Raw genomic sequence first — 57671 nt, 5'->3', positions numbered from 1 at the left:
TAGAAATTGGTTTAAAACAGATTGATTCATTGTTTGATTCTTCATTTTCCGAAAAATCAAAGAAAAAAATTGATGAGTACCAACAGGCAATCAACAACCTGATTAAAAATGGTATTGATCCAGCATCGGAAGCAATCAAAAAATTACAGGCTCTTCAAACTAAGAATGTACAATTAACGCCTACTAGTAGTAAAGCACCAACAGTCACCGATCCCAAAGCTAAACTACCAGAAGCAAAATTTGATGCTACCACAAGAGTAGGCGATGCCGTGAAAACTATATCAGACCAAAAAATCAAAGTGTTGCAGTTAATGGATGAGATGAATTTGGGGATTACCGATTCATTAAATTCTGGTGTTAGCTCAATGGCTACTGGTTTTGCTGATATGGTTGGTCAGATGGCAGCTGGTACAATGACTATGGGTGGTGTAGTAAAGGGGTTGATTGGAATACTGGCTGATATGGCACAGCAGATTGGAAAGATCGCAATCTCAACTGGTATAGCAATGCTAGGTATTAAAGCAGCCTTTAAAAATCCATTTACGGCAATAGCTGCGGGTGTGGCATTGGTTGCTTTGGGTGCGATGGTAAAATCAAATATTTCAAAAGCCACTGGTGGTGGAGATGATTCAGGTAGAAAAGCATTTGCTAAAGGTGGTATCGTATCGAGTCCTACAAATGCTGTTTTTGGAGAGTATCCAAGTGCAGGCAGAGGAAACCCTGAGGTTGTAACCCCTTTAAACAATCTAAAAGGGATGCTAGGTGATATGGGTGGAATGTCTGGTGAGGTGACATTTCGTGTACAAGGTGATACCCTTGTTGGTGTCCTAAATAATTACAATAAAAGACAATACAAAACAATCTAATGGCATACGGAATTAAATATAAATGTACATTCAGTAGCGTTAAAGGATTAGAATACAAGGTTTACATCCTGCAAAAGGATTATAATAGTGCTGAATATAAGTTAAGGATGGGGGGGAACCCTGTTCAGATCAATTATACATCAGGTAGTGAAAGCAAATTTGAAGTAATCAGGGGTTCTGAATGTATTCTTAACTTCTTTAGTGAGTATGATGGCCAATTTACGGAGATAATGACCGCAGATAAAAATGAATTTATGATTCAGGTTTGGGTGAATGGTTCATTGCACTGGCAAGGTTATGTTATTCAGGACAACTACAGTGAGCCATTTCAATCAGCACCATATCAGGTTTCATTAAGGGCTACAGATGGGTTAGGGGATTTGAAATTAATGGATTTTGCAAAGGATAACGGAACAGTATTCCTGTCTAATATGACCTTCGCTGAAGCCATTTTAAACTGCTTAGGGCAACTAAAGAACGGTACTAAGCTAGTTACATCAAATAATCTTTTTGAAGCTAGAATCGATCGTAATACAGTCTCTAATGAGACCTTTAATCAGTTAACAGTTAACCCATTTATTTTTCTAAAGGATCAATTAAATGCTAAGAAATGCGATGAGGTTTTAAAAACTATTTTGCAACTATTTCAGTGCTATATTTTTTACAAAGCGGGTAAATACTACGTTGAGCGGGTTAATTATAAGTTGTCTGAAACACTAACAAGAAGAACTTATAACATCAATTTTAATGATGCTCAGGAGGTTTCAAACGTAGTTTCATCTGAAAATATACGTAGCTCAATCACCCATAATGGTGCGCTAAGGTTTATTAATAATGATCACAATAGCACTTATGTAAGTGCATTTAACAAAGTAACATTGGACAGTGATTCTGTTGATCCTTCAAATGTAGTCGTAAATAATTTATTCCGTTTTTGGGATGATAATACCAGCATTCCATTTTCTTGGAATAAGATAGGAACATTGGCTATAGCCAAAAGAGACTTTGGTCGAGATGGATCTGGGTTGCAGATTATAACAAAAGCAGCGGACAATCAAATCAGCTACAGTACTAATATGCTAATGCCTGCAAGAACATCATTCCAAGGTTCTTTAACAGCAACTGGAAACGATAGTTTGAGTATCAAATTGGCCAGTAGAGGTAATGTGAGATTAATGGTTAAGGCCACAACTCCATCTACTACATATTATTTGACCTGTAGCGGTTATACCGAAAATTCAGAGTTGAAATACCAACCTTGGTTTAAAACTACAACTACAACGTGCAAAATTGATGCATTGGGTGGTGATAGACAGACATCAGCGGAAGGTGCTTGGTTTGTGACAACTTTAAATGTTCCAATTCCCGCAGGTACGACAACCTTGGATTTTGGTTTTATGCCTTCGTATACAAGTGCGAATTATGGTGATGTTGAATGTCTTATTCGTGAGTTCACGCCTACCATTAAAGCTGGTGATGCTGCTAGATCAACGGGTGATAACTATTCTATAGTGTCTAATAAAAACGTGAGAGAGACTTATGATGATTTTAAGCCACAGTTGGGTGAGTTTGCCAACAATGGCCTGTCAAATCAAATTTTGATTAATACGTCAACTGGACGTACTTACACCCAAGATTGGTACAGGGATGGTAAATCAGAATCTAAGGCATTATTTCAAATTGCTGTTCAATCCATACTAAACCAATACAGAACACCGTATAGGCAATTCTCAGGTTCAATTTATGGCGAATTTGATTTTGGCAAAGTATACGAAATTGAGACGCTTAATGGCTGGTATATGCCATATAAGGTTTCATCTGATCTTAAAGCTGATTTGCATCAGGTTGAATTTTTTGAATTATTAAATGATGATGATGTATCATCAGACAAATATACTCGCTTTGTTAATTACAAAGATGGGGATTACACCACCCGTAGTAATGTTCTTGCAGGTACTGGGCAAGATGGTGGTGGTAGGCCTTCTAGGGGCACAAGGTTAACTTAATACATTGAATATTAATAAGGACGGTAAAGATTTTATTTATCAAGAGGAAGGCGTTTTATTAAAAGCCTATAAAGATCAAATTGGTATCCCAACTATTGGAGTTGGGTTTACATATTACCCTGGAACGGGAAATAAAGTCAAAATAGGGGATAAGATCACAGAAGTTGAATGTGATCTGATTTTTAAGGAAATTATAAAAATTTATGAAGAGGCTGTAAATAATTCTATTAAGGTGGTTCTGACTCAAAATCAGTTTAATGCGTTAGTATCATTAAGCTTCAATATCGGATGCACTGCGTTTGTTGGCTCTACATTGGTTAAGAAAATCAATGCTAAAGCGGTATTAACAGAGATTGAAAAGTGGTTACTGATTTGGCGCAATGCAGGTGGTAAACCTATTTTATTAGATAGGCGTAAAAGGGAATTTAAATTATATACTACAGCGTAATGAATATAATAGAACATTTATTTAGCCTCAAATTATGGGTTATAAAGATCGTTATGTTGTTCATCGTTTTCTTTGAGCCAGCATCTGGGGTTGCATTTTTGCTATTATTCCTTATCGTTGTAGATGCAATTACGACCCTGTGGATAAAGATTAGAAACAAAGAGAAGATTAACGTTAAATCGTTTCTAATGAAACTTATGCAGGATATTACCCTATTTTTTATATACATATTAACCATTCATTATTTCCAAGTGGCCTACTTGCAAGAGACCTTTACGGCATTCCGCTTGCTTGCAGGTATACCAATTATTGCTCTAGTTTCAGGTATTATCATAAATATCGAAGCGTTAACTGGTGTTCAGATAGCCACCAAAGCAAAGGAGATATTGAATAGTATTTTTAGTTCATTGGCAAAGAAGGCTGTATCAAAAGACTAAAGATGATTAGTCAAATGTATTTTTGTGTCACATCAGCTTATTTGTAGAAAGAGACATCTTTAAATTCTTTTATTAAAGAATAATGAACAAAACCACGCTTTCCTTCACCATTTATTATTTCAATTAAAACCATTTCATTATCATCTGGCTGTGGCTTGTCTGTTGTCGCAATAAAACCATAACCTTCTTCATCAGCTACTTTGTATTTATACCAGCTTTCCAATTTAAAGGCCAAATCACTTTTAATCTTATCAGTGTAAGCATATTGGTTGGTTATTGGAGCCGTACTTGATGGATTGTTAGTTAGAGTTATATTAATAGGCTTACCCGCATAGTTCTTTTTTAGAGAATCCAAAGTCAATAATTTTTTACTACGCTTTTCAGTGCATCCAAACGAGCATATAATCAAGAGCAATAGGAGTGTGTAATTTTTCATACTATCAAAAATATGCAAACTTGAACATCAACTGTAATTTCTAACAAATTTTTAACAGTATGTTTATGCTAAAAATATTAGTAATTTTGTTGCTATGGAAATGCAGGAGTTTAAATTTGATGTAGCTTTGGTTGAAGCTTTAAATAAGTGGGTGACTAACAATCCACGTCTAATGTCAGGTTTAAATTATCCTAATAGATTTGTTGAATAGAATTTGGATGAGCTTACATTTAATCTGAGCATAGTTAAAGAAGAATATCATAGGAAATTCATTATGGCAAGTTTTCCAAACTACTGTAACAATCTAATTAAAGGTATTGAAAAACCAATATCTGAATTCCTCACTGCTCATAATTTACCTGCTGTAAATTTGAAAATGAAATTTGTTTACTTTGGAATTGTGATGAGCAAAGATGTGACGTTACATCCATTGAAAAGAACTTATCCCATCTCTAAAATATCAAAGAGGTAAAGTTACTGTAGGTCTTCGATTAGAATATTATTATAGTAACTTAGGATTTTAGAAAATCTGAAACTGAATATAGAAAAGGGATAAAAAAGGAATAAAAAAGGGATAAAAAAGGGATAAAAAAAATATTTATTAATTTATGAATAATTTAAACCGCCTTTAAATGTGTTTTAAGGATATTTTTGATTCGAGAAATAACGAGAAAACGATTTAAAATGAATTTAAACTTTCACTAAGTTTCGGGGTTTTATGTTTTATAGCAATTGATATGGATTTTGGAAAAGTAGCAGCTTCAGCAGTTAATCAGGTAGATTTTACCTTGCCGCCAGATGGCAAACAAACCTTAACGACTTTACAGTCGGGTAAACCAGTACCATCTCCTGATTTTTATGTTGGCTGTGCCAAATGGGGGCGTAAAGAGTGGCTAAATATGATTTATCCCCCGAAAACAAAGGAAGCGGATTTTTTAGATGAATATGTCAAGCATTTCAATTCTATTGAACTGAATGCGGTTTTTTATAGCATTCCAAAACCGGACCTGATTCGGAAATGGCGGATTAAAACAGAAGAAAATACAAAACACGACTTTTTGTTTTGTCCCAAGTTTTCCAGAACCATTAGCCACATCAAGCGGTTGAAAGAAGCGGAGGTACCAACCGATTTGTACTTAAGCAGCATTACTGAATTTGGAAAATACTTAGGCCCTTGTTTCCTGCAACTGGGAGATAATTTTAGTCCGAATAACTTCGAAGTGCTTCGGGACTATATCGCCAATCTTCCGGTTGATTTGTCCGTTTTTGTAGAATTGAGGCATGAAAGCTGGTTTTCGGATCAGGCTACCCGCACAGCATTATTCGAAATGCTGGCTAAGTATAAAAAAGGTGCAGTAATTACCGATGCCAGCGGACGAAGAGATTGCGTACACATGGAACTGACCATACCGGAAATATTTATTCGTTTTGTAGGGAATGGACAGGAATTTCAGGAATCTGATTTTGCAAGGATAGACGATTGGGTGAAACGCATCAAAAGCTGGTTGGATAAGGGCCTGGAAAAAGTCTATTTCTTTTTGCATCAGCATGATGAAAAGGATACACCAATACTCGCCAATTACACCATACAGCAGTTTAATACGCATTTGGGTAGCCATGTACCAGAAATTAAGTTTCTGGGCAGTAGCGGGGATATGACAAAACAAGGAGAATTATTTTAGATAGTATACTTAAATTGTAGACTTTATTAATTAGGTTTGTATTAGACATTAATAATCAAAAATATATCATTATGAGTTTAAGAATAGGGGACGTAGCGCCCAACTTTAAGGCAGACACATCCATTGGTGAGATCGACTTTTATGAATTCTTAGGAGATAGCTGGGGTGTATTGTTCTCACATCCGGCAGATTATACACCAGTTTGTACCACTGAATTGGGACGGACTGCAGCTTTAAAAGGTGAATTTGAAAAAAGAAATGTAAAAGTATTGGCTTTAAGTGTAGATTCTGCAGAGTCTCACAAAGGCTGGATCAAAGACATTAATGAAACACAAAATACAAATGTAGAGTTCCCGATCATTGCAGATGAGGATAAGAAAATTGCTGATTTGTATGATATGATTCATCCAAATGCATCAGAGACTTTAACTGTTCGTTCTTTGTTTATCATTTCGCCGGATAAAAAAGTAAAGTTAATGCTGACTTACCCGGCGTCAACAGGTCGTAACTTCAATGAAGTATTGCGTGTGATTGATTCTTTGCAACTGACAGCGAATTACAGTGTAGCTACTCCTGCAGATTGGGAAGATGGACAAGATGTTGTGGTAGCAAACAGCATTAAAACTGAAGATATTCCGGCAAAGTTTCCGAAAGGGCATAAAGTGATTAAGCCTTATTTGAGGACTACACCTCAGCCAAATAGATAACACATAAAAAAACGAGGTCTTTGAGGCCTCGTTTTTTGTTTATTGCCAATTCCTGCAAATTATCCAAGCGAACCGACAAAAGTATTCTCCAGTTGTTTGTATTTCTGTTTAATTTCTTCATTTAGTTTTAGGTTCCCGCCTTTTGCCGTCAGTTCATTTAAGCCGTTGAGTACATACATGCCAACCTGTATTTCGTGCAATGCCGCACGCTGCTGATGTTGCGGTAAAGTGGCGATGTAATTCAGTTCCTGATCAAGGAAAGAAACCGTGTTTTTAGCCAATAAATTGGCCTGATTGGTGTCATTTAAACTGTATAAGTTTTGAATGGTTTCTAACCTGTTTAACGTATCCTGTATGGTATATAGTTTCATTGGCAGCTCTTTCACTGCTTTGGTCATGATTTGAGCGGCTTTTTCCGTTTTACCTTCCTGAATCAGGTTACTGGCAAGTGTATTTTGGAAAGTCCAGGTGTCCTGGGCAATTCTCCTGCTTTCCGGATCCAGGTATTTGGCTTTGTTGAAACCCTTAAAATTCAATTTGTGTAAGGTATTGCTATACATCACCTCAGAATTGGTTACCTGTGATTTGTCGCGTTTGTCGTTTTCTGCTTTTTTAAACGGCAGCAAACGGTAGGCGTAACCTTCCAGGTACAAATATTTACTTAGGCCAATGTAGGTGTCTTCGGATAAGGATGAACCAAAATAGATTGGCCTTTCCCATTTGTTGTTCACCAGGATGTCAAATAGTGCCAGGTCAGATTTGCTGGCAAAATTTTTATTGAAATTCCACTCCATTTGTGGTACAACTTTATCCTGATCTTTCGCGTCAATGGTATGTGTCTTTACCAATTGATCCGCATCGATGCTGAGTTTGAAGTTCTTTGTCGGCAAAAAGTTCTCAAATGAGCCGCCCTGCATTTCCACCCGGTCTTCTTTATTGTCAGATGTCAGTACACTCAGTAAATCTTTCAATTCTACACTGTCTTTAAAGCCGTAGTCAATATAAGGCAGGTAATCCCTGACGCCTTTTTGATATTTATCTGGGGTCATTGAAATGGGAAGGGGAGCCGATAGGTTTGCCTGTTTCTTCATTTGGTTGATGTAATCGCCATCGCCTAAAAACTGGAGGGAAACAACCCGTACGTCTGTCCGGATCCCTTCTACTTCCTGTGCATACCAGAGCGGATAGGTATCGTTATCTGCATTGGTAAACAGGATGGCATTGGGCGCACAGGAATTGAGGTAATTGCTGGCCCAATCCAGCGCGGTATATTTATCCGATCGGTTGTGATCGTCCCAGCCCTGGCTACCCATAAGTACGGGAACAGTCAGCAGGCAAATCAAGGAAGCCGCAATCAGGCTTAACCTGGCAGACGCATAGCGCGATAACAGGTCTTTGACCGCCAGCATGCCAAAGCCGATAAAGATGGCGAATGCATAAAAAGAGCCTACATACGCGTAGTCCCTTTCTCGGACCTGCAAAGGATCCTGGTTTAAATAGAGGATAATAGCTAAACCGGTAAAGAAAAAGAGGGTGGCAATAACTAAGGTGACTTGTTTGTTTTTCCGATATAAAAAGATGAGTCCGGCTACACCAAGTAATAAAGGCAAGCCATAAAATGCATTATGACCTTCATTGGCGCTTATAGATGGCGGTAGTTTAGATTGATTGCCCAGCCTTATGGCGTCTAAAGGTTTGACCCCCGTAATCCAGTTGCCCTGGGTTAAATTGCCCTGGCCTTGAATGTCGGATTGCCTGCCGGAGAAATTCCACATGAAATAGCGCCAATACATAAAGCCCACCTGGTAGGAACTGAAAAAGCTCAGGGTTTGCAGGAATCCTGGTGTTTCGTTTTCTGCCAGGCCCATCCAGCTTTTGTAAAACTCAGGGTGATTGGGTTTATTGCTATAGGTGCGGGGGAAAAATAGATTTTTGTCGTACGCTACCTTATAGTCCTTACCGGATACTTCATAGCGTTCCTTACCCTTTCTGTAATCTGTGCCGGTTTCTGTAATTTCTGTTTGCTGCGCATCGAATGTTTTACCATATAACAATGGTGTATCGCCATAATTGGTGCGACCAAGATAGCCGTATAAAGAATAGGGATTGTCTGGATTGGATAAGTTGATGTTCGGTTTCGCATTTGCGCGAATGACAATCATGAAATAGGAGCTAAAGCCAAAAAGTAGAAATGTGAGGCACAATAAGCCCAGGTTGAGCCTATGTTTTTGATGCTTTACGGAATAATATATTGCTGCCGATAGGCCAATTGCGAGAGCAATGATAAATGCCATAGCTCCTGATCCAAAACCAAAACCCAGGGTATTGACAAAGAACAAGTCGGATTTTGCTGCAAAAAGTACCAGGTATTGTACCAGGCCAAACTGAACGATGCCAACCAACAGGCAGCCTATGGCAAAAGCTTTTAGGGTACCTGTAAAATCAGGCCGACTGGTTTTCTTGAAATAATAAACCAATACAACGGCGGGAATGGCGAGCAGACTCAATAAATGCACACCAATGGAGAGTCCGACCAGGAAGGCGATAAGTACCAGCCAGCGGTTGTCCATGTTTTCTTCCCATTTTAAAATGGCCCAGAACACGATGGCGGTAAATAGGGTAGAAAGTGCATAAACCTCAGATTCTACAGCAGAGAACCAAAAAGTATCAGAGAAGGTATAAGCTAAAGCACCAATTGCGCCGGCGGCTACGATGCTCATGATCTGGATGATGCTTTTCTCCCGGGGATACAGCTTGGATGCTAAGGCGGTAATGGTCCAGTACAAGAACATAATGGTTGCGCCACTGGCCAACACTGAGCTGAAATTGACCCAATAGGCGATTTTAGCGGTATTGCCCATGGCGAGCAAAGAAAACATTTTACCAATCATCAGGAAGAGCGGAGCTCCGGGTTGATGTCCAACCTGTAGCTTATCGGATGCCGAGATAAACTCCCCACAGTCCCAAAAACTCGCAGTAGGTTCCATGGTAAGCCAGTAAACCAATGTTGCGATACCAAATAAAGTGAAACCTGCCAGGTTATTGATGCGTTTGTAATTGTTCATGATTTAGCGGTTTGATTAAGGTTAATCAAAAATAATTAAATCATTAGGATACAGTGGGTTGTAAACGTTAAAGAATGTTAAAAATTGTTAAATGCAGGTTGTGCCGAAGGTGTTAATAATGTTGCTCGATGGTCGCATCAATAATCAGGTAGCCTTCGGCCTTGCTTTCTGTAAAAATGAGGAATTTATGATTGTCGGGTTTAATCTTGTATTTCTTCACCAGATTTTCTGCTTTGTCGCGGTAATTTCTGACAATCACATTGCCTATAAGCGTTTTTTCTTTCTTGAGTTCTCCGGCGGTGATGATTTTATTGATCTTAAAGATCCTTCCGGGAAAAGCAGGGTTAATTTGATTTGCTGTGTAAAGCTGGGTTTGGGCCTGCAGTTTTTCCAGGCCATAAGTTTCGCCGATCAAATTGAATGCACCGCTTTTAAGTAAGGCCGTATCGGGTTCGTAAAGGTACCCTGACAATTTTTTTTCTGTTATTTTTGGCAGGCTGTTTTCTTCATCCCCTTTGTTAAAGCTAAACTTTTTTTCGTGGTCATTTAAGGTTATAGCGATAATTTTTAAAGCTGTTGATGGGTTTCTTTCTATCACCCAAAGCAGTTCTTTACATTCATTTTTAACGCTGACAATGTGTACTTCGCTTACGTTTTTGAGTTCTTTTAAACCTGCAGCAATATCTAACAGTGGTGCAGTTTTTACGATGACCCGAGGGGCTTTTGTCAGCAGCAGATCCAGATGTTCAACCACGTTTGGCGTACAGTCTTTCAGCATAAATACTTTACCTGCTGTACTTCTCCTGGCTGGATCCAGGTAAATGGTATCAAAAGTGAGCTTGCTGTTTTTTAGAAATTCCAGGCCATCTCCGGCAATGAACCGCATATTTTTCACACCCAGAACCTGAGCATTGTGTGCCACGATAGCTGAGAGGTCTTCGTTGAGTTCACAGTGTACTACGGTTTCAGCATGTTGCGCAAAATAATAACAATCCACCCCAAAGCCACCTGTTAAGTCGACCAGGCTGTTTCCTTTGATTAATCTGGCTTTATAGGCCGCGGTGTTTTCCGAAGAGCATTGCTCAATAGATAGCAATGCCGGGTAATAAATGGCTTTAGCCTGATGCCAGGTTGGAAGTTTTTTAGCCGATTTGTTTTTAGCACTGATCTGATTGGCCAGTTCCTTACCTTCAATTCCAGGAAAGGGGCTTTTAGCCATAGCAAGCTTATGCACATCATCTTTTGAATGATCCTGTAGAAATTGCTGTACTTTGCTGTCTAAAATATGGCTGTTCAAATCCGGTGTGCTTTAAAGGCTTTATGTTGTCGCCGGAACTTTATCCCGCATCACAATCTGGCAGGTATTCCTGCTTTTAACTTCCAATAAAATGTTTTTGTTAACCGTTACGCGATCGATAGTTTGCTGGTTGTAATAGCGTATGGTAACCAGTTCCAGGCCGGTATTGTATTTCACTTTGTAATGCAGTGAAAGATCGGTAATCAGGGCCTGCAATTTTACAGGATCATGATCAAAGCTGACCGAGAAACTGATGGCCGAATTGAGCATGGTATTGATTTTCACCTTGTGCTTGTGGAACAGGCTGAATATATCACTTAGGTTTTCTTCGATAATGAAAGAAAAGTCCTTAGGAAAAATAGAGATTAATGCCTGGTTTACTTTAAAAATAAAAGAAGGTACAGGGAGGTGGTTATTGAGTCCGGTAATGTTGGTACCTTCAGCGCCGGGTTGTAAAAAAGAACGGACAAATAAGGGGATGTTCTTATTCTGTATGGGTTTAATGGTTTTTGGGTGGATTACCGTAGCGCCGTAGTAGGCCAGTTCAATGGCATCATGGTAGGATAACTGCGGAATTCTTTCGGTTTCATCAAACCATTTGGGGTCGGCATTCAATACACCAGGTACATCTTTCCAGATCGTCAGGGATTTGGCATCCAGGCAGGCGGAAAAAATCGCTGCCGAATAGTCAGAACCATCACGGCCAAGCGTGGTGGTGAAATTCTCGCTGGTGCTTCCAATAAAACCCTGGGTTACAGCGATATTTTGTTCCAATAAAGGAACCAGTGTTTTTTTGATTTCAGCTTCTGTTTTTTCCCAGTTTACCAGGCCTTCACGATAAGTATTGTCGGTATGCACAAAACTGCGGGCATCCAGCCATTTTACATGAGCGTGTTGTTTGGCCAGGTAAGCGGCCAGTATTTTCGAAGAGACGATTTCTCCGATGGATACAATCTGGTCGTAAATGTAATCCGGTGCATCATCAGGCTCTTCTTCCAAAAGCCAGTCTATCTCTACAAAAGTATTGGCAATGTCGTCATAAATGCTTGCCTGATGGTCCGGGAAAAGGTCATTCAATACGTTGAAATGGTAATTTTTTACGGCCTTAAATATTTCTTCTACTGCAGGATCGCCCTGAAGGTAAGCCTTTGTCAGGTCTTCCAGTTGATTGGTAATTTTCCCCATGGCCGATACCACAACCAGCAACTGAGTTTTGCTGCGATTGAGGATGATATTTGCAACATTGATGATCCCTGCGGCATCCTTAACCGATGCCCCGCCAAATTTGAATACTTCCATACGATATGTAGGGTATAAAGATACCCGGGTTTATTGATTTTGAATTTGTTCTTTTGAAAAAGAACCGTTTAACCAGCCAGCTTCGATTTGAGCGGCATATTTATTGTAAAAATTCAGTGCCGGTTCGTTCCAGTCCAGCACCTGCCAGTTCATGCCATTGAAGCCCTTTTCTTTTGCCTCCTGCATCACGGTTTCGAATAATAATTTGCCAATTCCTTTTCCTCGGTAAGATTCGGTTACGATAAAATCTTCCAGGTACAGGCGGGAACCTTTCCAGGTGGAGAAGCGAATGTAATATATGGCAAAACCGGCAATAAAACCATTTTCTTCGGCAACAAATGCTTTCCAGACTGGTGTTTCTCCAAAACCGGCTTCTTCAAATTCTTCCAGTGTTACCGTCACTTCTTCCGGTGCCCGCTCGTAAAGCGCCAGCTCATGCACCAATTCCAATAACCGCGGACAATCGGCTTTCCTCGCTACTCTGATCGTTACACTCATTCCGTTTTGTAATGCTTAATTACCCTTTTACCAAAAATACTGCTGCCGATGCGTACCATCGTGCTTCCGGCTTCAACAGCCAATTTATAATCGCCGGACATGCCCATAGATACTTCTTTAAAAGTGTCTTCTTTTCTGAAAAAGCTGAGTTTGATGCCGTCAAAAAGGACTTTCAATTCTGTAAATTCATCTGTAGTCTGCTTGTCTGCAGCATGGTTGCTGGCAATTCCCATTAAACCTACAATACGGATGTTTTTTAATGTGGCATATTCTTCTGAGCGAAGCAGTTCAATCGCCTCATCAAAGCCTAAACCAAATTTGGTGTCTTCATCTGCAATGTAAATCTGGAGCAGGCAATCAATCACACGTTTGTGCTTTGCGGCCTGTTTATTAATTTCGATGAGTAGCTTCAGGCTGTCTACCGATTCAATTACGCTGATAAAAGGAGCGATGTATTTTACCTTATTGGTTTGTAAATGTCCGATCAGGTGCCATTGGATATCCTGGGGCAATTGTGCTTGTTTATCAACGAGTTCCTGTACGATGTTTTCGCCAAATACGCGCTGTCCGGCATCGTAAGCTTCCTGCACTGCAGCGGCATCCTGGAATTTAGACACTGCAACCAGTTGTACGCCATCTGCTTCTAATTCGTTTTTATATTTTAATAAGTTATCTGCTATACTCATTTATCAGTATTTTTGGTAAAATTAATAACCTTAGCGAACTTTGGCTAAGAAATAATGATGTTTTAAACATAATGAAGAACTTTTTATATATCGTAGTCGTCTTTTTTTTCATTTCGGGCTGTAAACCTGGTATACCAAAAGATATCATACAGCCGGATGAAATGGCTAAGGTATTGCATGATATTCACCTGGTTGATGGCTATATTGCCATGACACCCAGTGTAGATTCGGCTAAAAAAATGGCTGCAGCCTATTACAAAGGTGTATATAAAAAGTATGATATCGATTCGGCGGTTTACAATAAAAGTTTGAATTATTATTACAAAGAGCCGCGGATCATGACCGATATCTATAAAAAAGTAACAGATGAACTGACTAAGGACCGCAACACGATTGTTCAGGCAGATTCTATTGTTGCGGCAAAGGCGGCAGCTAAACTGCGTTTAAAAATGGTGATGGACTCGACACGTAAGTCGGATTCCATTTTTTATGCCCGTATTTTGTTAAGGGATACGGCTAAAAAGGACACCACAAAGAAATTAGAAGTGATCAAATCAAAAATGTTCTATATAGAACCAAAATATTAAGATAGACATGTTATATCCGGAGAATTGTTTGGAGCGGTTGGGTTTTAGTGAGGTAAAACAGCTTATCTATAAACACTGTCTGAGTCCGATGGGCCAGCAAATGGTAGAGAAAATGCAGGTGATGGTCAAATACGATCAGATCAATAAGTTTTTACGCCAGACCCATGAATTTAAAAGTATCCTGGAAAACCAGGAGCCTTTACAGATCAGTACTTTTTTTGACATTAAAAGCCTGGCTGAGAAAATCAGGGTAGAAGGGACTTACCTGGTAGAGGATGAATTGCATCAGATGTACGCCTCATTGCAGACGGTATTTTCTGTATTGCGGTATTTTGATGAGCGTAAAGAAGTGTATCCAAACCTGGAAGCTTTATTTGAGCATATGCCTGTAGAAAAGGGCATCCTTAAAAAAATAGAAACCGTATTGGATCCGAAAGGTAAGATCAAGCCGAATGCTTCGCCGGAATTGCAAAGCATTATTGGAGATATTGCCAAAACGGAACAAGATGTGCGTAAGCGCATGGATTCGATTTATAAGCAAGCTGTTGGCAACAACTGGGTGGCAGACGGAAGTTTAACCATTCGTGATGGCCGGATGTGTATCCCGGTATTGGCAGAGAATAAAAGGAAGTTGAGGGGATTTATTCACGATGAATCTGCAAGTGGACAGACTGTTTACATCGAGCCGGAAGAGGTATTTACCTTGAACAACAAACTGCGGGACCTGGAATTTGACAAGCGCAGGGAGATCATCAGGATCTTAATTGCGCTGACTACCGATTTAAGGCCTTATACGCCATTGCTACTTTCGTACCATGGCTTTCTGACCAAACTTGATTTTGTACGCGCCAAGGCCTTGTTTGCCATTGAGGTAGAGGCGGATATGCCGGTTCTGATTAAGGAAGCAAAAACCAAGCTGATCAATGCGCGGCACCCTTTGTTGTATCTGTCCTTTAAAGCCGATAAAAAAACGGTAGTGCCTTTAAACATCCACATCAATGAAGGGATGCGGATTATATTGGTTTCGGGCCCAAATGCGGGCGGTAAATCGGTTTGTATGAAAACTGTGGGCCTGCTCCAGTTGATGGTACAGTCTGGTTTGCTGATCCCTGTTCATGAATCCAGCGAAGTTGGTATTTTCGACAATATTTTTGCTGATATTGGTGATGACCAATCCATAGAAAGTGATTTGAGTACCTATAGTGCCCACCTGACTAAAATGCGCTATTTTGTGGCCCATGCCAGCCCAAAGTCCCTGGTGTTGATTGATGAGTTTGGAACAGGTACTGACCCGCAGTTTGGTGGTCCAATGGCCGAAGCTGTGCTGGAAGTGCTGAACAATAAAAAGGTACGTGGGGTAATTACCACGCACTATTCCAATTTGAAGTTGTTTGCAGGAAATACTGAAGGGCTGGAAAATGCTTCGATGTTGTTTGACAACGATAAAATGAAGCCATTGTATGTGCTGGAAATCGGTAAACCCGGTAGCTCCTATGCTTTTGAAATTGCACAGAATATCGGTTTACAGAAAGAAGTGCTGGAACTGGCGCGGGCCAAAACGGGAACCAATCAGAACCGTATAGACAGCTTGCTGGTTGATCTGGAGAGGGAGAAAAAACAGATATATGATACCAAACTTCATTTGTCCAATCAGCAAAACAAGGTGAAAAACCTGGTAACCGAGAATGAAAAGCTAAGGGAGTTTTTGGATGAGAACAGAAGGGTGCTGATTAAGGAGGCTAAACTGGAGGCCCAGGCCATCATCAAAAATGCCAATAAGCTGGTAGAGAATACGATTGCTGAAATTAAAGATAAACAAGCCGATAAGGAAGTTACCAAACAACTGAGACAGAACCTGCAAAAGGTGATGGTGCAGCACCAGGTGAAGGAAGAGAAAAAACCGGAAGTGGTAATGCCTTTAAATACACCGATTGAAGTAGGGGACTGGGTGCAATTGCACAACAGCGAAACAACCGGACAAGTGCTGGAAATTAACCGCGATAACCTGGTCGTTGCCCTGGGTGACCTGAGGTCTGTTCTGAAAAAGAACCGGGTATATAAGATCAGCAATAAGCAGGCTAAAAAGGCAGCACAAAGCAATTCTTATACCGGGAGTATTTCAGAAGCGATCAGCAGTTTCAATGCAGAGCTGGATCTGCGTGGTATGCGTGGAGATGATGCTTTGCATGAAGTAGAGAAATATCTGGATAAATCGATCATGATGGGCTTTCCTTTTATTAAACTGATCCATGGTAAAGGCGACGGTATTTTAAGGAAACTGATTCGTGAATATCTGAAGAAATACAGCCAGGTGAACCGCGTGGAAGATGAACATGCGGATCGGGGTGGAGACGGAATTACCTACGTTTATTTCAACTAGTTCGGCAAATTATATTGGCGATAAGCAATATATAGTATAATTTAGCAGCAAAACCTTAACTATGATTAATAAAGTTGTTTCAGGTGCTGAAGAAGCTATAAAAGACATTGAAAATGGTCATACCCTGATGCTGGGTGGATTTGGACTTTGCGGGATTCCCGAAAATTGTATTGCCGCCCTGGTTAAAAATGGCGTGAAAGATTTAACCTGTATTTCTAACAATGCCGGGGTTGATGACTTCGGGATCGGACTGATGTTGCAACAACGTCAGGTCAGGAAAATGATTTCTTCTTATGTAGGAGAAAACGCCGAGTTTGAGCGCCAGTTGCTGAGTGGTGAATTGGAAGTTGAACTGATCCCGCAAGGTACTTTGGCTACCCGCTGCATGGCAGCAGGTTATGGTATGCCTGCTATTTTTACACCAGCAGGTGTAGGTACTGAAGTTGCAGAGGGCAAGGAAGTCCGTAATTTTAATGGTAAAGATTACCTGATGGAATATGCTTTTGAAGCCGATTTTGCGATTGTAAAAGCCTGGAAGGGTGATACTGCCGGAAACCTGATTTTCAGGTCTACGAGCCGTAATTTTAACCCGGTAATGGCTATGGCAGGAAAAGTAACGATTGCAGAAGTAGAAGAGCTTGTGGAAGCTGGCGCACTTGACCCGGATCACATCCATACCCCGGGGGTATTTGTTCACCGGATTTTTCAGGGAGCAGATTACGAAAAGAGAATAGAACAACGTACGGTTAGAACTAAAGGATAATCCCATCAAGATATGCTGGATAAAAATGGAATTGCGCAACGCATCGCAAAAGAAATAAAAGACGGATTTTATGTCAACCTGGGTATTGGTATTCCTACATTGGTTGCCAATTATATCCCTGAAGGAATCAATGTGGTTTTACAGTCCGAAAATGGCTTATTGGGTATGGGGCCTTTCCCTTTTGAAGGGGAAGAGGATGCTGACCTGATCAATGCCGGTAAACAGACCATCACTACTTTACCGGGCTCTTCGATATTTGATTCTGCATTGAGCTTTGGCATGATCCGCAGTCAGAAAATAGACCTGACCATTTTAGGAGCCATGGAAGTTTCTGAAAACGGCGATATTGCCAACTGGAAAATACCAGGAAAAATGGTTAAGGGCATGGGTGGGGCAATGGATCTGGTTGCTTCGGCAAAAAATATCATTGTGGCCATGCAGCATGTAAATAAAGCAGGAGAGAGCAAGTTGCTGCCTAAATGTACTTTGCCCCTGACTGGTGTCAATTGTATTAAAAAGATTGTGACTGAGCTGGCTGTATTGGACGTATTGCCGGAAGGTGGTTTCAGGCTAATTGAACGGGCTCCGGGCGTGAGTGTTGATTTCATCAGGCAATCTACCCTGGGTAGGTTAATTGCAGCGGACAATGTGCCGGAGATGAAATTAGACTAATAAAATTGTCCTATAGAAAAGGCGCCTGTTTTGCAGGCGCCTTTCTTTTTTTTAAGCAATCAGGTTAATCGTTCCTGTGGCAGTATTTATCTTTCAATACCACCGAAATTTCTTCTGTTATTTTGATGATCTGATCTGGGGTATCCTCGTTATTGATCACAATGGTATCGCAGGTATCCTTATAAGGGAGTAAAAATTCGTGATAAGCAGGTACCACATGGTTGTGCCACTTGTATAAGACATCTTCTTCCGGGTAGCCGCGTTCCATACCGTCGCGTTTAATGCGGCGTTGTAAGGCTACGCTGTCGTCAGCCTCAACAAATATTCTGTGGTCAAGCAGTGCTGCAATTTCTTTGAAATGCAAAATGAAGAGCCCTTCTACAATGATAATGGGTGCCGGGTTAATCTCCAGAATTTTAGTCACCGCAAGGGGATTGTTAAAGTTGTATTCTTTTTTATAAATCACTTCACCTTTAATCAGTTTTTTAATATCGAGTAAAAACTGTTCGTTGTCAATGGTGCGCGGTAAATCAAAATTGTATAACTTATTTTCTTCCTGGGTCATCTCTCCGGCAGGAAAATAATAGTCATCCTGAGAAACCAGGGTCACTTCATCCTGCTTAAAATGATGCAGGAATGAATTTAAAAAAAAGGTTTTGCCAGAGCCACTACCTCCCGCTATTCCTATAATGAAAGGCTTGTTACTCATTATCTTGTCCGCCGTATGTTAAGTTGCAAAAAAATCTTTTATCCAGTGCGCCCAGCGCGTCAGCTACGGCTTTACTCATTACAATCATCACGTCTTTTGTAGATTCATTTTCGGTAAATTTACCAATAACTTTGGCAAAAGTAGACCTGTTGGTCATTGGGTTGGTAATTTTCATTACTGTTCCAACTGGGGCAGAGCGGTGTAACACATACATTTTTGAAGATTCCAGGTTCGGATCATCAATCCATAAGGCAGTTCCTTTTTCGTCGATCTGGTTCAATCCGTACTTGCTTGCCGGATATCTCAGTGCAGGATCTTTAATTGAATTTAACGTATCCGGGTGTAATTGTGGATCTGTTGCCGGACTGAATACTTTTTTAGGCGGGTATTGTCCTTTGATCAAAAGTTTCTGACCCACATGCAAACTGTTGTCTGTCAGGTTGTTTTTAGCTTTCAGCTGATCCATTGTCATTTTATAGGTTGTGGCTATAGAATAAATGGTTTCGTTGGAAGCAACAGTATGTTCAATAAATTCCTCGTTGGACTTATCTGCAGGAGGTACTTGTTGTGGTACATCTTTTTTTACCACTACAGGTTCTGTTTTTTTAGGTTTTTCAATAACCGGCGTTGTCTTTACTACAGGTTCTGCCGGTTTCGGTGATTCTGCAATCGGTTCGGTTTGCTGCGGCGCATCTTTTGCCGGGATTTTTAAACGCTGCCCAATTTGTAAATTGTTGTTGGGCAGGTTGTTTATTCGTTTGATGTCATTTACTGTAGTGCCATACTTTTCAGCCAGCATGTTTAAGTTTTCTTTCTTCTGTACGATGTGTTCGGTCAAATTACCGTCAGAATTGGCTACCGTTGCGTTTTCAACTTTCGCAGGCGCTGTATTGACCGGGGCTGCCGCAGTAAATGGGATATTGGTCGGGACTTTAACAATCACGCCAATCTGCAGGTATTTGCTGTCATTGAAAGCCATAATATCCTTAGGAAGCACGTTATATCTTCTTCCGATGGAATAATAGGTGTCTTTGGCAACTACCTGATGTACAATTAACTTTTTCCCCTTATTGTTTTCTACACCAATGGAATCCCTGGTGATGGCGCTTACCGCCGATATGTTAAAAAGAATACCGAATAACGATACTATATAATATTTATGCATTAATGTCCTTCTAATTTTATTGAGCAATTATACGAATAATATAAATAAAGCGTCAATTTTGAATATTAAACGTTCTTTCCCGGGGGCTATTGCCCTTCTTCAGTTAAGAATTTTTAAAACCAAAATTGGATTACTTTGTTATACTGTCATTCAAACAAACATCAAGATTAAAAATTACAATACATCATGGACGCAAAAGAAATTAGTTTAAATGAAAAAGAAGTAAAACCTGTAGTAGACATGTTAAATGATTACCTGGCCAATTACCACATTCATTACCAAAAATTAAGAGGTTGTCACTGGAATGTGAAAGGTCAGAATTTCTTTACCCTGCACATTAAATTTGAAGAATTATATACCAATGCACAATTGACGATTGATGAAATCGCTGAGCGTGTTTTAACACTTGGAAAACCGCCGCATAGCCGTTTTGCAGATTATATTAAAGAATCACAAATTAAAGAAATCGATACCATTGGCTTAAAAGATCTGGATATGGTAGATGCCGTTCTGGAAGATATGGCTAAGCTTATTGAACTGGAGCGTGATTTATTGGAAGCGACTGATAAAGCTGGCGATGACGGTTCAAATGATATGGTTAACCGTTTTATGCAATTTAAAGAGAAAAACACCTGGATGCTTCGTTCATTTGCTGGTAAAAAATGATATCCGCATCCCTATAATAACGAGAGCTCTGCTATTTAGCAGGGCTTTTCTGTTTTTATTAACCTTGCAAGGCCATAATTCTTTAATATCTTTGAAGCGATGGGATACAAAAGTTTAGCAGAATGTGTTGCCGACCTGGAAAAACACGGTCATTTAATCAGAATCAAAGAAGAGGTAGATCCATACCTGGAAATGGCAGCGATACACCTGCGTGTTTATGAAAAGCAGGGGCCGGCCCTATATTTTGAAAACGTTAAAGGGAGTCCGTTTCCGGCCGTGTCCAACTTATTTGGTACGCTGGAAAGGTCTAAATTTATGTTCAGGGACAGTCTGCCTAAGGTTGAGCAATTGGTAAATCTGCGCTCAGATCCTGTTAAAGCCTTGAAAAATCCCTTTAAACTTCCGGGAATTGGCTTTACTGCCCTGACGGCATTGCCCTTAAAGCAAACTTTCAAAAATACATTCAGTAAAACGACCATTAGTGCTTTACCACAAATTGTGAATTGGCCGATGGATGGAGGGCCTTTTGTGACCATGCCCCAGGTTTATACTGAAGATCCTGATAAAGAAGGAATCTTAAATGCCAATTTGGGTATGTACAGGATTCAGCTCGCCGGAAATGATTATGAGCTGAACAAGGAAATCGGTTTACACTACCAGATTCACCGCGGAATCGGGGTGCACCAGAGTAAAGCCAACGCAAAAGGACTACCACTTAAAGTCAGCATTTTTGTCGGTGGACCGCCATCACATCCTCTGGCTGCGGTGATGCCGCTTCCGGAAGGCTTGTCGGAAATGACCTTTGCAGGTGCCCTGGGGAACCGGCGGTTCAGGTACTTTTACGATGAGGAAGGTTTCTGTATTTCTGCAGATGCTGATTTTGTGATCACTGGAACGGTTTATCCGCAAGAAAATAAACCAGAGGGGCCATTTGGCGATCATCTGGGTTATTATAGTTTAACACATCCTTTCCCGCTGATGAAGGTGCACAATGTCTATCACCGTAAGGATGCCATCTGGTCATTTACCGTGGTAGGGCGTCCGCCACAAGAGGATACCAGTTTTGGTGCCCTGATTCATGAAATTGCGGGTTCGGCATTGCCAAAAGAAATTCATGGTTTAAAAGAAGTAAATGCTGTGGATGCCGCAGGCGTACACCCGCTGTTGTTTGCTATAGGTAGTGAAAGGTATACGCCTTATTTAAAGGAACGCCGGCCGCAAGAGATTTTAACCATAGCCAACCATATTTTAGGTAAGAACCAATTGAGTCTGGCCAAGTATTTATTTATCGCCGCAAGAGAAGACGACGAAGCATTGGATACCCATGATCTGTCTGCATTTATGCAGCATGTATTGAGCCGGATGGATTTTAAAACTGACCTGCATTTTTATACCAATACCACGATCGATACATTGGATTATAGCGGTGAAGGCTTGAATAGCGGATCTAAAGTAGTTTTTGCAGCAGCTGGTACGGCTAAAAGAAATTTATGTACCACATTGCCTGCAGGTATCCATGCTGGAAATTATGGTGGGTTTAATCTGGCTATTCCAGGGGTGCTCACTTTGCAATTACCTGCTTACCAGACTGCAGAAGCGGCTGAAGCGGAGGTGGCTCAACTTAACGAAAAGTTAAAAACTGAAAACCTGGAAAGTGTTGCCTTGATTGTATTGTGTGACGATGCTGCTTTTACAGCTGAAAATATCAATAACCTGGTTTGGGTAACATTTACAAGAAGTAATCCGGCTACAGACATTCATGGCATCGGGGCCTTTATCCAAAACAAGCATTGGGGCTGTACCGGTCCTGTAATTATTGATGCACGTAAAAAGCCACATCATGCACCTGAGTTGATCAAGGATGAAGCTGTGGAACGAAATATAGAACGGTTGGCTGTAAAAGGTGCTTCTTTATACGGTATGCTGTAATCTTTAAGTATATTGTCAATTCATAAAAAAGGGCTATCATTACGAAATGATAGCCCTTTTTAAATCTTTTCTATTGCTTTTAGAACCTCACGCCAAAAGTAAGGAACACATTGTTCAATCCGTTTTTGGTTGTCGCATAGGGTTCCGTACCGTCATTTAAGGTATAAGAACTCATGGTGTTCTGTGTATTGATGCGTTGGTAAGCTAAATCAAAATAGTATTGATCGAAGCGGTAGCCAATACCACCAGTATAATACTTGGTTTCAAAAACTTTGTTGTCATCATCTTTTACAGGGCTGCCATTTACACCGAATCCTGCTCTTAAACTTAAGTTTGAAATTTTATATTCTCCACCAAAACGGTAATTAACGGCAGATGTGTAATTGCTTTTAATGTCCTGATTCTGGTAGTAGATCGTTTGTCTGCTGTCAGAATTCCCGCTATTGTCTGAGAAATGTGTACTGGAGTAATCGATAAAGTCCACATCTCCTGAAATGATGGCTTGGCCGGCAATGACATAACTTGCACCTACAGAGCTTTTCAGCGGCGTTCTCAGGTTATAGGAAAAAGGATATTCCTTTAATGTATTGTCTGAGTTAAAAGTACCTTTAGAACCGCCAGTCAGGGTATTGCTTAAATAATCAGTGGTATAGTCATCGATGCTCAACCAGGTAGGTGTTTGCACTGTAGCACCAATTCTGAAATTATCAACCGGTCTAACGATCACACCAACGCGGGCATTGACACCAGAGCCTTTAGTTTCCTGACTACGTCTAAATGAAAGCGTGTAATTTTCGGTTCCGGTATAACCAACAGCTCCCTGAGTTGGATCGTTGTTATACGGATTAACTACGCCGCTTTCCCTGAAATCTGATTCATTGTTATAATGTACGTTTACAAAACCAACGCTGGCACCGATATATACGGTGTTCGAAATATTTAAAGCACCAGAAAAATCCAATTCAGAAGTTCCACCCCATGCTTTTTCGTTAACCGTTTGCAGGTTGGTACTGAAAGGTGCAGCAGAGTATTTTCCTACGCTTCCCGGGGCATTGAAATTGATCAAATATCCGTAAAATGCATCATCTTCAATGGAGTTGGCAGCTAATGTTCCTTTTCCATCATTGGCCATATTGTTATTGGCCAGATCAGAAAAATAATTACGGATCGAGTTTACTTTATTTGTTCCGCCGTAGTTATACCTCAATGTATAATCATTGTTCCGGTTGTAGCCAATTCCGAAAACGGTGCTCAGTACACCTGTTTGGGTATTTTGTCCTTGTGGTCTGTAAGTTGGATTGTACCATACTACGCCCAGTTGGTTCAGGTTTAACTTGTTGTAACTGTCTTTACTGGTTTCGCCAAGGTAATTTACTTTTGAACTGGCTGAGTTAAACTCAGGTGTCAGGCTAAATTCAGATCTGGTAAATAGACCAAGTCCTGCCGGGTTTCCACCCAGTGAGCTCATATCACCACCAACGCCGATTTGGGCATTACCCATTCCTTTAAAACGTGCCGAACTGCCATAATTTCCGTTTGAAAACCGGATGGCATCACCCGCGTACTGCGCATATGTTGTGCTTACGGTGGCTACCATAGCCACCATCAGCATCTGTATTGATTTTTTCATAAATGTCTTTGTTAAAGATTATCTGCCACCCCTGGTTGGTCTTCCGCCGCCTGAACCGCCCATTCCGCCGCCTGAACTTCCGCCAGAACCGCCACCTGATGAACTTGGAGGAGGTGTGTAAGAAGGAGGGGGTGTGTAAGTAGGTCTGGTATTTTCAGTTCTGCTTGGTCTTGAACTCTCTGTTTGCACTGGTCTTGAAACCTCACCACCTCTTGTAGGTCTGCCGCTATTTCCGCCATAACTGGTTTGCGGACGACCATTTGAATAGGTTGTGTTTCCGCCGCTTTGTCCACGTGCTGATCTTGGAGAAATACCGTTGCTGTTGCCATAAGTAGGACGACCCATGTTTGATCCGTCTCTGTTACCCATGGATGGTCTTGGTACATTGGTTGTTCTTCCGGTATAAAAACCACTTCCTATATAACCCGGATAGTAACCGCCACCCCATAAGCCGCCGCCGTAATAGCCACCACCATAGTAATTGTTCCAGCCAAATCCACCGCCGTAGAAAGGAGAATAATAGTTACCCCAGCCACCATTCCATAAAGAACCGTAGCCTAAGCCCATCGATAATCCCCATCCGCCGCCGAAGCCAATTCCGAATCCGCCGCCATAACCACCGTAGTAACCACCGTCAAAGTATGGATCGTAATAGCTATTCCATGGGCGATAATTGTAGAATCTATTGATACGTGAAGAGTAATCCATGTCGTAATATGGGTCGCTGGTACCATAATATTCGTCAGGCTGGTTATACTGTTGCTGACTAACAGGTGCCTGCGGTTTATATTCCTGTGCTCTTGCTACAGAATTATAAACATCATCATTTGTATTTTGCTGTGCCATCCGCGGCGCAGAGCATGACGCAACAACTATCGTTGCTACTGCCAGCATACTGGTGAATAAATGATTAGGTTTCATAACTATATATTGTTTGTGTGTGTTCAACGTACTTTTGTAGGTATAAATTTATAAATTTGTAACCTACGATACAAGTTAATTAACACAAAAAACGTTCCAATCAGTTATGAGCAAAGGTATTACAAGCAGAAACGAAGATTATTCCCAGTGGTATAACGACATTGTTATAAAGGCTGACCTGGCAGAGCACTCATCCGTAAAGGGTTGTATGGTGATAAAACCCTATGGATATTCCATTTGGGAGAAGATGCAGGCGGTTTTAGACCAGAAATTTAAAGATACCGGTCACAGCAATGCTTATTTTCCTTTATTCATTCCTAAGTCATTTTTTTCTAAAGAAGCCTCGCACGTAGAGGGTTTTGCCACAGAATGTGCCGTTGTGACACATTATCGTCTTAAAAATGATGGCAACGGAAACATTATTGTCGACGAAACTGCCAAACTGGAAGAAGAACTGATTGTCAGACCAACTTCGGAAACCATCATCTGGAATACATACAAAGGCTGGATTCAATCTTACCGTGATTTGCCAATCCTGGTTAACCAGTGGGCCAACGTAGTACGCTGGGAAATGCGTACCCGCTTGTTCTTGCGGACCACTGAATTTTTATGGCAGGAAGGTCATACGGCTCACGCCACTTCGGAAGAGGCTGTGGCAGAAACGAAACAAATGCTGGATGTATATGCAGACTTTGCTGAAAACTGGATGGCAGTGCCGGTAGTTAAGGGTGTTAAAACACCAAACGAACGTTTTGCAGGAGCGCTGGATACGTATTGTATTGAAGCTTTGATGCAGGACGGTAAAGCATTGCAGGCAGGCACTTCCCATTTCCTCGGACAAAACTTTGCCAAAGCTTTTGATGTGAAATTCACCAATAAAGAAGGTAAAATTGAACATGTATGGGCCAGCTCATGGGGTGTTTCAACCCGCTTAATTGGTGCATTGATCATGGCACACAGTGATGACGCAGGTTTGGTATTGCCGCCAAAACTGGCACCTATACAAGTGGTTATTGTGCCAATCTATAAAACTGAAGAAGAACTTAAAAACATATCCGGCTTTGCTGATGAATTGATTGCCAAGCTGAAAAGAATGGGTGTATCTGTGAAGTATGACGACCGCGATACCCAGCGTCCTGGATTTAAATTTGCTGAATATGAACTGAAAGGTGTTCCGATCCGGATTGCAGTTGGTGGCAGAGATATGGAAAACGGAACAGTAGAAGTAGCGCGCCGCGATACCAGGGAAAAGCAAACAGTTACACAGGATGGGCTCGAAATTTACCTGGTGCAGTTGCTTGAACAAATACAGGAAAACATTTACAATAAGGCAGCTACGTTCCGTAACGAACACATTACGGAAGTTAATTCTTACGATGAGTTTAAAGAATTGCTGGATACTAAAGCTGGATTTATTGCCGCGCATTGGGATGGTACGCCTGAAACCGAGCAAAAGATCAAAGAGGAAACGAAAGCGACAATCCGTTGTGTTCCTTTAGACAATAAACTGGAAGATGGCATTTGTATTTACTCTGGGAAACCTTCTAAACAAAGGGTCTTGTTTGCCAGGGCTTACTAAAAAACGAAAGATATGAAATTTGCAACTAAAGCGATCCATGCAGGCCAGGAGCCTGATCCAACAACCGGCGCAGTAATGACGCCTATATATCAAACGTCTACCTATTGGCAAAAATCGCCTGGAGACAACAAAGGTTATGAATATTCCAGGGGAACAAACCCAACGCGTAAAGCATTGGAAGATTGCCTGGCAGCATTGGAAAATGCCAAATACGGACTGGCTTTCTCTAGTGGTATGGGTGCAACGGATACGGTAATGCGGTTGTTGAAGCCTGGCGATGAGGTGATTACCGGAAACGATCTTTATGGTGGTTCGTATCGTATTTTTACTAAAGTATATGAAAAATACGGCATCAAATTTCATTTTATTGATCTGGCCAAGCCTGAAAATATTCTCGAATATGTGAACGAGAAAACCAAACTGGTCTGGATAGAAACACCAACCAATCCAACCATGCGTATCATCGACATTGAGGGCGTGGCTAAAATTACCAAAGCGCATCAGTTGCTGCTGGCGGTGGACAATACTTTTGCTTCTCCGTACCTGCAAAATCCTATGGATTTAGGGGCAGATATTGTTATGCATTCGGTAACGAAATATATTGGTGGTCACTCTGACGTGGTCATGGGGGCCTTATTGGTCAATGATGATCAATTGTACAAAGACCTTTGGTTCATTTACAATGCCTGTGGTGCTACGCCTGGTCCGCAAGATGCGTTCCTGGTGCTTAGGGGGATTAAAACTTTACATCTGCGCATGAAAGCGCATTGCGAGAATGGTGAAAAAGTAGCCCGTTTCCTGAAAAACCACCCGAAAATAGATAAGATCTATTGGCCTGGTTTTGAAGATCATCCCAACCACGACATTGCCAAAAAACAAATGCGTGGCTTTGGTGGTATGGTATCCATTACGTTAAAAGATGCCGACTTGCAGGAGACTTTCCGTGTGGCTTCGTCCTTCAAGGTATTTACCTTAGCAGAATCACTGGGTGGTGTAGAATCTTTAATCAATCATCCAACTACCATGACTCATGGTTCTATCCCAAAAGAGGAACGTGAAAAGGTAGGGGTAACTGATAACCTGTTGCGTTTAAGCGTAGGTGTAGAGGATATTGACGATTTACTGGCCGACCTTGAGCAGGCGCTTAAATAAATTTAAATTTTAAATAGAAACGATTGGAATTCTTAGAACTGAAAGATTTTTTAGACATGAAGTATGGCCAGTACAACCGGCCCAACTTCATTGAAAATGATCCCATTTGTATTCCGCATCAATATTCAAAGCAACAAGATATCGAAATTGCCGCATTTTTTGCGGCAATTTTAGCTTGGGGACAGCGTAAAACGATCATTAATAAGTGTAATGAATTGTTTAACCGGATGGATAATGATCCGTATAATTTCATGCTGCATCACGGCGATCAGGATCTGAAAAGGTTACTTGGCTTTAAACACCGGACCTTTAATGATACCGATCTGCTGTATTTTGTTGCTTTTTTTAACCAGCATTACCAGCAATCTGATAGTCTGGAAACGGCATTTTTGCCTCCTGGTGATATCTTTCAGGCAGACTTTGTATCCGCCCAGGTTTTAGGGAATTATGAGGAAGGTGGATTGTATGCCTCTTCCAGTTGTATGCTGTCTGAATTAGACCTGCAAAAACCGCTCATTGAACGTTCCCTCAATTATTTCCGGTCTTATTTCTTCTCTTTGCCAGATTTTCCGGGAAGAACGATCAAACATGTTTCTTCTCCCTTGCAAAAATCCACTTGTAAAAGGTTGAATATGTTCCTGAGGTGGATGGTGCGAAAAGACAGTCTGGGTGTAGATTTTGGGATTTGGAACACGCTTCAACCCAAAGATTTGATTTGTCCTTGTGATGTACATGTGGATCGTGTGGCGAGGAGACTTGGTTTAATTGAGCGCAAACAAACCGATTGGAGAACTGCAGTGGAACTGACGAATGAATTACTCAAATTTGATCCTTTAGATCCGGTGAAGTACGATTTCGCTTTATTTGGGCTCGGGGTTGAAGAGAAATTCTAACAAAAATCACTAAATTCTTCCTTATCTTTAAGCTTGTATGATCACTTTCAAAGCAGAAATAGAACGTTTCCATGACATGGGTGAAAAAACAGGCTGGACCTACGTTTTCATTCCATTAGCTATTGCCAATCAGATCAAATCAGATTGTAGAAAAAGCTTTAGGGTGAAAGGGTACCTGGATCAGGTCGCGATTGAAGGGGTTTCCATGGTGCCAATGGGGGAGGGAAATTTCATCATTGCCTTAAACGGAGCACTGCGTAAAAAGTTGAGAAAAGAAAAAGGAGCAGTGCTTGAATTGTCTTTGACAGAAGATACCACCTTCAAAATTGAAATGCCTGAAGATCTGGAAATATATCTCTCAGATGAAGCGCATTTGATGCAAAATTTTTTAAAGCAACCTAAATCTCACCAAAACTACTATATCAACTGGCTCAACACGGCTAAGACAGAAGCCACAAGAACCAAACGAATCGTGAAGATTATCTCTGCTATGGATCAAGGCTGGGACTTTGGTACCATGATGCGGGATGGCAAGGAAAGGAAGGACTAATATTTTCTAAACCAGCTCCATACTTTCATCTGGATGACCCCAATAAAAGCTTCCCTGAAAATACTGGTACTCATTTTTGAGGAACCTTCGGTACGGTCTGTAAAAATGATGGGTACTTCAACTACGTTGAAACCATATTTAATTGCTGTAAATTTCATTTCAATCTGGAAAGCATAACCCACAAACTTGATCTTGTCCATTGGAATGGTTTGAAGCACTTTGCGTCTGTAACATTTAAAACCGGCAGTGGCATCCTGAATTTTGATCCTGGTGATTGTGCGCACATACATTGATGCAAAATAAGACATCAAAACCCGGCTCATCGGCCAGTTTACCACGTTTACGCCATTTACATACCGTGAACCAATCGCCAGATCAGCACCAGCTACACAGGCTGTGCGCAAGCGAATCAAGTCATCCGGATTGTGCGAAAAATCGGCATCCATTTCAAAGATAAATTCATACTGCGGTCTTTCCAATGCCCATTTAAAGCCATGGATGTAAGCCGTGCCCAATCCTTGCTTTCCGCTGCGTTGTTCTAAATGCAGGGCAGGATATTCCTGTTGTAAATTTTTAACAATATCAGCCGTGCCATCCGGGGATCCATCATCAATGATCAGGATTTCGAAAAAATAACTCAAAGAAAATACCTTTCTAATGATCCTTTCAATGTTTTCTTTTTCGTTGTATGTTGGAATTATAATTAGGCTGTCTGACACGGTAAATAAATTATTTGGCGAAATTATGGAAACTAAATGGAAAAACCCGCAACCGGGTTAGGGTTACGGGTTAAAATATGTTAAATAAACGTCATTCTAGCTTACGCCTTGCATTAGGCGCTTGATCAATGGAGAGAACAGGATCAGGAATACACCAGCAATGGCTGCGTAGATGGCCAATTGATAATAACCAGACGTGTAAGATTCCAGTTTGGTCAATAATGAAACGTTGTCGCCACTCACCGACATTTCCGCACCAAATTTACCCGCTGCAAACTGTCCGAATGCACTGGCTAAAAACCACATACCCATCATCATACCTGTCAGTTTTTTAGGCGATAGTTGGGTTACCAGTGACATGCCAATCGGACCCAGGCAAAGTTCGCCGATCGTGGTCACAAAATAACCTAAAGTAAATAGATTTAATGAGGTTACACCATTGGCATCTGCAAAGAAACGGGTGTAAAAGAAGATGTAAAATGAAGCGGCCAGGAACAGGAACCCAATACCAAATTTAATGATAGAATTTGGTTCCATTTTCTTTTTTGCCAGCCATAACCACAATAAGCCAATCAGCGGACTCAATACAATTACAAATAAAGAGTTGGAACTGTTGTTGACTACGTTCGGGTCAATGTTAAAGAACAATAAGGTATGTGATAAATTCTTTTCTGCAAAAAGGGCTAAAGAGCCACCACTCTGTTCATAGATGGCATTAAACAGGAAGTAACAGAAAATGAAGATAAATGCAGCAAATAATTTCATACGGAACTTCCGGTCCTCCACTTTAAAGGTTTCATACAAGAAATAGATGACCGACAAAGGCGCAATGGTATACATGAAGTAGTCTGTATAATGCGTGTTTTGAACCATGATCAAAATTAAAGGAATGGAGATCAGCGAGAACATGTACACGCCAATTTCGCGCGTTCTTTTCTTGCCTGCAGGCATGTGTTTTAAAGGAGAATCACCAATTGGGCCCAGCGTTTTCTTGGTAAAGATGAAGGTAATCAATCCCAAAGCCATAACAATGGCCGCCGCAAGGAAGGCATAATTCCAGGAAACATATTTACCCAGGTATACACATAAAGCACCGCCCAATAAACCACCAATATTGATGCCTGCATAGAACATTCCGTATCCTGCATCTCTGCGTCCATCACCTTCTTTATAGAGGTCGCCCACCATAGATGAAACATTGGGTTTGAAAAAGCCAGTTCCGATAATAGAAAGCGTAATTCCAATGTAGAAGAACTCTTTTGGTGACGCGGCAATAATTAAGTTCCCAAGAATCATAATCATGCCACCAAAGAAGAGTGATTTTCTGAAACCTAGAATTTTATCTGCAAAAATACCACCGAGGAAAGTAAATGCATATACAAATGCCTGGATGGCAGCGTACTGTAGATTGGCGTCTTTATCGCTAAGTGAAAGTCCGACAATCTTGTCGATCATAAAAATAGCGAGCATTCCACGCATGCCATAAAAGCAAAAACGTTCCCACATCTCTACCAAAAATAAGGCCCAAAGTTGCTTTGGGTATTTACCTTTAAAGTCCTGGATTTCCTCCAGTGTAATGTCTTGTTGCATTTTGATTTTTTCTATGAATTGAAAAAAGCCTTTGAGTGAGATCTCAAAGGCTTTTTTTATTATTTTACGCCGTGCATTAATCGTTTAAGGACTGGAGTCAGTAACATGATGATGAGACCCAGACCCACCGGAATAAAAGTGAAGATCAGGAAGAAAGTCGTCATGGAATATTTCGAAGTAATCTCGTCAATCATACCACCCATAGTACCTGCTATTTTGTTACCAATGGCAATAGCGAGGTACCAGATACCGAACATGATGGCGATCATCCTTCCCGGAACCAATTTACTCACATAAGACAAACCAACCGGGGAAATGAACAGTTCGCCCATGGTGTGGAAGAAGTAAGCCAGAACCAGCCAGATCATGCTCACCGATGCCACAGCTGCGCCCTGGGGAATGGTACTTGCACCATAAGCCAGTACGGCGAAACCAATACCCAATAAGATCATTCCGAAACCGTTTTTAAAAGTCGCAGAAGGGTTGTATTTACTTTCCCATAGTTTGGACACAATAGGCGCACAGCTGATGATGAACAAGGAGTTTAAAATACCGAACCAGGTGGCAGGAACTTCAGATTTAACTTCGCTGTACTGATTTTTAAGCATGTAAATTACAATTACCCAGATGATCACAAAGCCAGAAGCCAGGATGATGTTACCTAAAGAGTATTTGCCGAAAGTTTTAGCGAATAGTTTTAACAATACATAAGAGATGATCATCAATGGGATTACCGTAATTAGGGTGTTTACCACATTGAAAATCACTTTAGAATCGCCGGTTAGCACCCTTTGGGTATAATCTTTTGCAAAGATGGTCATTGAACCACCAGCCTGCTCAAAAGATGCCCAGAAAAAGATGGTGATGAAAGCAAGGATAATTACCGCGATCATTTTATCTCTTAAAACGGGCGTGTATTGAGATATCCTTTTCACCAGGATAAATAAGAACAATACCAATGCAATCACAATCATAAGGTTACTGCCTGCAATGCCGGCCACCTGGAAATTGAAGATACTCATGCTGGTAATTTTAGATACCGGATCGTTGATGATCCAGGAAAGGCCAATTACCGCAATTAAACCAATTACGATTAAGTCAAACTTAGAAAAGGGATTTCTGGTTGCCTCATCCGGAGTTTCAGTAAGATCTTTCTCTTCAGTTTTTAACGGTTTCAAACCGATGTTACCAAAAATACCTTGCGTAAAGTAGAATTGTAACATCCCGATGAACATAAAGATGCCGGCTAAACCGAATCCGTAAGCCCATCCCCAGTCTTTGTTTTCGCCAATGTAACCGCAAAGCAACATCCCTAAAAATGCACCTGCATTTACACCCATATAGAAAATGGTGTAGGCACCATCTTTTTTCTCCGGGTGTTGTTTGTACATCTGTGCAATGATCGAAGTCATGTTCGGTTTGAAGAAACCATTACCCAATACCAATAGGCACAAGCCCAGGTACATGAAAGAATGATCTATTTCAATCGCCATAGAAAGGTGACCTAAAGTCATGAGCAGGGCACCTACAATAACGGCCCAACGGTAACCAATAATCCTGTCGGCTATGTATCCACCTAAAATTGGTGTTAAATAAGCCAGACCCGTATATGAACCATAAATTGCCAGTGCATATTCTCTTGGCCAACCCCATCCTGCATTTTCTCCGATTAAAGAAGAAGTCAGGAACAGTACCAATAAAGCCCGCATCCCATAGTAGGAGAATCTTTCCCACATCTCCGTAAAGAAAAGGACGAACAAACCCGCGGGATGTCCGATGACCTTATTTTCGAAAAAATTATTTGGCGTATCCAAACTTTGTGTATTCATTGTTAGTTTTTTTGTGAAATATTTATAGTAAGATTTAGTTAGTTATCCGGTTGTTAAATAGGGGACGAGCTTGTAATTTAATATTGATGCGCTATAAATATTTGCATATCTGAATGTTAAGCATGTGTCTTGAAAGTATATAAATAAGTATAGTTTAGTTGTACTGGTATATCCCTGCCCAAAAGCATCGCGCAAGATAGTTACATGAATGCAAACTCACAAATTTATAATGCATGATAAAGGTGTATCAAGTACACTTAAAGCTTCTTTTCCGGTACAATGTTTTTATTCATTGGATCGATGTATAGCTCATCCATGGCATTGGGCTCATTCTTAAGAATTATATTTTCTACCAGTTTCAGGCGTCCGTTCAAAAGTTTGTAAGCGTCAAAACTTAAATCCGAAGCGTAAAACTCAAAGTTGCCTTCCATTTCTGCGGAGAATGGAGCGAGGTGATCAAAAACAATCATGTTGACATTTTTGTCTAGTGTCAATGTCATGGAATTGAGTTTGTTATATTCAAAAACGATTCTGTTTTTAGATTTGTCGCCTTTGGCTCCGTCAAAAATATTTTTACCAAAAACGGGTAATCCTGTTTTATCGAAGGACAGGATTTCTATCACTTTTTTAGAAGTTTTGGCATTGTTACCTTTCCAGCCCAATAATATATAATAAGGTTGATGGCCATTGGCAATGACCGGAATGATTTGATAATACCGGGCACCATACCAGTTTTTATTACTGGTGATTGCATTTGTATCATTTATGTTATCTGTCCCGTCGATTAAAGGAAGCAGTGACAGGCGGCCATCTTTGGTGGCCATTTGTATGGTTCCGAAATAGCGATAAGTGCCATCGTTTAGCGGCACATACCAGGAGATGATTCTAAAACTATTGTCGGGCGATTTCAGTACGGTGATCTTTTTCACCGAATCGAAACTGTAATTGAAAGATCCCGGAGTTTTTAAAGCCCGAACCAATGTTTTTATAAAGGTTGCATTGGCCGTAAAACGATCCTGGTTGTCTTCCTTTTTGAAAGTGAGTTCACTGAGGTTGATCAAGGAATCCCGGGAACTGTTTAAGCGGGAATTGGCATTTAGATCATAAGTATGCTGTGCCAGAACACTTGCTCCGGCACAGCACAAAAAGATGATGATGAATAAAGGTTTTAAGGCCTTGGTCATTTAGTTTAAGCTTTTTACAACAATTGCGCTGGCACCGCCACCACCGTTACAAATCCCTGCAACACCGATTTTACCTGTGTTTTGAGCCAAAACGCTTAATAAAGTCACTACAATTCTGGCACCCGAAGCACCTAGTGGATGCCCCAGCGATACTGCGCCACCATTTACATTTACCTGATCTGCATTTAAATTCATTTCTTTATTGTTGGCCAGTGAAACTACAGAAAAAGCTTCATTTATTTCGAAGAAATCCACATCATGTAGTGTTTTTCCTGCTCTTTTTAAAGCCAGCGGAATTGCCTTGGACGGTGCAGTAGTAAACCATTCCGGTGCCTGTTGTGCATCAGCATAGGCCAGGATCTTAGCCAATGGTTTTAATCCCAGTTCTTTGGCTTTATCTGCGCTCATTAAAACCAATGCTGCTGCGCCGTCATTTAAGGTGGAGGCATTTGCCGCGGTTACTGTACCGTCTTTTTTAAACGCCGGTTTTAAACCTGGTATTTTATCAAATTTAACAGCAAATGGTTCTTCATCTTTAGAAACCAGGGTGATGTCGCCTTTACGGTCTTTCACTTCAACGGCTACAATTTCGGCATCAAATTTACCCGAAGCTTGTGCAGCTTGTGACTTTTTGTAGGAACTGATGGCAAAGGCATCTTGTTCTTCCCGGCTAAAGCCACATTCTACCGCGCAAAGCTCTGCAGCAGAGCCCATGTGGTAATCATTGTATACATCCCATAGTCCGTCTTTTACCAAACCATCGGTAATTTGACCATGGCCTAAACGATAACCATTTCTGGCCTTGTCCAGGTAATAAGGTACATTACTCATGCTTTCCATACCACCGGCAATCACAATGTCATTTTCGCCAAGGGCGATGCTTTGAGCGGCCAGCATAATGGCTTTTGTGCCTGAAGCACATACTTTATTGACTGTAGTGTTGGGTACATCAGGTAAGCCTGCAAATTTTGCAGCCTGTGTTGCTGGTGCTTGTCCCAAATTGGCCGATAATACATTACCCATATATACTTCCTGTACATCTTCTGGTTTAATTCCAGCTTTTTCTACAGCAGCTTTAATCGCGATGCCACCAAGTTGTGGGGCTGAGAAACTTGCCAGAGCGCCTCCAAAGCTACCAATGGGGGTTCTCACAGCAGATACAATAACAACGTCTTTCATTCTGATTTATAAATTAGTTATACCAAAGTTATGAATTTAGGAGGGATTGCCAAGTTTAGTAATTGTCTAATGTGAATTACAGATGGCATTAAAAGCACTTCTAACCAAAAAATGTGTTATTTTTGAATATAAATCAACTCATATCGCTTTGGCAAAAATCAGAAAGAATTCGCATAAGGTGCTTTACAGGAAGTATTCATCCAACATTAAATATGTAATGATGGTACTTTCGGTGATCATTATTACCGTGTTTTTACCTAAACAACCGCGTTTTAGATACGAATTTGAAAAAGGTACCATCTGGAAAAATAAAGATCTGGTGTCACCTTTCAGCTTCGCCATCCTGAAAACCACGCCCCAGGTTACAATTGACCGGAAGGATGCTTTGGACAATGTATTGCCCATTTATAAATACAATCCGGAATTGTACAACGTTGTTGAAGAGGCTTACCTGAATGAATTTGAAGTGAAGTGGCGTGCAGCGGTATTGCCCGAGTCAGATGAGTCGGCCACTAAAGCAGCATCTTTAAAGTTGTTGAAAGCCATATACAACCGCGGAATCATTTCGCTCAATCCCAGACATCAGAAGGAAGAGAAATATTATGATTTTTCGCTCTTAAATAACAATGTTTCTAAAGTGGTAAGTACCCAGGATGTGTTTACGGTACAAGGTGCGCTGGATTACTTTAAAGACAATTTTAAATCGGTTAACCTTAAAGCTAAAACCGTAGTAGAGGGTTTAGTTGAAGACCATCTGCAACCCAATTTATTATTTGATGAAAAGTTGACTGCTGTAGTTCAGAACAATACCATCAGTAGCTTATCTACGACCAAGGGAATGGTGCAGAAGGGGGAGTTGATTGTGGCGAAGGATAATGTGATTGATGATGAGGTTTATCAGAAACTACAGTCGTTTAAAGAAGCTTACGAGGCACAAACAAAGACGATAGGGGATAGTAAGACGGTTTATTTCGGACAGATCTTGCTGGTTGGATTCATCATCAGTTTGCTGATGATATTTCTGAAGCTTTTCAGGAAGGATATTTTTGCGGATAACAGGCAATTGTCATTGATTCTGCTGATCATCACAACCATGCTCTTGTCTTTGACCTGGGCCATCAAATGGAATTTGCCCAGTATTTATTACATCCCGTTCTGTATAGTTCCGATCATTATCCGGATTCTGTTTGATACCCGTCTGGCGCTTTATTTGCATTTACTGGTGGTTTTGATTTCCGGTTTCTTTGTGGCCAACAGTTTTGAATTTGTTTTTTACCAGGTTACTTCGGGCATGGTAGCCATTTATAGCATTCGCAATCTGATCAAAAGGGAGCAATTGCTGTTGTCGGCTTTATTTATCCTGTCTGCCTATTTCATTTCTTTCCTGGGCATCGCGATGTTGCGGGAAGGTGCGATCCGCCAGATTGAATGGCTTAATTTTGTGCCTTTTATTGTAAGCGTATTACTTTCTTTATTGGCCTACCCTTTAATTTATGCTTTTGAGCGGATGTTTGGCATCACTTCAGATATTGCACTGATCGAGCTGACCAATACCAATAATAAACTGCTCAGGGAACTTGCTTTTAAAGCACCAGGTACTTTTCAGCATTCGTTACAAGTAGCCAATCTGGCCGAAGCTGCGATATTTAAAATCGGTGGAAATTCTCTGCTGGTCAGGGCCGGGGCATTGTACCATGACATCGGAAAGATCGAGAACCCACAATACTTCATAGAAAATCAAAATACGGCCTTGAGTCCGCATGATAAACTGCCTTACGAGCAGAGTGCCCAGATCATCATCAAGCACGTGCATAAGGGAATTGAAATTACACGCAGGCACCAGTTGCCGGAGAGTGTGATTGATTTCATCCGGACACATCATGGCAATACCCGGGTAGATTATTTTTACCAGTCCTTTTTAAAAAATTCGCCGGAGAAATTTGTGGATGAAAATATTTTCAGGTACCCTGGGCCAATCCCTTTTTCTAAAGAAACCGGGGTGTTGATGTTGGCAGATTCTGTCGAAGCAGCGTCGAGAAGTCTGAAAAATCCGGATGCGCAAAGCATAAATGACCTGGTTGAACGCATCATAAACTACAAATTAGAGCAAAATCAGTTAGACAACTGCGATATTACTTTAAAAGATTTAGAAACTATAAAGTTGATATTCAAGACGATGCTGATGAGCATTTATCATGTTCGAATAGATTATTTACAAAGTGTGTAATTTTCTTTGGTAAATATTATTCTATTACTATATTTGCACTCCCTCAGGACAAGTAACTGAGTGAAACGGAGGGATGCCTGAGTGGCCGAAAGGAACAGTTTGCTAAACTGTCGTACTGGCAACGGTACCGAGGGTTCGAATCCCTCTTCCTCCGCTAGGTTGAATTTGAAATGCTGATTAGTAAGAAATTTAAAAGGTCGCGTCATTCGTGGCGTACCTGATAAAGGAAACGGTGAAAACCACGCCCACAGCGCTTAAACAAAATAAGTTCTGTTCCCGGCGGCTCCACGAAAAGCATCATCAAAGCTTAAAAAAGCCTGCAAATCATTGATTTGTGGGCTTTTTTCATTTAGTCCAATAGTCAATATTTTCAATACCAATCAAAATTGTATCGCGTCATTCGTGGCGTCTTAATTTTTTCAAAAAAAGACGCAACCAAAATGACATAAATGATTGATTGTCATTGGGTTCATGAGATGGACATCTTGTTTTAGCAATAGCGCATTTCCAATTTTACAAAACACTAAAACGTTATGTTATGTTGGAAAAAAGCTTCGGACTGTTCTTCTTTTTAAAGCAGCCCAAAAATCAGAAAAACAAAGAACGCTATGTCTACCTTAGAATTACAGTAGATGGTATCTCAAAAGAATTATCTACTAAACGAGTTTGGCAGGTAGACAAGTGGAATCAAGCGGCGGGTAAAGCCACAGGTACAAAGGAAGAAGCCAAAAATCTAAATGTTTACCTGGATACACTTTGTTCTAAAATCTATCAGGCTAAAATTTCATTGCTAGAGGGAAATAAACCTGTTACTGCGGATGCACTTAAAAACTATGTAACTGGTCAAGGCGATGATCGTAAAATGTTACTAAAGGCATTTAAAGAGCATAATGATCAAATGAGCGCGCTGGTTGGTAAAGATTATGCTCATGCAACCTTAGTACGTTATCAAACTACTTACGACCACGTGAGCAAATTCATTCAATGGAAATACAAAATTGAGGATATAGACATTAACGAACTCGATCACGAATTTGTTTCAGAATTTGCATTCTGGCTTAAGTGTATAAGAAACTGTGGCCACAACTCAACTGTTAAATATATAAGCAATTTAAAAAAGGTATTGAACTTATGTATTAAAAAGGGATGGTTGAACAGAGACCCATTTATAAATTTCAAAACTACTAGAAAGGAGGTTAAGATTGTAGCACTAACAGAGGAAGAATTAATCAAAATTACAGAGAAGGACTTTGGAATTGAAAGACTAAATCATGTTAGAGATATTTTCGTTTTTTGTTGTTACACCGGCCTTGCTTATGTGGATGTAAATCACTTAAGACGCAACCAAATTATTCTGGGTATTGACGGGAATCAATGGATAGATTCAAAAAGACAAAAAACAGATTCGGCTATTCGATTGCCACTTTTACCAAAAGCAAAGGAAATAATGGATAGTTATGAGAATGACTATATGTGTAAGGAAGTTGGCTTTGTACTCCCTGTTTTAAGTAATCAAAAGATGAATGCTTATTTAAAGGAGATAGCAGATATATGCGGCATTCAGATAAAACTCACATTCCATATTGCCCGACATACTTTTGCCACAACTGTAACTCTTAGTAAGGGTGTTCCACTTGAAACTGTTTCAAAAATGCTTGGACATAAATCACTAAGACAGACACAGCATTATGCGAAAATTCTAGATTTAAAAGTTAGCCATGATATGCTAATTTTAAAGGATAAACTTGCAAATGTACCTGGAGGGGTATAAGAAAATATCAATAGTTAAATAGGGGCGCAATAAAATCGCGCCCCTATTTAATAAATAGCAATCAATAAGATTCTCATTGGACATTAAATTTGATTGTATAGCTTTTGCCCGCGTGGTCCTGCAGATGAAGCAGGTACATGCCCGGTGTAAGGCTACCTGATCTGCAGGCGTTCCCGCTGTATGCCACCATCCTCATCCCTTAACTCCAGTATATAGATACCAGAGGGTTCTTCCAGTTTTAGCTTAGCCTGGGTATCCGTAATGGACTGACGTAAGATCATGCGGCCTGTAAGATCAAATACTGTGGCTATTGCTTTGCCTGTATTAGTTGAAGTAATGGTGATTATCCCGTCAGATGGATTGGGGAAAACACTGAACTGCTGCTGGCTGCTAACATCTTTCATGCCCAAGCCTACTGTATAAATCACTACGGTATCCGCCTTGACATTCCCACAGATGGTCTGTACTACGGTATAGGTATCAATAGTTCCTTTAGCACCAGCTTTCACCGTAATAACGGAACCGCTGTCAATCAATGCTCCCTTGTGGTACCATTTACAGTCAATTGCTTTAGCTGTTGTATCATTAACCCTGCCAATCTGAACAGTTTTTGTTTCCTCTACAAAATTATCTGGACCGGCATTAGCTGCAAGATCAGTTTCTACTACACTGACATCATCAATCAAATAAGCCGAATATTGGTAATATCCGTGCCTATAATTTGTAACTACATTTGTAACAAAATCATTCGCGAAAAAATTCCCAATTGTTATGTGATCTTCTATACCTGTAGCAATAAAAGAACCTTCTATTTTAACCCATAATCCTGTATCAACTAATATATCATTGGTATAGATTTGTGGAACAATGGTTAATATTTCGGCGCCTGGAGTATCAGTACTGATATTGATATTTCCGTTATCCAGATACGCCCCCATTTTATCATGACCATAGCCAGCAGCCTCCATTGAATTAACAAAAAAAGAAACGCAATATTCTTTTCCTGCAATTAATGGTTTGTATAAGTGGCCTTGTAAATAATGTCTAAAATTAGTTGGTAAAGGTGAAGGCGGGAGAGGTGTAGTTTTATCATAAAAAAAGTGGCCTCCAACCATGCCATTTCCCGAATGTGGCATCTGATAAAATGCAGTATTCTCTGGAACATGTAAACCCACATCAAACATAGTATTGCCACATGTGTTATAATAAGCAACACCAAAAGGCATAGTTGAATCTCTAACATTTCTCCAATGATAGGCTTTGTAAACCTGATTCAGATCGTCAGGGCAACTTGAATATATTTCAAAATCCGGATTTTGAACATAGTTTACCTGCGCCCATAAAGGAGCGCAGGTAAACAATATGATTGCAATCAATAAGATTCTCATTGGACGTTAAATTTGATCGTGTAGTTCTTACCGGCCTGGTCCTGTAGGTGCAGCAGGTACATACCCGGTGTTACAGCACTCATAGTAACAGTTTGCTGCCGTGTCTTACCAAAGTTAAGCACAGAACGCATTACAATCCGCCCCTGGATATCATAAATACTCATTGCTACAGGTTGATCGTCCGTCAACTGCTGGCGCAATAGTAAACGACCATTATTCGGATTGGGCGACAAGGTATAAGCTTGTTGCTGTGCTTCGGCAGACAATCCGGTCAGGCGGAACATCCCATTACCGTACATACAGCTGTCGTCGTCATAAGCAACAAAGTCCCCGGTTACGGTTTGCAGCAGGCTGCGTGCCTGGTACACAGCGCCTCCATCTACTGCCGGGCAAAGATCTGCCAGTGCAGCTAATGCCAACTGATCATTATCGTTTAAAGTACCCAGCAGGTATTTCACATACAGGTTATAATAATCAAGGTAATGATTGACCACATAGTCGGCATCATTTACGTCTGTAACGGTTACACCCGGTGCTACCTGTAATGTTCCTGCAGCAGATTGCTGGCTGCTAATCAGGTTTTGCGCTGTGGAAACGTCTTGATTCGCCAGCGCCGTTTCAATATCTGTCAGCCATTTAAAACGGGTGGTGCCGGCAGCGTTCATAAACTGCGCAAATTCAGGAGAAGTTTGCGCCAGCTCATCATTACCCAAGCCTTCCTGCCAGAGGCCATATTGGGCCATCCATTGGTTAGGACGATAGGAACCTAAACTATCTGCCAGTATAGACCAGACCACATCCCCAAAGAACAAAGGAAAAGGTTTACCAAATATATTTCCGGTGCAGTTCAATGGACTGGCCTGGCTGACAATTAGGCTGCCTGATGCAGAACCCGTATAGCGATAGGCATTACCGATAATTGTCCCAAAATTGGTACTAGGCAGTTCAACAGATCCGGATGTAATATTGCGAACATACAATTTAGAATTGTTAGACAACAATGTAACCGGCCCATCAACATAAGTCTGGAACTTGCCTGACCAGCTACCCGTCCATTTATTCTGTGAGGTACCTACAAAGCTGAATGGCCCGGAACTACTTATGGATTGGTGGCCGATATCGCTGCCCAGCACAAAACCTCTTGAACTGAGGCTCATCGTATTACCTACCCAAACGGTACCTGCCTGTGCGGTCAGCTGTGCAAAATCAAAACCACGGCCTATAGCATTTTCATTATTGTTGCACACTTTAAGCGAGGTATTGAAGGTAGCCAGCACCGCGCGTGTCGGATCACTGGCAGGGTAACCGGTATATTCATTGATCGTATTGCCGGAGATATTACCCGCCTTGGTCTGGGTGAAGTAGATGCCATATTGCATCACGCCGGTAACCGGTGAACGGTCCCACATCGTAATGTAGTTATTGCTGGCATCAGGTTTTAGCTGGCTAATATTGGCCACCCGGATACCATCGATCACTTTATTGAAGGAGTTATTACTGATCTGCAGGCTGCCCGTAGTGGCGGTGGTAAACATCATCGCATTCGCATAAGCGTAGATACCTTCCGTCATTTTGTGCAGGGCTGTCAGGCCTCCTGATAACGAAGGATTCGCGCTGTACAGGCGGTTATTGGTCACCGTGGCATTAATGTTGGAGGCGGTGGTGGTCAGGTTCAGTGTTACACCAGTTACCATATTGCTGATATCGTTATTGCTGATATTAACTTTGCTGGTAAAGGCTCCTCCTGTAACCAGAACACCGATACCTGATTCTGTAGAGCTGATCAGCGTAGTACCCACTGCAGGAGCACCTATAACATGGCTGCTGGTGATGCTGGTACTGGCCACATTCACATCTGCGTAGCCGGTAGCCGATACCGCTCGGATACAGTCGTGGAATTTATTGGCATTGAGGTACTGTGCACCCACCAATGGCGTTACATTGACCCTGTAATAACCTGCAGGGAAGGCAATAGGATTATTCGTATAAATACCGGCTGCTGTAGCATACCTGGTGACGCCTGCCATAATAGAGGCAGATGGTTCCATTGTTTCACCGATATTGATAAAATGATTGTTGTAGCTGCTTACATTGGATAAAGTGGCATTGATGCCGTAGCCATGATTATCAAACAGGTTAAAATCACGGTTTCCATCCACAGAGCCGCCGATCACCACCTCGTAGTACCTGTTGAATGCAGCATCGTAGAAGCCCATTTTATTCAATAGGATACCGGCATTGCTGAATACGCCGTTTTTACACAGGGATTTGGTATAGTAACGGCTCAGGTTATATAAAGGTTTAGTGCCATCGTTTGCAGAATCCTTCAGCTGCCTGGCGGTAGGCCATTTCCTAGGGTAGCCTGGGAAGGTGGTGCCTTTAAACATGCGGGCTGTAAATACGTTACCGGTAATAGTAAAAGGATAGACCGTGCTGGCCGCTGTATAAGCCGTCAGGTTATCAATATAGATATCCACCTGGTTACGGTTATATACAGAATTAGTGCTGACAATAATATCACGGGGTGTCGACGAAGGCTTTGCATCGCGGCAGGTGATCGCTACTTCTGCATCTTCGATCATACTATTGCGGCGCACTTCTATACGGGCAGATTTTCCGGAATAGCCTGCTAAACCCGGACCTGAATTCAATACAATACCTTTCCAAAGCTTGTTGGTATCCAGGCAGGTAAACAGGTGGCAGGAATCAATGGTCAGCTTTACCGAATCCAGCACGGTGATGGTAACACCGGGGCGGATCAGCACACTGGCATTGCTCAGCGTGAGTGTATTGGCTATCGTAATATCATTAGGGATATACAAGGCACCTGTTGGCGGCGGCGCTGTAAAGATGGTCCCGGCAAGAGTATAAAATCCAACCGTATCACCGAAGTTATTGCGCGGTCCGCAGGGACAGGTCATGCTCTGCACTGCAACGGTATCTTTTGCTGACTGGCAGCCATTGGATACGGTAAGGATATAAGAGCTGTTTACCGAAGGTGATACGTCGATGATAGCAGTAGTACCGATAACCTTACCGGCCATATTAGTCCAGGTATAGATAAAATCACCGGCGCAGGAATTAATAACAGATGGCATAGCCTTCAAACGTGTAATGCAATTGCCGATAGCTGAATCCTTAATGTAAACGGTCATATTGGTCTCCCTGAGCGTAACATTGTCGGTCATCTGTAACGGCATCGTACCAATTGTATTTAGCTCCATCCCAAATCCACGGGTTGCCACTTGCGCATTATTCATCCTGACATACATAATAGTGGAAGGTTTATCGCTGCAATAGCTGAAAGGTATGCTAACCCGGTACCAACTGCTGCTGTTCAGCTTGTCGGTGCCATAAGGTGGTAAGGCTTGATTCATAACGGCATCTATAGGAGCCGTTTTGACAATATGACTACCATCTGTAAAGCCGATCCAAAATGTATCTATCGGCTGTCCGACAAAAGCAAAGGGCGCTATTCCCGGACGGACATAGGTTTTGATCAAATCCATTTCCAGCTGGTAGGTATGGCATTTGCGCAGACTGTCGGCCAGGTTGTACATAGATCCGGTAGAAGTATGTTCATACCTGTTGCCCTGGTTCGATTTGGCATTCGGCCAGCGATACGCTCCTCTAGGTCCTCCGCCCACGGTATCCCAGGGCCAGGGAAAGGAAGTAATAGTGGTACCAAAAGCATGTTTAGCAGTCCATGCTTCCCAACATTCCACGTAGCTATCACGGATGACAGTCAACTGGGAATACGGATGACAATCTGAATAGTGAGGGTTAGCCATGATACGACTAAAATCGCTTTTATCATAATCATCGAAGGCTGTATGATTCACCATTTCCGCAGTGTCTTTCAGCTTTACTTCTGATCCCTCTTCAAAGTCACCATTAAGCACCAGGTTGCCGCCAAATGCCGGCGCAATAACATTGGTTCCTTTCTCAACGTCGATAGTATAGATAATCCAGGTGCCCTTTTCCTTACCGTCAGTCAGGTTCATTCCCATCTGAGCCCTGCCATAGAAGTTTTGCCTGGGTGTATAAGTGATCGTTTTATTGCCATTGGACAGCTTGAGAAGACTATGGTTATTACCACCCTGGCCACAGCCCCGGAGGTTAACCAGGGAGCCGGGAAATACCCGGATGCTGTCTCCATCATCATCATGCAGCGAGGTGTCAGCTGCCAGGTTGATGACCAGTGATGTACCAATATTATTTACTATTTTAAAGTCAGCAGTCACAGTGTCCTGGTAAAAATCTTCTGAAAGAATCCCGTTATTATAGCGCCAGCTGAAGTTTTTACTACAATAGGGCCGCTTATTGGCATAATACTGCGCAGTAGCGCTGCTGCCGGCAAAAGATGTCGGATTAAAGTTGTAGCCTAAAATGTTATGCCCTACTTTAAGTTCCGCTTTGGAAAATTGCCGGGTCATCTTGCCTTCCGTAAAATACGGCTCCATCACATGTTGCTCGAAATCGCCCATTGAAAAACGGGTTGCCTCGTAATATTCATTGAAATGGGTATTGTAGTCAGTCATTGTCCGGTAAGGAGCAGGACTATTGTCCAGCCAGAAACCGAAATCACCGGTCAGGTAAGATTGTGTCAAAGGTGCCGTAAATGCATTGCTGGAAAACTTGGGCAAAGGGCCTCTCCGCACGGATGTATCTAGGCTGGTATAAGTACCTAATGTCCAGATACCACCATGAGTAATATCTGCCATACTATAATGCCCCATTGTATGATTAATAGAATGCAGCAGTACGGTAAACAGATCGAACTGGCAGGGTTCCGGGTCAGCTAACCCACTCTGAAAATCAATATTGCCAACCAGTAAAGGCTCAGGATGGCCAATTGCTTTTATCCTGTTACCGATATAGGTCTTATCAAAGTTGATCCTGATCTCTCCATGAAACTGGTTGGGTGCAGGGTCTGCTCCATCAATGATATAATCATGAACAAATCCATTCAATATAGCACCTGCCGCAACAGGTCTATGGAAAAATGGTGCACCATAAGCCACGAGCCCGGACGCGGAAGTACTTCCGGGTACAGGTAGGTAAGAAGTATTTACATGCAGCCTGATGTATTCACCAGATGGTATGTTGCTGAAATCATAAACGGACTGGATATAAGTCAATACAGAGCACAAAGTGCTGCGGCGTGTAGACCCGGCACCACCGTCGAAGCCGCCACCGCTACTATAAGCCACATCGTCATAATAAACTTTAAATTTCCCGCAGGTCTCTATTGCCCCTAAGGGATAGCCAAGTGGAATTGTCGGATCGTCGAACAGGAAATAGGCTTCCTTGTGAAATAGCGGAGAGGTAACACCACAGTGCGGCCTTAATGTATCAGTAGGCCGGTTATAGGGACTATCTGTTCCCTGGCCGGCGGCGCGTAGCCCAAAGAGCAGCGCTGAGGCAGTTAGCCAGATTAATAAATGCTTTATCATTAAATTGATTTTTGAGAGTTGATAATAAATTGAGACGAGTGTTATTATCACTTAGGTTGGGTAACGAGGCATTGATCAAATAGCATTTAAAGGGTGAGAAATACCCAGTTTATTGGCTTCCTGAAAAAAAGATCAGGTAGCATGGGCCTTGCTGTTACTCGCCAGTTAAGCCGTCGTAAGGCCCGAACGCAAGTAAAGCAGACACCCACGCTACCTGAGCGTGGGCGCTATGCTTTATACCTGACTGCGTTCTGTTTAATGTACGACTATTTAACTGGCAGTGTTGTATATAGCTAACGCTAAATATTATATGTTGTCTATTCTTTAGAAAATAGGCTATTGATCTTTGAGGCGTAAAAATAGCCTCGAAACCTTTAGCTTAACTCTTGATTTTATATTTAGTTTTTTAGCAATAATGTGCAAAGGTTAAACATAATTTTGTTAACGCAATACTGGCTTGACTTTCAACATATATAGAAACAAATATATTGCGTAGTTTCCGCCAAATATCTATGTATAAATACACGGATTTGAGGGGAATGGGATGGTCAAAATAAGCAATAGCGATTAGGATTTGTAGAATGATAACTTCTTTAAATGTATCTACATTCTTGATCCAATAAGGATTTCAGCATACCACTTATCCATTTTGTAGAACAGATTAACGGATAGATAGGTAAAATCTAAAATTCTTCAAAAAAACTTTGCTTCCTAACCAGCTATTGACAATATCAAAATTTTGATTATAACTCCTAACCTCCCTTCTTTATTGCCAGGTGTTGCAAGTCAGGATCGTGAATGATCCGGTCCATTTCCGTGTCTTTTATAAATTGAATATCTTCCTTTACCTGTAAGTAATTGCGCTGTATCATCATATCATTAACCTGCCGGATGATTGGGATATCTTTATAAGCTGCTTCCTCTTTATTAATGGCATCAAAGTCTGCTTTGACCTCACAATCGAAGGCTTTTAATTCCATTGGCTGATCAGGTACGTCGGACAAAATACCACCGAACTGACCGGAAGATAGCTTGGCTATTTTGGACGCTGGCACAGCGTAGTCTAACTGCTTGCTCTTGGTAATAGAAGTTCCGCTATTACTAATGGAAATGCTTTCCCGGTCCTGCATGATCTTACCGATCTGTTCGCTCAGCTGCTTGGCTCCATCCCCGGTTTCCTGTCCGGCGATCAGGTTACCGGCTATAGAAGTAATTACATCTGCCTGCTCACGGCCATATTCTTTTTTCAACTGGTTGATCGATTGCACTACCATCACTACAGCTATTCTGTTCGATCTACCTGTAGAAATTGTAGGGATCAGGTCAACTGAAATCGTAGGATATTCCTCGAAGATCAACATTGATTTATCCTGGTCTTTCTTATTGATGATCTTTAGCAGCCTATTGGCAAAAAGGGATAATACAGCGCCGTAAATCTGGGTTTTCTGTGGATTACTCCCCAGGCACAGTACTTTAGGTTTCTTTGGATTATTGATATCTAAAGTGAAATCATTGCCAGTCAAAACGTAATACAGCTTAGGTGAGGACAAGCGGCCTAATGCAATTTTAGCGCTTGCAATCTGGCCTTCCAGTTGCTCCATTGCATCATTCAGGTAGGCATTAATGAAAGGGTTCATCAGCGAAGTAACCTGGGGTTCCGTTTGCAAAATGGAAAATAGAGTATCATAATCCAGCATCAACAATTCAATAGCGTGTGGTAAAGTGCAGAACTGACCGTTCTGGTAACAGCGCAAGTACCAAATGATCGCGGTAAAGAAATTGATTGGCGATTCTATGAAGAAATCCCCTTGTTTCGTCTGCCATTGTTTGTTTAAACCTAACAATATAGTACGAGCCGATTCTGTCGCATCGGTAATATCAATCATATTCTCCGGCTCGAGTGGATTACCACGATTGGATCGTGACGGATCATCAAAATTGATGAATAAACATTCGGGCTCTCCCTGGTAACGATGTTTGTTTTTCAGGAAGTGGTTATACGCGATTTTCGATAAATCCGGAAACTTAAAGTCATAAATCAGCATGCTGTAAGGCTTTTCTTTAGCCAGTGCCTGAATGATAAACTCCCGGATAATAAATGCCGTTTTCCCTGCACCGGCGGAGCCAGTCACTAAGGTTGACCGGTAGGGAGCTAACACATTCAGATAGCCATTGCGCCATTTGTTTTTAAGCTGGTAACGCATCGGCAGGTTGATTGAATTTTCATTAACCAGCAAACGTTCTTCCTGTGGAAAGGTCTCATTCTCTTTATTGAAAATATCGCCTTTGAGGCGGTCCATAATGATCCGGGAAAGGAGCGTGCCGCCTGTCAGCACCAACAAAAAACCTAATGCCGTAACACTGATATATAATATAGCAGCTACCTGGATATCCTTGCCGATAAACAAAAACAGGTAACTGATAAAGAAAAGGATCAGCCCTGTAAAGAGGTATGCAAAAGCTGTTTTGAAAACCAGTTTATCATCTTTTTTGCCTTTGGCACCAAGCAAACTGATGGCTAAAAAGAGCAGTGCCAGCAGCTTTGATTTATAAAAAGTGCTGAATAGGCCGGTATCCCTGATGTTTCCTAAAAGGCCGTCTGTAAAACTGGTACTTAGCTGCCAAAGATGAAAGGCAGCATAGCAGTAAAAATAAAAATGTATCGCTAAAATTATCAAGGCAATCAGCCGGGTCATATCGAGTATCTTCCGCATCGCCTGTTCGTTCTCTCCTGTACTCATGATCGTATTGTTTAAATGATTCTTTTTTTCTTTCTTTTCTTTTTCTTCTTGCCAGTCAGCTCAAAAGGAATGTTTTCATTGACATATTCAGGACGCAGCAAAGCATCCAGTAGCCCATCGGGGCTGCCGGTGTTGGCGCCTGGAATAGAGGGCCTATTATCGGCATTGATGTTTTGGATTTGCCCGTTAGGCGACTGTAGCGGCAGTCTGACCGCATCACCTTTGCAGCGTTCTGAAATCGCCTTTGCACTATATGTTTTTCCTAAACTGCTGCCATTAAAAACGCACTTACTTTTGTGGTCTATGTAGGTGATCCCATATAGTAAACCCGCTTCGTTTTGCCTTAAAACCGGGGTAATGCCTTCCTTTTTCAATACGTCAGTAAGACCCTGCAGCGTAGCGTTCTTAGCCTTCAGGAAATAGAGATCGATTGTGTTCTTGATCCTGTTTTTATAGGGCTGCCGGGCAGTTTCATTAGCCGAAAACCGATCTTCCAGGTATTGTAAGGTGGGCTTCTGATAGAATAAGCTGGCCTTTATCGGCACGCCAACGGGTTCGCCTTCATCATTCAATATGCGATAGTGCAGCCCGTTATTTTTAAAAGTCCTGGAGCTATCGCTGCCCCTGTCGGCTACAACATTGTATTGCCTGAGGACTGCATTGAGTTCAGCCAATGAGGTGTATTTGTATTGTTTTAATACTGAATTTAATACCGCCGCAATGGCTTTCCGGCTTTCGGATTTACCGTAAACGACTTTCGCTGCATAGGCGGGTTTTAATCCATAAGCTTCCGCTTTCTGACCCTCAGCTTTTACCAGTCCGAACTGAATTTCCAGGTCTTTCCTGGCCAGTTCGGATTGGTTTTTAGCGATATTATTGGTGTTGATCACCTTACCTTTTAGGTCGATTTTTGTCGTGACGATATGCAAATGCGGGTGTCCGGCATCGAAGTGCTGATAGACCAGGTACGGCTGTTTACCAAAGCCAATTTTATCCATATACAGGCTGGCGATCTCCTGCATTCTTTCGGTAGAAAGTGTTTCAGAAGGATCGAAATTTAGAGAAATATGGACTGTATTAGCACGTAGGCTTTCCCTTAACGAAGTCGTTTTTTCCAGCACATCTAGGCGCTGTACTTCATTCGACCTGCCAACATCAAAGGGGTAATTGCCAGCCATAATACAAGTCGCAACCCCTTCCTTAATCTTGTTCTCATTGTAGTAAAATGCCCTGGTCAATGCATTGCCAACTTTAATGCGAGCTACCATAAAGCCGCATTTTTTTCAATAAAGGAATAAATACTTTCTACCTGCCGCACCAGCTTTCTCCGGTCCAGTTCATAGCCTGCTAAGAGTCCTGAAATGGTCCTGTCATCCTTATAAGTATTGACCTTTTTAACCAGCTGATTGAAGTTGTTACCGATACTATTCAGCTCTGCTTTAAGCAGTATCATGCCTGCCATAAAGTCATCCATTGATTGGTTCCGGTAAGTCGTAACCACCGGTTTGTCAAAGATCAGTCTGCGTAAATACTCGCTTAGCTTGAGACAGGTAGTCTTTTTAAACTGCTTGTTCAGTTTGTCAAATTCATCTTGGGTGAAACGCATTCCGACGATTCTTGTTCTGTTTGTTTTCTTTTTCATCACTTTTCATTTTCACGTTTACAAACACTATTATTATCAGCTATCAGGCACCAACGAGTTTCGAGTAAAAGGTGCCAAAATCTTTTGTTTAACAAAAGGACATCTTGCCGTTTCCAGCGTCCCAGGGAAACCACCTCTTCAAATCTCGGAGATTGAAGTAATTCATGATGATTGCCCTTTGCCAGCAGATCACATTTCCCTCCGGTTGTATTAGGAGTATCCTGGATTGCCGGTAAATAGCTGGCTTAGCTCATAGGCTTACGCATCAGGAAATTATTAAGATCCTGGTAATTCTGGTACATGCTGCTTTCGTCCTGGAATCGCTCATCTAAGGACCGGGCGTAAAGACTGCAATTTTGTCCGGCGGGGTCATTGTCCAGGAACAGGCGCACGGTATCATAACCGAGCATCAGGGGAACGGATTGTTCAAAAAATGCCAGGCTGTTCAGGATGAGGTAATCCTGTAGGGGGATATCCATTTTCTGCGTGATAACCAGGTAGGAAAGGAAGTCAATAAAACCCTCAAAAACCAACAAGGTTTTTGATCCGTTTTTAAGGGTCGTAACCCCTTTGGGCGAACAGCTTCCTTTAAAATACCGGTTCCGAAGTTCATAACCTCCTTTGTCATTTTTAAAGCCGATCGCATAGTACTTTTTGTTTTCAAACAGGTAGTCCACCTCCTGGCAATAAGCAGCAGCAATTTGAAGAAGGATACCGCGCTCCCGCAGGTAGTTCAGTAGCTCTGTAGATTGCAGGTCTTTGACGGTTGAAACGGAGATCCTGGGAGCGGCTTTTTCGGCAGCGGTTGGCGTATGCCATACCTGCTTTTCAGTGCCGGTAAAATTGCCATTAAGTATCTGCAAAAGATCGCCGACAGTACAGCTGTGCCAGGCAATGGCAAAGTCAATCAGGTTGCCGCCCTTGCCGGTTCCATGATCATACCAGCGGTTGAGTTTCCTATTGATCTTAAAGGAGGGAGTAGCCTCATTGCGAAGCGGGGATAAATACCAAAAATCATTACCCCTGATTTTGATTGGCTCGATGCCGATTGAAGACAGGTAATTAACCATGTCTATGTTTTTGGCGTCCTCACAGGACAGCCCTTTTTTACTGAAATCCATACCACACATTTTCAAGTTCACTAATCAGTTTGTACAACAAAAGTAATGTTCTGAAACACTCGAAATTTTACCCCTCCAAATTCTGTAGGGATAAAAAAGTGGTACGACTGATACTTTTGTGAAGTGAAAATGAACCATTTAAAAATGTAGTATTATGAATGCAAATGATCTAAAACAAGTGTACGGTGTGCTATTGAGCAGCCCTGAAATGAATGTTCCGGTGAAGATTGATGTGAAGATCAATAAGAGAACAGTATTGCTATTAAGCCAGGTGATTGACAAGGGGCTGAATGTAAAAGGAGATCACCCCGGCAATGGGATGATAGAAGCAGCCAACAGGGAAGAGCTGGAGGAATTACAGAAGCTCTCGGCAGACTGCCTTGAGAAAGCCGGGCTAAAAGAATTCAGTGAAAAACTGATGGCCTTATCAGGTAAGTAAAGACATCCCTTTCACCGCTCGCAGCTGGCTGAAAAAATGAATAAGCCAGGTGAGCAATTACCCATTTTTTCAAGCGGGCTGTACCGATTTTCGCCCTGCAAAGGTTGTCCGAAGCTTGGCGGAGGATGTCTTTTGCAGGGCTTATTTATGCCCTGACTTTTACAAACTATAGTACTGATTGCAAGTACAGAAAAGCTATTAAAAACGCTGCAGCCCTTTACCTCAATTTCAAAAAAACAATAGTTCATTGATTGAGGGAAAGGGCTGCTCCGCTTCGCGCCGGAAAGTTTTCCTGGCTTAATTATCTGCGCTTTATTGGTGTTGAAATTTCCTGCTTTTTCTTATTCGCATTCTTGTCCATTTTGCGGTTGACCCATACCAGGAGGATAAGGAATAAGCCGATTAATATAAGAATATAAGCACCCATTTTGCCGAAACCTTCACCGATATTGGTAAGGGTACGGTGCTCATAGCTATTGAATCCCTGCGTACCATATTGGTTGCGCCTGTTAAACCGCCTACGGTTTATAAAGTACCGGATGACCAGACCGAAAATCAAAAATGCAATTCCGGTTATCTGTACAATGGAATATATGAACGGCGTACTCATAATATTAAAGTTAAAGAATGTTTGTGAAAAAAATAAGAGTAAGCGCAGCCAAATGATCCGGCTGCGCTTACTGTCTTATGCAGCTTTCTTCGTTCCTAACCGGGCTTTACGTTTTTCCAAGTCTTTAACCCGTACTTCTATATTTTCCTGTCTTTCGGTTGCTTTTGCTTGCTGTGCCTGCTCTATAGCAGCCACATCTAAACCAGATTCTTTTGCTACCTGATACAGGCAAACCGCGGTGATATAACCTGCTGTTTTACTGTCTGATCTTCCGGCTAATGCGCTTCGGGTCATAAATGCAAATTGTTCATCTGTAAGATTGGCTAAGGCCGCTAACTTTTGTTCATTGGCTGTAAAGTTGTCGCCGTTATCTTTTGCAGGAAATAATACTTTATCAACTGCCTGTCTGGACTGCCAGTCCAAAGATTGGTACACAAATAACCGTATTGCAGTATGATCGGCAGGAGTGAGGCCAGGTATCAAAGTACTTGTTTTAACGGCCTCGTTAAACTGGGTATGCAATTCTATTTGAATCTTTTCGCTATCCAGTTCCTTAGCTCTTTTCTCCTTTGTATTGATCCTTTCAATTTCAGCATCTAGAAGTTCAGTGGTTATGGTTCCTGCTTTAATCGCCTCCTGAACTTCTTTCGCTGTCACAGCCGATTTACCTACAATGACTTCTTTCTTTTCGGTGCTGAATAGGATCAATGTTCCCCCTTTGCTGTTAAGCTGTAAGCCTTTAAGTATAGTATCGCTTTGAGCTAACGCAGTATATTCAGTAAGGTCTGTTTCATATTCCTGTACTGCATTGTTATATCCTTCCTCGTCAAAGTCCGGGTCTTCACCTTCCTCTTCATCATAGTAGCCTTCATAATCTTCTTTATCCGGCATACTTGGAGCGGAAAATATAGTAACATCATATCTGCTATATTGAGGCAATGCCATTGCTTCCGGGATACTTTCAAGGGCTTCTGCTATTTCAGTTGAAAAAGAACCGGTATGCAATAGCGCAACGGGCTGATGTTCTGCCAATGCTAGGCGAACCATCATATTAATTTGTGCCTTACACTTGCTTTGATAACAAACATGATTGTTACAATTTGCTGCCGTTGCCATTTCAGGGAACAATGATTTTATTGTCGCGGAATTAAAGGCACAATTGGTACATGCCCCGGCTTCCGGCACCAGTTTTTTATCTTTGGTATTAAAGGGTGCATTCAGCAAATCAAACTTGAAACGGGAAAGAATATTGCGGATATTGTTTAGCTTAAAGTTATCATCCTGCCAATTGGTACAATATTGTTCGTAAAATTCATATTGGGATTCAGGAGATAAAACGGCAATATCAAAGGCTTCCTGTATGGTCACTTTGTCGGCTAAAAATATATCCTGTAGCACTTCAATCAGCCCGGCTAATTTGATCCGGCTATAGACAAAAGTTTTGGACTTACCGAGCCGGGCGGCAATTTCATCAATACTTTTTCCGGCCTGCTGCATACCCAATACGGCAAAAGATTCGTGCATAGGGTGCGGGTTCTCCCGTTGCAGGTTCTCAACCAATTGAATTTCTTTAACCTGCTCATCAGATAGTACCCGGATCATAACAGGGACTACAGAAATTTTAGCTATTTCTGCCCCCCGGTAGCGTCTTTCTCCGGCTACTACCTCATAACGCCCGGTTTCCATTTGGCGAACGGTCATTGGTGATATCATGCCATGTAAAATAAGACCCTCGGCAAATTCAATAAGGTCTTTAAGGTTGAAAACCTTACGGTAATTCAAGGGACTGATATCAATATCAGAAAGATTCAGGTAAGTTAATATACTATCTTGGTTATTGATTTCAGGTGCTGCGTTATTAGCACTTGTGCTTTCTTGTTGCTGTGCTTTTACAGCTTTCTTTTTTGTTGCAGTATTCATTTTAGTAAAATTTTGAGTGTGATTTATTTTGTTTCTTTATGCGATTGCTGCATTAAAACAGCAGTTCAACAGCTTTGGTAAATTTTGGGTTAGGGTGTTGTTTTAGTGTTACATAGACCGTAATGCAGTGAATGGTAAAACAGGCCAATAAGCCGTCAAATAATTGATCTGTAAACAGCCTGTGGCTTTTAGTCAGCTTCTTGCCGTACTGTTTTATTGCTGCCTCTACCTGATTCAGTAGGGACAGCCAAAAATCAAAGGTCATTAAGCCGAGTTTCCATACTTTTCGATTGCCTTCTTCGTCCTCTTTAATGCTGATACACATACCTTCTATAAAGTCCAACAGGTCAGGCATTTCATTTGGAAATAACTGGTGTAACAATGCACCTCTTTCAAGATTGTTTAACTGATCTAATGATTTCATTGTAATGATTTTTAATTGTTACAGATTAAATACTTCGGTGGTGGAAATAACCGCCACTGCATTTGTATGCGTCCGATCCGTTCGTTAGCCTAACTTCTGCTTTGTAAATCTTTGCTGTCCTTTTTGCCAGTGCTACCGCATCAGTAAGATTTGCAAAGTGCCGTTGGATCGGGGTAACCCTTTCCCATGCCTTGCGGGCATGGGAGGGGTTAATTTGAAAATTGAATTGTGTTGTCATGGCTTCGGATTTAAGAAGCCTTGAGCCTGTAGATTCTCTAGCCATTGATTAGCAAAGGCGGTATGGTCGGCCTGCATTGCTTTGTTAATCTGATGTGTTTTACCATCAGCAAATAGGATACTTTCCTGATAGAATCCAATATTGGCCTGCCTGAACATATAAGGGAATACATGATAGTCTGCCCACGCCTCCGGTTTGTCCCGTTGATCTACTGCTATAAAGCACATTTCCGGGTCTTGCATCAGATCGCCGTTTTCTTTGTAATAGTGGCATAGGCTATACAGCATGCCAGTACCAGTCGGGGTAATTATATTATCTCCAATTTTTTCAATAGTGAGCGGCATATATGGTTCATTGTCTATTTTGATATGGTCATTGCCCTTTAATTGTTCAATGAGATTGGCAAATATTTTTGTGCTATTAAGATTTAGGCTTTTCATAAAATTGTTCTTTAAGGTTTTTAAAATGTTTAGGAACGGCTGCGCAATGCAGGCTTGTGGTTATTTAGCGTTTTGTATTGTGGATAGTTGCTTTAGTACTGATTTTGCAGCGTAGATACCATTAGCATTTAAATGCCGCTGCCAGGCATTTTCTGTAGGACTCCACCGGAACCCTGCGCCCTTCAACATCTTGCGGATTGCTTCATCCGGCTTTGCGTCGAAAAGTATCTGTATCCTGTTGGCTTCTTTGTTTTCAATGATACTGCCGCCCTCAAATAATACTTCTTGTGCCGGGCGTTGTTGTAGCCTTTCCAGTTGCTCAATGCGTTGTTTAATACGCCTTATATTAGCACCGTTATTACTGAACTTATAAGAGGCAAAACCGATATTGCGGATATGTGGCGCGGGGTTGGTCAATTCATCCCACATTTTTTCTGTCGCGTAGGGCAGTTTAAGAAATTCTTCCCGGTCGTTTTTCTTCAATAGCTTGTTAGCATCTTTCATGAATTGCTGCGCCTGCTCCAACGCCTTTAGCTCATTTTTTAACTTGGTTAACGCTTCGGGATCATCTGAAAAAATAGCGTTGTTGCTTGCGATGCTTTCGGCCTTCTCTTCGTAGTAACTGGCTTTGTCCATCGTCTCAAAGGCTTTACCATAGGCATTATGTATTTTATTCCTATAACTGCGGTCCCGCTTTTCGGAATGATGCCCTACCAGTATAGGCTGACCAAAGGGAATAGCAGAGGCCATTTGTTTTGCCCTGACATAATAGTCATCTGATAATCTGCTGTTTTTTGCTGCCTGTTTACGGGCGTTATCTATGCGGTTTTGCTTGTGTTCTTCAAAATTGTGTTTCATAACTCTGTTTTTAATTGGTTAAAATGGAATAGGCCGCAATAATCTTTTTGCTCATTTCCTCCGCTTCGGTTACCCTGTGCTGGTTCCGGTCAGGGTGCCATTCTGTAATGAGTTTGCGAAAGGCTTTTTTAATCTCGGTTTGAGTGGCTCCGGTCTTTATCCCCAAAATGCAATGGGGCGTTTGTTCCTGGCCTTTGATTATTACCTCTGCATCTTCTTTGCTCATTCTATGGTAAAAGGCTTGCCGCCATTGTTTAGGGTCACCGTATCCCGTGGCTATGTTGTAGGTCTTATACCCGTCTAAAAATCCTTTTGCCATAGCTCAGTAATTTATCAGGTTAACTTCAAAGGGTTTTTCATCGCCGGGTATGCCTACCGCTGTAAGGTGCTTACAGTGGCGGTTTCTTTTCCATCCGGGGCAGGAGCAGCCCCAATGCCTTTTTTTCTTATGCTGTGCAATCGTATAAAGGCGGTTTGAGCTTTCGCTTTGTATTTCAAACCTGAATTGCCATTGTTCCGTGTCGGGCAGTCTTACCTCTTGCGATATTCTTATTGTTGGTAACATAATATTGCTGTTTTAGAATTGGTGAAATGATCAGTTGATAGCCTTGTACCTGTTTTGGTTCACTACCTCGCTGCCGTACTTGCTACGTATTTCTTCCAAAGATTTTTTACCGCCTCTCGTCTCTTTTAAATCCTCGCTGCGGTAGTACCACGCTTGTTTTTTAGGCGCGAAAAACAAACCGGCTGTTTTTAGTTCTGCCCGTACCGGGTAAGTTTGCCCGGTTACCCAAATCCAGAGGCCGACCAATTCAATGACAATGCCTTCAAGGTTTACGATCTGTTCAATGATCTTGCGGTATTCCTCCGAA

At 41.5% G+C, this 57671-nt stretch carries 48 protein-coding genes and 1 tRNA gene (2 of these 49 running past the window's edge); 20 read left to right on the top strand and 29 right to left on the bottom strand.

Going from position 1 to position 57671, the window contains the following annotated elements; genetic code table 11:
• The 4 genes in view from IM797_RS05475 to IM797_RS05460 are tightly spaced (at most 4 nt apart) and all read left to right on the top strand, a layout consistent with a single transcriptional unit that may run on beyond the window.
• Positions 1-866: the final stretch of a tape measure protein gene (locus tag IM797_RS05475; RefSeq protein ID WP_194126069.1), read on the top strand. The gene continues 1594 nt to the left of window position 1, outside the view; only the last 866 of its 2460 coding nucleotides appear in the window; its start codon lies beyond the left edge, outside the window; its stop codon occupies positions 864-866.
• On the top strand, positions 866-2872 hold the full coding sequence (locus IM797_RS05470) for a hypothetical protein (RefSeq protein ID WP_194126068.1): 2007 nt from the start codon (positions 866-868) through the stop codon (positions 2870-2872). The genes IM797_RS05475 and IM797_RS05470 overlap by 1 nt, the downstream gene beginning before the upstream one ends.
• 4 nt (positions 2873-2876) lie before the next feature.
• Complete coding sequence (locus IM797_RS05465) at positions 2877-3320, top strand: lysozyme (RefSeq protein WP_194126067.1); 444 nt, start codon at positions 2877-2879, stop codon at positions 3318-3320.
• Positions 3320-3757: a hypothetical protein gene (locus IM797_RS05460; RefSeq protein WP_194126066.1), complete on the top strand. Its 438-nt coding sequence runs from the start codon at positions 3320-3322 to the stop codon at positions 3755-3757. Before IM797_RS05465 ends, IM797_RS05460 begins: the two co-directional genes overlap by 1 nt.
• Positions 3758-3794: 37 nt before the next feature.
• Here IM797_RS05460 and IM797_RS05455 read toward each other — a convergent pair whose 3' ends face one another.
• The gene (locus IM797_RS05455; RefSeq protein WP_194126065.1) at positions 3795-4193 is read right to left on the bottom strand and encodes a hypothetical protein; all 399 of its coding nucleotides are present in this window, start codon (positions 4191-4193) and stop codon (positions 3795-3797) included.
• Between the two features lie 737 nt (positions 4194-4930).
• Here IM797_RS05455 and IM797_RS05450 point away from each other — a divergent pair.
• Both IM797_RS05450 and IM797_RS05445 read left to right on the top strand, forming a co-directional pair.
• Positions 4931-5875, top strand: coding sequence for a DUF72 domain-containing protein (locus tag IM797_RS05450; protein ID WP_194126064.1), 945 nt, complete (start codon positions 4931-4933; stop codon positions 5873-5875).
• Between the two features lie 71 nt (positions 5876-5946).
• On the top strand, positions 5947-6582 hold the full coding sequence (locus IM797_RS05445; RefSeq protein WP_194126063.1) for a peroxiredoxin: 636 nt from the start codon (positions 5947-5949) through the stop codon (positions 6580-6582).
• A 59-nt stretch (positions 6583-6641) separates the two neighbouring features.
• On the opposite strand, the gene IM797_RS05440 is transcribed toward IM797_RS05445, so the two are convergent.
• From IM797_RS05440 to IM797_RS05420, 5 genes are all read right to left on the bottom strand, one after another.
• Complete coding sequence (locus IM797_RS05440; protein ID WP_194126062.1) at positions 6642-9647, bottom strand: DUF2723 domain-containing protein; 3006 nt, start codon at positions 9645-9647, stop codon at positions 6642-6644.
• Between the two features lie 112 nt (positions 9648-9759).
• Positions 9760-10944, bottom strand: coding sequence for a hypothetical protein (locus tag IM797_RS05435; RefSeq protein WP_194126061.1), 1185 nt, complete (start codon positions 10942-10944; stop codon positions 9760-9762).
• Positions 10945-10965: 21 nt separating this feature from the next.
• Entirely contained in the window at positions 10966-12243 is a 1278-nt protein-coding gene (locus tag IM797_RS05430; protein WP_194126060.1) for an aspartate kinase, read from the bottom strand.
• A gap of 30 nt (positions 12244-12273) precedes the next feature.
• The gene (locus IM797_RS05425; RefSeq protein WP_194126059.1) at positions 12274-12741 is read right to left on the bottom strand and encodes a GNAT family N-acetyltransferase; all 468 of its coding nucleotides are present in this window, start codon (positions 12739-12741) and stop codon (positions 12274-12276) included.
• On the bottom strand, positions 12738-13427 hold the full coding sequence (locus IM797_RS05420) for a YggS family pyridoxal phosphate-dependent enzyme (protein ID WP_194126058.1): 690 nt from the start codon (positions 13425-13427) through the stop codon (positions 12738-12740). Before IM797_RS05420 ends, IM797_RS05425 begins: the two co-directional genes overlap by 4 nt.
• 71 nt (positions 13428-13498) lie before the next feature.
• On the opposite strand from IM797_RS05420, the gene IM797_RS05415 reads away from it, so the two are divergent.
• The 4 genes from IM797_RS05415 (at position 13499) to IM797_RS05400 (ending at position 17829) form a co-directional block, all read left to right on the top strand.
• Entirely contained in the window at positions 13499-14014 is a 516-nt protein-coding gene (locus IM797_RS05415) for a DUF4296 domain-containing protein (RefSeq protein ID WP_194126057.1), read from the top strand.
• Positions 14015-14021: 7 nt separating this feature from the next.
• Entirely contained in the window at positions 14022-16394 is a 2373-nt protein-coding gene (locus IM797_RS05410; RefSeq protein ID WP_194126056.1) for an endonuclease MutS2, read from the top strand.
• Positions 16395-16455: 61 nt separating this feature from the next.
• Positions 16456-17157 carry a CoA transferase subunit A gene (locus tag IM797_RS05405; protein ID WP_194126055.1) on the top strand — a complete coding sequence of 234 codons (702 nt, stop codon included), beginning with the start codon at positions 16456-16458 and terminating at the stop codon, positions 17155-17157.
• Between the two features lie 12 nt (positions 17158-17169).
• On the top strand, positions 17170-17829 hold the full coding sequence (locus IM797_RS05400) for a CoA transferase subunit B (RefSeq protein ID WP_194126054.1): 660 nt from the start codon (positions 17170-17172) through the stop codon (positions 17827-17829).
• 64 nt (positions 17830-17893) lie between these two features.
• On the opposite strand, the gene IM797_RS05395 is transcribed toward IM797_RS05400, so the two are convergent.
• Together IM797_RS05395 and IM797_RS05390 are read right to left on the bottom strand one after the other, a co-directional pair.
• Positions 17894-18538 (bottom strand): uridine kinase, encoded by a 645-nt coding sequence (locus tag IM797_RS05395; protein ID WP_194126053.1) that lies wholly within the window; start codon positions 18536-18538, stop codon positions 17894-17896.
• Positions 18531-19703 carry a LysM peptidoglycan-binding domain-containing protein gene (locus IM797_RS05390; RefSeq protein WP_194126052.1) on the bottom strand — a complete coding sequence of 391 codons (1173 nt, stop codon included), beginning with the start codon at positions 19701-19703 and terminating at the stop codon, positions 18531-18533. The genes IM797_RS05395 and IM797_RS05390 overlap by 8 nt, the downstream gene beginning before the upstream one ends.
• A 186-nt stretch (positions 19704-19889) precedes the next feature.
• Between IM797_RS05390 and IM797_RS05385 the strand changes: the two genes are divergently transcribed.
• Entirely contained in the window at positions 19890-20369 is a 480-nt protein-coding gene (locus tag IM797_RS05385; RefSeq protein ID WP_194126051.1) for a Dps family protein, read from the top strand.
• Positions 20370-20468: 99 nt separating this feature from the next.
• Complete coding sequence (locus tag IM797_RS05380) at positions 20469-22298, top strand: UbiD family decarboxylase (RefSeq protein WP_194126050.1); 1830 nt, start codon at positions 20469-20471, stop codon at positions 22296-22298.
• A 79-nt stretch (positions 22299-22377) separates the two neighbouring features.
• Here the strand turns inward: IM797_RS05380 and IM797_RS05375 are convergent, their stop codons facing one another.
• Entirely contained in the window at positions 22378-23928 is a 1551-nt protein-coding gene (locus IM797_RS05375; protein ID WP_194126049.1) for an OmpP1/FadL family transporter, read from the bottom strand.
• A gap of 18 nt (positions 23929-23946) precedes the next feature.
• The gene (locus IM797_RS05370) at positions 23947-24849 is read right to left on the bottom strand and encodes a hypothetical protein (protein ID WP_194126048.1); all 903 of its coding nucleotides are present in this window, start codon (positions 24847-24849) and stop codon (positions 23947-23949) included.
• A gap of 106 nt (positions 24850-24955) precedes the next feature.
• Here IM797_RS05370 and proS point away from each other — a divergent pair, with 106 nt between their 5' ends.
• Genes proS through IM797_RS05350 form a run of 4 tightly spaced genes read left to right on the top strand, consistent with a single transcriptional unit; the run spans position 24956 to position 29023 of the window.
• Positions 24956-26428 (top strand): proline--tRNA ligase, encoded by a 1473-nt coding sequence (gene proS / locus IM797_RS05365; protein ID WP_194126047.1) that lies wholly within the window; start codon positions 24956-24958, stop codon positions 26426-26428.
• A 12-nt stretch (positions 26429-26440) separates the two neighbouring features.
• Positions 26441-27580 carry a cystathionine gamma-synthase gene (locus tag IM797_RS05360; protein WP_194126046.1) on the top strand — a complete coding sequence of 380 codons (1140 nt, stop codon included), beginning with the start codon at positions 26441-26443 and terminating at the stop codon, positions 27578-27580.
• 23 nt (positions 27581-27603) lie between these two features.
• Positions 27604-28473, top strand: a complete 870-nt coding sequence (locus tag IM797_RS05355; protein ID WP_228098719.1) for a TIGR02757 family protein — start codon at positions 27604-27606, stop codon at positions 28471-28473.
• A 37-nt stretch (positions 28474-28510) separates the two neighbouring features.
• On the top strand, positions 28511-29023 hold the full coding sequence (locus tag IM797_RS05350; protein WP_194126045.1) for a YdeI/OmpD-associated family protein: 513 nt from the start codon (positions 28511-28513) through the stop codon (positions 29021-29023).
• Here IM797_RS05350 and IM797_RS05345 read toward each other — a convergent pair.
• From IM797_RS05345 to IM797_RS05325, 5 genes are all read right to left on the bottom strand, one after another.
• Entirely contained in the window at positions 29020-29742 is a 723-nt protein-coding gene (locus IM797_RS05345; RefSeq protein ID WP_194126044.1) for a polyprenol monophosphomannose synthase, read from the bottom strand. The genes IM797_RS05350 and IM797_RS05345 overlap by 4 nt on opposite strands.
• Positions 29743-29838: 96 nt before the next feature.
• A complete protein-coding gene (locus IM797_RS05340; protein ID WP_194126043.1) occupies positions 29839-31332 on the bottom strand; it encodes a peptide MFS transporter in 1494 nt (497 codons plus the stop codon).
• A 59-nt stretch (positions 31333-31391) separates the two neighbouring features.
• Positions 31392-33161 (bottom strand): peptide MFS transporter, encoded by a 1770-nt coding sequence (locus IM797_RS05335; RefSeq protein WP_194126042.1) that lies wholly within the window; start codon positions 33159-33161, stop codon positions 31392-31394.
• A 257-nt stretch (positions 33162-33418) separates the two neighbouring features.
• Positions 33419-34345 (bottom strand): hypothetical protein, encoded by a 927-nt coding sequence (locus tag IM797_RS05330; protein WP_194126041.1) that lies wholly within the window; start codon positions 34343-34345, stop codon positions 33419-33421.
• A complete protein-coding gene (locus tag IM797_RS05325) occupies positions 34346-35524 on the bottom strand; it encodes an acetyl-CoA C-acyltransferase (RefSeq protein ID WP_194126040.1) in 1179 nt (392 codons plus the stop codon).
• Positions 35525-35672: 148 nt separating this feature from the next.
• Between IM797_RS05325 and IM797_RS05320 the strand changes: the two genes are divergently transcribed.
• The 3 genes from IM797_RS05320 (at position 35673) to IM797_RS05310 (ending at position 39522) form a co-directional block, all read left to right on the top strand.
• Complete coding sequence (locus IM797_RS05320) at positions 35673-37751, top strand: HD family phosphohydrolase (RefSeq protein WP_370583065.1); 2079 nt, start codon at positions 35673-35675, stop codon at positions 37749-37751.
• Between the two features lie 67 nt (positions 37752-37818).
• Positions 37819-37905, top strand: a tRNA-Ser gene (locus IM797_RS05315).
• 384 nt (positions 37906-38289) lie between these two features.
• Positions 38290-39522, top strand: a complete 1233-nt coding sequence (locus tag IM797_RS05310) for a site-specific integrase (RefSeq protein ID WP_194126038.1) — start codon at positions 38290-38292, stop codon at positions 39520-39522.
• Between the two features lie 152 nt (positions 39523-39674).
• Here the strand turns inward: IM797_RS05310 and IM797_RS05305 are convergent, their stop codons facing one another.
• The 6 genes from IM797_RS05305 to IM797_RS05280 form a co-directional block, all read right to left on the bottom strand.
• Positions 39675-40910, bottom strand: coding sequence for a T9SS type A sorting domain-containing protein (locus IM797_RS05305; protein WP_194126037.1), 1236 nt, complete (start codon positions 40908-40910; stop codon positions 39675-39677).
• Entirely contained in the window at positions 40907-46366 is a 5460-nt protein-coding gene (locus IM797_RS05300) for a T9SS type A sorting domain-containing protein (RefSeq protein ID WP_194126036.1), read from the bottom strand. Before IM797_RS05300 ends, IM797_RS05305 begins: the two co-directional genes overlap by 4 nt.
• Positions 46367-47118: 752 nt before the next feature.
• The gene (gene mobC, locus IM797_RS05295) at positions 47119-49107 is read right to left on the bottom strand and encodes a conjugal transfer protein MobC (RefSeq protein ID WP_194126035.1); all 1989 of its coding nucleotides are present in this window, start codon (positions 49105-49107) and stop codon (positions 47119-47121) included.
• A gap of 11 nt (positions 49108-49118) precedes the next feature.
• Positions 49119-50375 carry a relaxase/mobilization nuclease domain-containing protein gene (locus IM797_RS05290; protein WP_194126034.1) on the bottom strand — a complete coding sequence of 419 codons (1257 nt, stop codon included), beginning with the start codon at positions 50373-50375 and terminating at the stop codon, positions 49119-49121.
• Positions 50369-50749 carry a plasmid mobilization relaxosome protein MobC gene (locus IM797_RS05285; protein WP_228098718.1) on the bottom strand — a complete coding sequence of 127 codons (381 nt, stop codon included), beginning with the start codon at positions 50747-50749 and terminating at the stop codon, positions 50369-50371. Before IM797_RS05285 ends, IM797_RS05290 begins: the two co-directional genes overlap by 7 nt.
• Positions 50750-50994: 245 nt before the next feature.
• A complete protein-coding gene (locus tag IM797_RS05280) occupies positions 50995-51870 on the bottom strand; it encodes a toprim domain-containing protein (RefSeq protein ID WP_194126032.1) in 876 nt (291 codons plus the stop codon).
• Positions 51871-52024: 154 nt separating this feature from the next.
• On the opposite strand from IM797_RS05280, the gene IM797_RS05275 reads away from it, so the two are divergent.
• Positions 52025-52309 (top strand): hypothetical protein, encoded by a 285-nt coding sequence (locus IM797_RS05275; protein ID WP_194126031.1) that lies wholly within the window; start codon positions 52025-52027, stop codon positions 52307-52309.
• 301 nt (positions 52310-52610) lie between these two features.
• Here the strand turns inward: IM797_RS05275 and IM797_RS05270 are convergent, their stop codons facing one another.
• The 8 genes from IM797_RS05270 to IM797_RS05235 form a co-directional block, all read right to left on the bottom strand.
• The gene (locus IM797_RS05270) at positions 52611-52919 is read right to left on the bottom strand and encodes a molybdenum ABC transporter permease (RefSeq protein ID WP_194126030.1); all 309 of its coding nucleotides are present in this window, start codon (positions 52917-52919) and stop codon (positions 52611-52613) included.
• A 75-nt stretch (positions 52920-52994) separates the two neighbouring features.
• On the bottom strand, positions 52995-54839 hold the full coding sequence (locus IM797_RS05265; RefSeq protein ID WP_194126029.1) for a ParB/RepB/Spo0J family partition protein: 1845 nt from the start codon (positions 54837-54839) through the stop codon (positions 52995-52997).
• A 52-nt stretch (positions 54840-54891) separates the two neighbouring features.
• A complete protein-coding gene (locus IM797_RS05260; protein ID WP_194126028.1) occupies positions 54892-55263 on the bottom strand; it encodes a hypothetical protein in 372 nt (123 codons plus the stop codon).
• 25 nt (positions 55264-55288) lie between these two features.
• Positions 55289-55501 carry a hypothetical protein gene (locus tag IM797_RS05255; protein WP_194126027.1) on the bottom strand — a complete coding sequence of 71 codons (213 nt, stop codon included), beginning with the start codon at positions 55499-55501 and terminating at the stop codon, positions 55289-55291.
• On the bottom strand, positions 55498-55941 hold the full coding sequence (locus IM797_RS05250) for a hypothetical protein (RefSeq protein WP_194126026.1): 444 nt from the start codon (positions 55939-55941) through the stop codon (positions 55498-55500). Before IM797_RS05250 ends, IM797_RS05255 begins: the two co-directional genes overlap by 4 nt.
• Before the next feature lie 60 nt (positions 55942-56001).
• Complete coding sequence (locus IM797_RS05245) at positions 56002-56799, bottom strand: DUF3560 domain-containing protein (RefSeq protein WP_194126025.1); 798 nt, start codon at positions 56797-56799, stop codon at positions 56002-56004.
• Positions 56800-56809: 10 nt separating this feature from the next.
• Positions 56810-57118: a J domain-containing protein gene (locus IM797_RS05240; RefSeq protein ID WP_194126024.1), complete on the bottom strand. Its 309-nt coding sequence runs from the start codon at positions 57116-57118 to the stop codon at positions 56810-56812.
• A 276-nt stretch (positions 57119-57394) separates the two neighbouring features.
• Positions 57395-57671: the 3' portion of a J domain-containing protein gene (locus IM797_RS05235; protein WP_194126023.1), read on the bottom strand. It continues 197 nt past the right edge of the window; 277 of the gene's 474 nt are visible here — the last part of the coding sequence; its start codon lies beyond the right edge, outside the window; its stop codon occupies positions 57395-57397.

The sequence above is a fragment of the Pedobacter sp. MC2016-24 genome, assembly GCF_015223055.1.
GTDB lineage: Bacteria > Bacteroidota > Bacteroidia > Sphingobacteriales > Sphingobacteriaceae > Pedobacter.
Note: the sequence above shows the minus strand (reverse complement) of the source record. Positions and strands in the feature narration are given on the sequence as shown.

Excerpts from the sequence above, each read along its gene's own strand:
- IM797_RS05470 (WP_194126068.1), top strand. The coding sequence starts at position 866 with ATGGCATACGGAATTAAATATAAATGTACATTCAGTAGCGTTAAAGGA.
- IM797_RS05460 (WP_194126066.1), top strand. The coding sequence starts at position 3,320 with ATGAATATAATAGAACATTTATTTAGCCTCAAATTATGGGTTATAAAG.
- IM797_RS05455 (WP_194126065.1), bottom strand. The coding sequence starts at position 4,193 with ATGAAAAATTACACACTCCTATTGCTCTTGATTATATGCTCGTTTGGA.
- IM797_RS05450 (WP_194126064.1), top strand. The coding sequence starts at position 4,931 with ATGGATTTTGGAAAAGTAGCAGCTTCAGCAGTTAATCAGGTAGATTTT.
- IM797_RS05445 (WP_194126063.1), top strand. The coding sequence starts at position 5,947 with ATGAGTTTAAGAATAGGGGACGTAGCGCCCAACTTTAAGGCAGACACA.
- IM797_RS05440 (WP_194126062.1), bottom strand. The coding sequence starts at position 9,647 with ATGAACAATTACAAACGCATCAATAACCTGGCAGGTTTCACTTTATTT.
- IM797_RS05430 (WP_194126060.1), bottom strand. The coding sequence starts at position 12,243 with ATGGAAGTATTCAAATTTGGCGGGGCATCGGTTAAGGATGCCGCAGGG.
- IM797_RS05425 (WP_194126059.1), bottom strand. The coding sequence starts at position 12,741 with ATGAGTGTAACGATCAGAGTAGCGAGGAAAGCCGATTGTCCGCGGTTA.
- IM797_RS05420 (WP_194126058.1), bottom strand. The coding sequence starts at position 13,427 with ATGAGTATAGCAGATAACTTATTAAAATATAAAAACGAATTAGAAGCA.
- IM797_RS05415 (WP_194126057.1), top strand. The coding sequence starts at position 13,499 with ATGAAGAACTTTTTATATATCGTAGTCGTCTTTTTTTTCATTTCGGGC.
- IM797_RS05410 (WP_194126056.1), top strand. The coding sequence starts at position 14,022 with ATGTTATATCCGGAGAATTGTTTGGAGCGGTTGGGTTTTAGTGAGGTA.
- IM797_RS05405 (WP_194126055.1), top strand. The coding sequence starts at position 16,456 with ATGATTAATAAAGTTGTTTCAGGTGCTGAAGAAGCTATAAAAGACATT.
- IM797_RS05400 (WP_194126054.1), top strand. The coding sequence starts at position 17,170 with ATGCTGGATAAAAATGGAATTGCGCAACGCATCGCAAAAGAAATAAAA.
- IM797_RS05395 (WP_194126053.1), bottom strand. The coding sequence starts at position 18,538 with ATGAGTAACAAGCCTTTCATTATAGGAATAGCGGGAGGTAGTGGCTCT.
- IM797_RS05390 (WP_194126052.1), bottom strand. The coding sequence starts at position 19,703 with ATGCATAAATATTATATAGTATCGTTATTCGGTATTCTTTTTAACATA.
- IM797_RS05385 (WP_194126051.1), top strand. The coding sequence starts at position 19,890 with ATGGACGCAAAAGAAATTAGTTTAAATGAAAAAGAAGTAAAACCTGTA.
- IM797_RS05380 (WP_194126050.1), top strand. The coding sequence starts at position 20,469 with ATGGGATACAAAAGTTTAGCAGAATGTGTTGCCGACCTGGAAAAACAC.
- IM797_RS05375 (WP_194126049.1), bottom strand. The coding sequence starts at position 23,928 with ATGAAAAAATCAATACAGATGCTGATGGTGGCTATGGTAGCCACCGTA.
- IM797_RS05370 (WP_194126048.1), bottom strand. The coding sequence starts at position 24,849 with ATGAAACCTAATCATTTATTCACCAGTATGCTGGCAGTAGCAACGATA.
- proS (WP_194126047.1), top strand. The coding sequence starts at position 24,956 with ATGAGCAAAGGTATTACAAGCAGAAACGAAGATTATTCCCAGTGGTAT.
- IM797_RS05360 (WP_194126046.1), top strand. The coding sequence starts at position 26,441 with ATGAAATTTGCAACTAAAGCGATCCATGCAGGCCAGGAGCCTGATCCA.
- IM797_RS05350 (WP_194126045.1), top strand. The coding sequence starts at position 28,511 with ATGATCACTTTCAAAGCAGAAATAGAACGTTTCCATGACATGGGTGAA.
- IM797_RS05340 (WP_194126043.1), bottom strand. The coding sequence starts at position 31,332 with ATGCAACAAGACATTACACTGGAGGAAATCCAGGACTTTAAAGGTAAA.
- IM797_RS05335 (WP_194126042.1), bottom strand. The coding sequence starts at position 33,161 with ATGAATACACAAAGTTTGGATACGCCAAATAATTTTTTCGAAAATAAG.
- IM797_RS05330 (WP_194126041.1), bottom strand. The coding sequence starts at position 34,345 with ATGACCAAGGCCTTAAAACCTTTATTCATCATCATCTTTTTGTGCTGT.
- IM797_RS05325 (WP_194126040.1), bottom strand. The coding sequence starts at position 35,524 with ATGAAAGACGTTGTTATTGTATCTGCTGTGAGAACCCCCATTGGTAGC.
- IM797_RS05310 (WP_194126038.1), top strand. The coding sequence starts at position 38,290 with ATGTTGGAAAAAAGCTTCGGACTGTTCTTCTTTTTAAAGCAGCCCAAA.
- IM797_RS05305 (WP_194126037.1), bottom strand. The coding sequence starts at position 40,910 with ATGAGAATCTTATTGATTGCAATCATATTGTTTACCTGCGCTCCTTTA.
- IM797_RS05300 (WP_194126036.1), bottom strand. The coding sequence starts at position 46,366 with ATGATAAAGCATTTATTAATCTGGCTAACTGCCTCAGCGCTGCTCTTT.
- mobC (WP_194126035.1), bottom strand. The coding sequence starts at position 49,107 with ATGAGTACAGGAGAGAACGAACAGGCGATGCGGAAGATACTCGATATG.
- IM797_RS05290 (WP_194126034.1), bottom strand. The coding sequence starts at position 50,375 with ATGGTAGCTCGCATTAAAGTTGGCAATGCATTGACCAGGGCATTTTAC.
- IM797_RS05285 (WP_228098718.1), bottom strand. The coding sequence starts at position 50,749 with ATGAAAAAGAAAACAAACAGAACAAGAATCGTCGGAATGCGTTTCACC.
- IM797_RS05280 (WP_194126032.1), bottom strand. The coding sequence starts at position 51,870 with ATGGATTTCAGTAAAAAAGGGCTGTCCTGTGAGGACGCCAAAAACATA.
- IM797_RS05275 (WP_194126031.1), top strand. The coding sequence starts at position 52,025 with ATGAATGCAAATGATCTAAAACAAGTGTACGGTGTGCTATTGAGCAGC.
- IM797_RS05270 (WP_194126030.1), bottom strand. The coding sequence starts at position 52,919 with ATGAGTACGCCGTTCATATATTCCATTGTACAGATAACCGGAATTGCA.
- IM797_RS05265 (WP_194126029.1), bottom strand. The coding sequence starts at position 54,839 with ATGAATACTGCAACAAAAAAGAAAGCTGTAAAAGCACAGCAACAAGAA.
- IM797_RS05260 (WP_194126028.1), bottom strand. The coding sequence starts at position 55,263 with ATGAAATCATTAGATCAGTTAAACAATCTTGAAAGAGGTGCATTGTTA.
- IM797_RS05255 (WP_194126027.1), bottom strand. The coding sequence starts at position 55,501 with ATGACAACACAATTCAATTTTCAAATTAACCCCTCCCATGCCCGCAAG.
- IM797_RS05250 (WP_194126026.1), bottom strand. The coding sequence starts at position 55,941 with ATGAAAAGCCTAAATCTTAATAGCACAAAAATATTTGCCAATCTCATT.
- IM797_RS05245 (WP_194126025.1), bottom strand. The coding sequence starts at position 56,799 with ATGAAACACAATTTTGAAGAACACAAGCAAAACCGCATAGATAACGCC.
- IM797_RS05240 (WP_194126024.1), bottom strand. The coding sequence starts at position 57,118 with ATGGCAAAAGGATTTTTAGACGGGTATAAGACCTACAACATAGCCACG.